The organism is Acinetobacter sp. 766875 (assembly GCF_000582055.1).
GTDB classification, from domain to species: Bacteria; Pseudomonadota; Gammaproteobacteria; order Pseudomonadales; family Moraxellaceae; genus Acinetobacter; species Acinetobacter nosocomialis.
Window position 1 is genome coordinate 1 of sequence record NZ_JEXX01000003.1, and the last position, 57671, is coordinate 57671.

Here is a 57671-nt window from a genome sequence, read left to right on the forward strand (position 1 = left end):
GTTCGGTCCCTATCTACCGTGGGCGCTGGAAATTTGAGAGGATCTGCTCCTAGTACGAGAGGACCAGAGTGGACGAACCTCTGGTGTACCGGTTGTGACGCCAGTCGCATCGCCGGGTAGCTATGTTCGGAAGGGATAACCGCTGAAAGCATCTAAGCGGGAAGCCTACCTCAAGATAAGATTTCCCTAGGAATTTATTCCTCTAAAGAGCCGTTCGAGACTAGGACGTTGATAGGTTGGATGTGGAAGCATAGTGATATGTGAAGCTGACCAATACTAATTGCTCGTGAGGCTTGACTATACAACACCCAAGCAGTTGTATATAAAGCATCAATCGATTCATAAATCTACAAACAAACTTGATTTAGTTATAACACTAGATAAAATGAACACAGTCAGATTCAATCAGCCCAGTCTGTAAAGATTTGGAAAACGCTTCGGCAAACAATAAGACCAAAGCAAGTATCCATAAACAGTTGTGCTGGCGACCATAGCAAGAGTGAACCACCTGATCCCTTCCCGAACTCAGAAGTGAAACCTCTTAGCGCTGATGGTAGTGTGGGGTTACCCATGTGAGAGTAAGTCATCGCCAGCTCATTATTCTAAACACCCCCAACTAAAATTGGGGGTGTTTTTTATTGCGCGGAATAAGAAAATTCTAGAAAACTCAGTTCCTAAAAAAACAAATTTGCACAGTTACTCTATTTTAGAGATATAGAGAGTTAACTTTAATTAAGCAAAACCTTCTAAGAATAATTATTTTAATTGCCTGCGTGCATGTTTAAGGGCAGTGCGTAAACCTTCTTCAAGAGTTGGATGATAAAAAGGTTTCTCTAAAATATCATTTAAAGTTAATTCTTCACCAATGATCCAACTTAAGAGATGAGCCATATGTTCTGTCGCCTCAGTAAATAACTCGGCACCAAGTAGTTTATGGCTTTTTCGCTCTATATAAACTTCAATAGCTCCTTTATTTTTTCCAAGAACAATAGCTCTTCCTTGTCTTTCGTAAGATGCTTCACCTGTGACAAAATCTATTCCATTGTCTTTTAGTTGTTTATAACTTTGTCCCACAATTGCCATTTCTGGATGACTAAATACTATGCCTAATGGAGTAAGAGTCTTAACTGAATTAACCTGTGGATAATTCAAACAGTTATAAACAACTTTTTTACCTTCATGTGCAGCTTCATGCTGTAATGGCGTTGAAGTATAAGCGTCCCCAGCAGTAAAAATTGGATAGTTATCTAGCTGTTTTGTTTTCGCATTTATAGGCAATAACTTAATATCCTGAAATGATTTATCAATATTCTCTAGTTTTAAGTTATCTAATAAGCTTGAACGACCTGTCGCGGATAGCACATACTCAGTTTGAAGAGACTTTTCTTCTCCATTGATTCTATAATTTAATATAACGCCACCAGAAGTAGACTTAACTTCGGCTGGTAATGTCTCAAATAAAAAGTTTAATTCTTTGCTTAACTCTTCTTGAGCAAGTTGCTGTAATTTAGAGCTAGTAAATATTCCAATTCTTTTACTACGAGCAAATATAGTTGTTTCCACGCCTAATCGATGTATAGCTTGTGCGATCTCAAGAGCAATTACTCCACTTCCAATAACGGCAAGAGATTTAGGTAGAGTATCTAATTCAAATATTTGGTCTGTGGTAATAAGGCGATCACCTAATTCTTGTTTCCATGTTTGATCATAATTAGGAGTGGAACCAACTGCCAGAATAAAGCTTTTTGATTGATAATGTTTACCATTTACTTCAATAGTTTCTGAATCAATAAAATGGGCTTTACCTGAAATTTTATGTTCAGTTGGCCATTGGTCTACATCTTTGAGAGTCGCCTTTGTAAAACGGTTACGTAAGTTTCTTACATGTTCCATAACCTGATCAGTATTAATGTCTACAAAAGCATTTAACCCAACTTCTTGAGCATTTTGGAGGTCATGCATACGATTTGCTGTAGAGATGAGGACTTTACTTGGCATACACCCTACACGTGCGCAAGTTGTATCCCATGGCCCATCATTGATAATTAAAATATTATTGGTATGTTTAACAGCCTCTTTATATGCGCTAATACCAGCAGTACCTGCGCCAATGATAATTATATCGAACATTGTGATTAAGCTATGCTAATAGATATTTAGAATATATAGAAAAACCCTCTTGAACAGAGGGTTTAGTTCTAATTATTTAGCTTTAAAATGTAAATTTTTGCTCAAAAGGTGATTTTAAAGCAGTTGAAACAGTTCCATTTTGATTAATAGACTGTCCTTCAATATTTATACTATTAATTACATGTTTGAAATTTAATATAGTTCCATTCGAAGACTGTTTAAAAGTGAAAATATTTTGTCCTTCCAGATAGATGCTACCATTAAATTTCTGTGTATTCGTTGTTGGAGATTGATTCTCAACGCGACTTCCTTCAATACCAGTAATACTTGGTAAACTCAATACTTGATTACCATTGAGTTTCACTTGATATGTTGCATTATTCGTATTCCCAGGAGTCGAATTTACAACAAATGAAATTGGTTCTGCGTAAGGAACATTAGGGTTATCATTGATAAGTACGTTAAAACCAGATCCCCCTTGAATTACATATAGATCACCATCAGTTGATGTATTATCTTTATATACGCTCATTGCACCTGTAGTGACTTCTTTTTCAGTTGGTTGACCTGTTTGTGGATCTTGAACAGTAGTCGTTGTGGTAATTTTATAATCGCTTGTCGTTGAGTTAATTAATACAAATCTCTTTTGTTTGGTTTGTTGAAGTCCCCATGATTGTTGGAATGGATATGCAAAAGCTCCAGTAATAGTTATATCTTGGAAATTTTTATCCTTATTTTCATTTTCAAAAATATAAATTCTGGTATTAGATTGATAATCCTGTAGATTTGGAGAGATATTGTCAGACGCGAGTTTAATATTCTTTAAATCATCTGCTGTAATATCAAAATCCCAATCATTATAACCTGTAAGTAATGATTTTATTTCTTCCCCTTTAAAAACGTAGCAGGCGCGATAGTCTGTAGTACTATTAATAAAACATTTGTCACGATAGTGATCTGAAAATTTAGTGAGATCTACTTTTCTAATATCGAGAGTTAACTTTAAAGGTCCTTGTGCGAAAGTATCTAATGCATGATCGATATAACCTTTTGATAAATTTTCATCATTAAGATCATAGGCACCAAATAAATATTTTCCTTCTTGCTTTACACTATTTAAAACAGAAGTAGCAAGTTCCTGATTTTTTGAAGGTGTATTTGGCGTTGTTGTTGAATCAGAACTTGAACTTTGATCATAATAGCCTCCACTACCTCCCCCACCACAAGCTGATAAAAAAACAGCTAAAGTAACCCCACATACCCCTTGAGTAAGTTTCATCATTATCCCCATATAAAATGATATGTTATTTAAAATAATTTTTAGTTTTATAAAATAACATATATTTCATGAGGTTGCTCACGATATTTATATTAAGAAGTTTGTATTAGATACTTGTTCCCATACTAACACCTACGGTAGGCCGGACCTGCATAGATGAGCATGCACTAAGAATAAGACAACTGACCAATAAAAATATAAGTTTATTCATAAGAGAACTGAGAAATTTAATGTGATTTGAATACTTTAGCTGAAAATTATTTATATATATGTTGAATTGATACAGTTATATATATTCTTTTTATTAATAAAAGCTCTACTTTTAAGGAAAAATAGAGCTTGTCGTTGGCTCATTCAATAATTTAATCGTCTAATAAATCCATTTGTTTTGCTAATTGATAAAGATTGTTTGAGCGGTTTCCTGTTCGGCAAAACATGAGAACAGGTTTTGGAAGTTCATTATAGTGATTTGCAAAAGTACGGACATCAAGCTCAGTAATTTGACCTGCAACTACAGGTTGGTAAACGTAATCTAGTCCTGCCTGACGTGCTGCTTCTTCAATTTGAGCGCTTGTTGGTTGTTCTGGACCGCCTTCCATATCCGGACGGTTATTAATAATAGATTTAAAGCCTTTTTCTACAACTTGATCTACATGTTCTGGACCAATTTGACCTGCGAAACCAACATTATCTGACATTTCGTCACTCCAAAATTTAATAAAACCTCTTATGCTGTATCATAGCATTAAGCTTAACCTGAGATACAAGACACTAAAACGTTGTTCCTACATAGATAAAAGTTATGTAAAAGAACAACTATAGATTTTTAAAAGGCGATCAGGATGTTTTTTGTAAATTCATTACTTCGACCATAATGCCACGGAGCACATATGCACGCTTATACGGTTGAGCCTTTATATGTTCCATGTGATCAGGAAATGATCGCAGCTGACTTTTATATTCCAAAAACAAATAATAAATCTGCGGTAATTATCATGGCACATGGTTTTGCCGGATTGCGTCAATTCAAGCTTATCCAATATGCACAGCGTTTTGCACAGGCAGGCTATGCTGTGATTTTATTTGATTATCGATATTGGGGTGGGAGTACAGGTAAGCCCCGAGAAATGATTTCTATCAATTCTCAATTAGAGGATTGGAAGACCATAATTCAATACGCCTCCACCTGTAAGCTTATCGATAATAGAAGGATTGTATTGTGGGGAACATCTTTAAGTGGTGGATATGCTCTAAGTTTAGCTTCTGAATTAAAAAATATTCAGGCCATTATGGTACAAATTCCATATGTAGACGGTGCTGAAACAGCAAAACTATATCCATTACAGCGTTATCCCCAAGCTTTAAAGTTGTCGAGCCAAGATTATATGGGCTCTAAGATGGGCCTTAATCCCAAGAGATTACCTGTTGTTGACCAATTTAAATTATGTTTTATGCCAACAGCAGATAGTTACTATGGATATTTGTCGATTGTGAATCCAGATTATTATTGGAGTGGCGAAGTCCCTGCGCGTGTTTTTTTTAATTTGATGCGTTACCGTCCAATTCAACTCGTCCGTCAGATTAATATCCCAGTTTTATTTATTGCTGCTCAGCATGATTCTTTAATTCCAATTGAGTCTAGTCGTGAAGCTGCGACCAATATTGCTCCTTTTGTGAGTTATCATGAGTGGGATATGAAACATTTTGATTTCTATCACGGCGCATGGTTTGAAAAAGCAGTGACGACCCAATTAGAATTTTTACATCAACATATAGGAGTGATGTAAATGATTATTGTATGTGCATCGTGTGGTGCAAAAAATAGAGTTCCAGAGGAAAAACTTAGTGCGCAACCGAGTTGTGGCCAATGCCATCAGCCATTACTTCCGCTTGCACCGATTGAGTTAAATGAACAAAACTTTAGTAACTATATCACGAATAGTGATCTGCCTATTTTGATAGATTTATGGGCAGAATGGTGCGGACCTTGTAAAATGATGGCGCCACATTTTGCGCAAGTAGCAAAACAGAATCCACGTGTTATTTTTGCCAAGATTAATACTGAAGAGTCTCCTCGCTTAAGCCAAGCATTTAATGTGAGAAGTATTCCTACCCTTGTATTAATGAATAAAACCACAGAAGTTGCTCGAATGAGCGGCGCATTACGTGCTCCTGAATTGCAGCAGTGGCTAGATCAACAACTTCAAACGAATTTCGGGAGCTAAGGTGTCAGAAGCTTATACCAAACCAGAAGGAATTTTATCCTTACAAACGATTGCCATGCCAGCAGATACAAACTGGAGCGGTGATGTATTTGGTGGGTGGATCGTGTCACAAATGGACTTGGCTGGAGCAATTCACGCTGAGCGTTTTAGTCGTGGACGTTGTGCCACGATTTCCATTAATCAGATGACCTTTTTGGTTCCGGTAAAAGTAGGCTTTGTGATTAGCTGCTATACCAAAATCTTAAAAGTAGGTAATACCTCTATTCAAATGCAAATTGAAGTTTGGGACAGTCATGATGATTCTCGTGCTCCAATTCGTATCACCGAAGGGGTGTTCACCTTTGTTGCTGTTGATGTAAAAGGTAATAAGCGTCAAATTCCTGAAGAAGCGAAGCAGAAGTTTTTAGAAACTCAATAAAACATTTAAAGCCTGAATATCAGTATTCAGGCTTTAATTTTTCTTTAAATAGTTTAATTTTTAAAACTAAAACATTGTATTAGAGTTTTTACTTTGTTCGGGAATGTTTTGTATAACATCCCAGTGCTCTACAATTTTTCCATTTTCTACACGGAAAATATCAACAATTGCTCTGCCTCTATCTTTGTCATTTTCCGTAGAGTGGACGTGTAAAACCACCAGATTACCTTCAGCGATTGCGCGCTTAATTTCATTTTTTGCTTGTGGATTTTTTTGGAATTTCTCAGTAAAGAAATTCACGAAAGGAGCCTTCCCATCAGGAACGTTGGGATTGTGTTGGATATATTGATGACCAATATAACGGTCGGCATATTCTTTAACTTGATGTTTTAAAAAGACACCTTCATAAAAGTCGACTACTATTTTTTTATTTTGAGCACTTATTTTATCGATTGACTCAGTTTTTGTTTGAACAATTTTATTGGTTTTATTTGTGGGTTCGGCAGCGTGAGTCGTCACAGCTGTAAATATAAAACTGGTAAATAACGAGGATAGGATCAGTATTTTTTTCATTGTGACCTCAAGATATAAAGTTATAGTTTTATATCTTGAGGTAAATATCAATCTAAAAATATTTTAGATTAGTTATCATTTCTTACGTTTAGGTAACCATGCCCACAGCATTTGACATTGAATCGGTTCATTACCCGCATCATCAATAACGGTAACCGGAATAACAAGTTCACCCTTCTCATGATCAGCAATATATTTTTGCTGTTCTGCAGAGAGAGTCGCTGTTGCTGTCAAACCACCTTCAACAACTTTTAAATAATCAACATGTAATGATTTGATTAATAAAATGCGGTTATCAGGAATATGTAAACCCGTTAAAAAACCTGTTGCAGTCTCTGCTAAAAGTGCCATTGCTGCCGCATGTACACCTTTAATATGATTCTGCATGTTTTTCTGGTTCTCTAAACGAACAGTTACATGGTTTACATCTACTTCTAGATAGCGAATATTTGCTGTACCCACCATTGGCACAATACGGCCAAATGCCTTGCTCCAAAGCGTACTTCGAACACCTTTAGGAAATTTTGAAGTTGCTTTTACCAGTTTTAATAGTCGATTGGATTGAGACATGGGATTACCTTAACTTTGAATGTCGCTAAAAGATATTAATCTTTAAAGTTATTAAACTGTAATGGCACACCGAATTGTTGTTCACGTAAAAAAGTCATGACTTGTTGCAAAGTGTCACGTTTTTTATCGGTCACACGGATTTTGTCGCCTTGAATAGAAGATTGCACTTTAACACCGCTTTCTTTAATGGCTTTATTAATTTTTTTTGCTGTATCAGAGTCAAGACCATCTTTAAGCTTAATGACTTGTACAAAATTTTTACCTGACGCAGCAGCTTTTTGTGGATCAAGTGCCTGCACATCAATTTTACGTTTATAAAAATGATTTTCTAACATGTTATAAACTTGTTCACACTGGAAATCACTTTCTGTACTGATTTTAATCTCTTTATTTTTTTCATTTAATTCGATAGAAACATCGTGACCACGGAAGTCAAAGCGTGTTGCAATCTCTTTTTGTGTGTTTTGAACCGCATGATTAACTTCAAATAACTCTAATTCAGAAACAATATCGAAAGAAGGCATAGTTTAGACCTTTACAAAGTGAAAGAATATTTGAGATGCTAAGAGGGTTTTCTTCATTTGCCAAGTGTTGTTTACATCAAAGGAGTGCACAATGATCCGTAAACAAGAAATTACAACATTTGAGTTCCCAGAAAACGCTGTTATCTGGGATGTCCGTGATTCAAGTGCTTATGCAGAAGGGCATGTTAAAGGTGCGGTAAGTCGCCCGATTAATGATTTAAATGCTGATATTTTGAACCAGGTCGCTGCGGATCAGCCGATTTATATTTTATGTGGTGGTGGTAGCAAAGCTCCTCGTGCAGCTGAGAAACTAGAAGACTTAGATGCCTCGCGTGAATATGTCGTGCTGATGGGGGGGACGCGTGCAGCTCGTGATGCAGGTTTACCTCTAGAGCAGGGCGCATAAAAAAAGCACCTTCGGGTGCTTTTTTATTGGAACAAAATTTTCTCAAGTACACTATTGAGATTGGAAATAAGGTTTCTTAGGTTTAACTTTCTTTTGAAAGCGCTCGGCACTTAATTTCTTTAATAGGCTTTTTGGAACAGGACAAGCTTCACCTAAAATTTGGGCTACAAGTATTTCACTGCAAAGCGGTGCAAATAAAAAACCTTTTGAACCTAGACCTGCAAAGGTAGAAATACGGCTTTCACTCTGCATTTTGCCTACAAGTGGGAAATAATCTGGACTTTGAGCACGCACAGCTGCTCGACCTTGCCATTGTTCTACAGGTGGTAATTGTTTTGCATAAGTAGGGAAGACACTGTGGATTAACTCAAAGTTATGCACATGATCGTCAAGCTGTACTTCTTCATCTTCTCGGTTTGGATAGAAAGATGCCCCTAGAATAAGTTGAGAAGAGTCAAGCTGCATGCAATAGCCGCCATAGCTATACGCTTCGTGTAAAGGAAGAGGTCCAAAAGAATTATCAACCCAGCTTACTTGTCCACGTATTGGCTTTAAAGGAGGATAGTTATCAAATAAAGCAGCACTTTCTCGGGCACAGCACACCACAACATGGTCTGCCTCTGCAATGATTTCATTATCATTCTTTAATTGAACTTTATTTTCAAAAGAAACAAGTGCTGTGATATTGGTAATTTTTAACTCAATACTTGAATGCTGCAAAATTTCATCACGTAACTGGTGTGGAGAAACTGCTCCGGCCTCGCTTAATACAATGTGTGGATAGTCCGATTCAAGTGAGCTTGTTTGATGTGTAACAATATCAGCAGGATATTGATCAGCAAGATCGAGAAGATCTTGGGCATTTTTTAATGCCATTTGCTGTATTTGAATTGGGCGAAATGCTTGAAAGTTTTTATAGAAATTCAACGCATGTTGCCAGCTTAAAGTCATTAGATGTTCATGACTTTGTTCAATTGGGCATAATTTAGGATTGAGCAGTGCTAAAGGGTTGCCAGAAGCCCCTGCTAAAGGCGCTGTACGCTCGAATAGAGTCACCTGATGCCCACGTTCGGCAAATGCCCAAGCTGTGCTTAAACCAGCAATCCCTGCGCCAATGACGGCGATATGCTGCTTAAAATGAGAACGGATGAGATCTGGTTCTGATGCAATTTCTTCACTTAAAGGTAATTTCCAAACGGCTTTAAGCATTTCTCGTTTGTGTCCAAAACCGCGAGGACGTGAAATATCAATGCCATGAGCTTTTAGTCCACGTTTGAGAATACCAGCTACACTAAACGAGGCGAAGGTAGTGCCATAGTCAGAAAGACGTACAATATTGTTTAAAACGTTTTGTTCCCACATATCTGGATTACACGAAGGTGCAAAACCATCTAGGAACCAAGCATTCACTGCTTTCGTTTTTACCATAATTGGAAAAATATCTTGCGCATCTCCTAGCCATAGATCGATGCTAAAACGTTCTTCTGGAAAACTTAAACGATGGCAACCTGCAATAGGCAAGGGATATTGTTCAATAAGTTGTTTCGCAAGTGGCTTAAGCTCATCCCATACATCGAGTGCACGGATGAGATCTGCTTTGCTTAAAGGAAATTTTTCTACGCTAATTGCATGTAAATGGCTGTGGTTATTAGGACGGACCTGCTGCCAAAGCTGCCAGAGTGCAAGAATATTTAAACCGGTACCAAACCCGGTTTCTCCTACACTAAAATATTCAAAGTCTTGTAAATTAGCTAATCGTTCTGATAGGTCATTGCCATTTAAAAATACATGTCTTGTTTCGAGCAGACCATTATCTTTGGAAAAATAGACATCACCAAATTGTTTGGAAATGGGAACCTCAATACCATCAATAGATTCCCAATCCAGCTCAGCAGTTTGTATACGGTTTGATTTGTTCATTCGGTTTAATAAGTCGCTCAGAATTACCACTGACGACGACGTTTGGTGTAAACATAACTAGCGATAAAGAAACCAAGTAGTACGCCGCCTGCTAGTGTTACTGCGCCATATAAGAACATTTGAGCACTACGTTCACTTTGTAAAACTTGTACCTGAACAGACAAGTTATCGTTCTTTAGCTGTAACTCTTGGTTTTGTGCAAGTGCTTCAAGATTTGCATGTTCTAGCTGTTTAAGACGAGATGCCTGATCTTGAACTAAAGCTTTGATTTTTGCATCTTGCTGTTGCTTATTTTTTGCGATTTGTTCTGCGGTAAGCGGCTGTGCTGTAGTTGCCGCCGTTGTAGCGGTCGGTTTGGCTACAGTTGCAGAAGTAGGCGCTGGTTTAGGCGCCTGAGTTGAAGGCACAGTAGATGGTGTTGCTGGTGTCGCAGCAGGTTCAACTGCTCCAGCAGTTGAACATATCAAACACAAGCCAAGAAAGCTTTTGGTTGCAAACTGCATGCGTTTACCCTTTTGGAAATGCTTTATTAAACGGTTTGACATCAATATGGCTATAAATGCCTTCTTTCAAAAATGGTTCTTCTTTTAACCATTCATCTAAAGCTTCACGGCTATCAAACTCTACAATCATAGTACTACCGTAAAAGCCAGCCTGTGGATCATTTGGATCTTTTGGCATAGCTCCAGCGGCAACAAGACGACCTTCATCATCAAGTTTTTGTAAACGTTCGATATGTTGAGGGCGTACTGCTAAACGTTTCTCTAGAGTTCCTTCGTTATCGGTACAGCTTAGAACAAAAAAAGGCATGTCATCGTATCTCTATAATCAAACCGAAATCACATTAAGCATCTGTTGACTTAAAATGTTTGCGTAAAATAATGAACTGAATAATGATAAATGAAAACATGACGATCATGTCACCAAATGCCGTAAATTCACCCCAATATTTTCCGCCATGAAATAAAAACGCGAAGAAAATATGTAAACCAGACATGACGACAAACATAGCTGCCCAAGCGAAATTTAAATTTTTCCAACCTTTTTCACTTAGCTCTAAAATTGGATCAAATAAACGTTTAATGAGAGGTTTACGTTCCTTACCAAACCAAGGTGAAACTAAGAAAGCACCAGCAAATACTAAGTTCAAAATTGCAGCTTTTAAACGAATATAAAAATCATCGCTTAACATGAGTGTAATGCCACCAAAAATAACAGTCATAAACAGTACAATCCACTGCTGTTTATCTAGGCGGAATTTTTGAATGATGAACAAAGCACCATACACGATAAGCATTGAAATAATTAAGCCTGTTGTAGCGACCAGAATATTATTGTTATTTACACCGCCAGCGGAACCGATCAATTTTAGCAACGGGTGATGAGCATTCGCAGGATCAACAGTTTTATATAAATAGAAGAAAATAATTAATGGAACAAAGTCCAGAAGTGCTTTCATGTTAGAGTATCTGATCAGGTTTGGTGAATGGCATAGTATAAAAGATGCAAGGCATAGATTTACATACACATAGCAATATTTCTGATGGAACTTTGTCTCCGGAATTGCTGGTGCAAGCTGCTGTGGATGTGAAGCTGCATACCTTGGCGCTTACTGATCACGATACAATGGATGGCTTACAGCGTGCAAAGAAAGCAGCGCAAGCCCATGATTTAAAAATTATTTCTGGTGTTGAGATCTCAAGCCAATGGTCTAGACCAAGCACAAAAAAAAGCTATGGCGTGCATATTGTGGCTTTAAACATGCAAGATGAAGCACCAATTTTGGAAGCATTAGAACAACAAAAAAGAATTAGAGCACAAAGAGCAGAAGTTATTTGTGAACTATTAAAAAAGTGTATTGGCTTTGATATTTATCAGGATGTGCTTGATAAAGTTGAAAATCAACCAGACCGTATTACCAGAACACACATTGCCAAAACCTTAGTTGAAAAGAATGTAGTGAGTCGTCCTCAACAAGCTTTTGACCGCTTTTTAAAAGAAGGTAAGCGTGCCTTTGTAAAGTTTGAAGGATTGGGTTTAAAAGAAACGATAGAGGTTATTCATAACAGTAAAGGCTTGGCAGTTTTAGCTCATCCAACTCGTTATGATTTATCTGCAACTAATACACGCTATTTGATTGAGTTATTTGCGAGTTGTGGTGGTGACGCCGTAGAGTTGCCGCCGCCTGTAGATCCTTTATCTACTCGCCAAATGATTGATCGTATGATTGATCAGCATCATCTGGCGGTTTCAATTGGCAGTGATTTTCATGGTGAAAATATGCCATGGATTAAATTAGGTAATACGCCTAAGCCAAAGAGTGATCAGTTGGGTATTTGGGAACGTTTTCTCTAATAATGTCCTAGAGTAAGTTGTTATCTTGAGCTTGAATTGGAGGAGGTGTTGGTTTACCCAGTGTTCCTAAAAGTTCAATTTCAATACTACGTACCATTGCATCTAATGGTAAATCATTACTTTGAGTACCAAAAGGTTCTTCAATTTCAGAGCTTAGGGCATCTAAACCTAAGAAAGTATATGCCAAAATTCCAACCAGTAAAGGTGTTGCTAAGCCAAGCAAAGAACCTAAGCTAAATGGCAACATAAAACAGAAAAAGTAAACAGTGCGGTTGAGCAAGACTGAATAAGCAAAAGGAATAGGAGTATTTGCAATACGGTCACAGCCAGTCTGTACAACACTTAAATCTGCAACATTTTTATTCATTTGAGCATAAATAATATCTGAGATTTCACCTTCTTTAAGCGCTTGTAATAACTCCCATTGAATAAGACTGAGCGTATATTGCGGCGCATTATTTTGTTGGTATAGCTGAGTCAATGCTTGTTGACTCATACCACTGGTTTGTATTAATTCGGTTGGGTTGGCCGTTTGGCGGCGTAAACGGTCACGTAACACATTTGCAAACACAATAACGTGATGAATGACTCGTTCACGACGGGCTTGAGTTAAAATACGACAGTCGCGGTCAAAGTGACGTGAAGTTGCAATGAGTACACCCCATAGTTTCCGTGCTTCCCACCAGCGGTCATAACACGCCGTATTTTTAAAGCCTAAAAAAATAGAAAGTACGACGCCAATTAAAGTGAAGCCAACTAAAGGAATTTCTGGAAAACGGTAGAGATTAATATATTCAACCCCACCAATGATTGCCGAAATCAGCATTACCACCCCTAAAGAGGGCAAAATTTTTGGTAATATCGTCCCTCGCCAAGAGAATAAAACTTTAAAAATACTGGGCTGTTCACGAACAATCATTTTATTTTAAACGTCGCTATTTTTGTTTTTGATATTCTAAGCTTAGTGATGCTTTGTCAATATCATTGAACGGCTATTGAAGTAGGGTTGAGCAGTTGTTGTTCAGCAAATGAAAAGCTACCTTCTGGCGAGATAATAAAATGGTCCAGTAGACGAATTTCTAAAAGCTGACAAGCCTGCTGGAGTTGCTCTGTGAGTTTAATATCTTCGAGAGAGGGCTGTGCGGAACCAAATGGGTGGTTATGAGCTATTACCAATTGGCAAGCGTGCTGTTGTAAGGCATAACGTAAGGTTTGATTCACTGAAACGGCGCAGTGTTGAACTGAACCAAAAAATAACTTTTTAAAATGCAATTTTCGTAGTTCGGCATCTAAGCAAAGTACCGCAAAGACTTCCTGTTTTTCACCTTTTAACTCATAACGCAAATAATCTAGAACTAAATGAGAAGAATGAAGGCTTAGTTCAGTTTGACTAAAATGATAGTCGAGATAACGCCGTCCAAGCTCTTTTACGGCCAGTAATTGGGAATACTTGGTAGCTCCAATACCATTAAATTGAGCTAATTCATTGTAAGATGCATCGAAAACAGCGTTTAGACTACCAAACTGTTGAATCAGTAAACGTGCGAGCTCTACTGCTGAATGTTGACGTGAACCTGAGCGAAGAAAGATCGCGAGTAGTTCAGAGTCAGAAAGGCTTTGAGGGCCTTGTTGTAATAACCGTTCTCTTGGCCGTTCTTGTTCTGGCCAATTTTTAATAGAAGTATTCATATTCCCCAGCAATATTCTGCTTAAAAATTTATTTTGTTTGCCCAATCAATCTTGGGTCTGCGCGTATTTAATGCTATTGTGAGCGCCACTGCAACAGAAAGGTATCCTGTTCGTGAGCTTTGATTTAAGTGTTATTCCTCATAAAAACATTGTTTTAGCTGTTACAGGTGGGATTGCTGCCTATAAGAGTGCCATTTTGGTCCGTCGTCTTAAAGATTATGGTTTTGACGTTCGGGTTGTGATGACACACGGAGCTCAAGCATTTATTATCCCTCTAACGTTTCAGGCTCTTTCTGGAAATCCTGTACATACCGAGCTTTTAGACCCAGAGGCTGAAGCTGGAATGGGCCATATTGAATTGGCTCGTTGGGCTGATTTGTTACTGGTTGCTCCGGCAAGCTGTGACACCCTAGCTAAGTTTGCTAATGGTTTGGCAGATGACTTACTCAGTACTTTATTTTTAGCAACTAAAGCACCTGTGTGGGTTGCACCAGCAATGAATCAGCAAATGTGGGCTGCAAAAGCAACCCAGCGTAATTTGCAAACGCTAGTTGAAGATGGTGTACATGTGATTATGCCAGATTCAGGTGAACAGGCTTGTGGAGATGTTGGTTTAGGCCGTATGCCGGAACCGGAAGAAATTGCAAGGCAAGTGGCGGGTTATTTCCATCAAGCCCAACGTGCGATTGCTGAAAAATTTGGGTTGTTGGCAGGTAAGCGAGTTGTGATTACTGCTGGACCAACACGTGAAGCGATTGATCCTGTTCGTTATATCTCAAATCATAGTACTGGAAAAATGGGCTTTGCTTTAGCGGCTGCATGTTATGCGGCGGGCGCAAAAGTGACTTTAATTGCTGGTCCTGTAAGTTTAGATACGCCAAATGGTGTTCAACGTGTAAATGTTGCATCTGCACGACAAATGTTAGATGTCAGCATGAGTTCACTTGAGACCGGATGTGACATTTTCATTGCTACAGCGGCAGTAGCTGATTATCGCGTTGCTGAAGTGGCTGAGCACAAGATTAAGAAAGCAGGGGATGAGCTGAATGTTTCCCTTGTAAAAAATCCGGATATTGTGGCAACTATTGCCGCTCAGGAAAAACGTCCATTTATGGTGGGCTTTGCTGCCGAAACGCAAAATGTCGAAGAATATGCAGCAGGGAAACTCGTTGCTAAAAAGCTAGATATGATTGCATGTAACGATGTTTCTCGTGCCGATATTGGTTTTGCTTCGGATGAAAATGCGATGACTGTTTTCTTTGCCCAAAGCTACCATATGAAAAAGCGTGAGTTAGAAAAAGCATCGAAGCAAGAAATTTCTCAACAATTGGTTGAAGCAATTTCGGATGCTTTACGCCGTAAATAAATTTTGCACCAAATAAAAAAAACCGCGAATAAATCGCGGTTTTTTTATAGTCTTATTTAGACAATCAAGGAATTTCATCTTCAAATTCAGGTTTAACCTGAACGATAAAGTCCTGACGGTTAAGACCACGCCACAATGCAAATGCTGTACCGATATAAATCGAAGAATAAGTACCGACAAAGACACCTACAAACATTGCAACAGAGAACCAGTGTAAGCCATCACCGCCTAAGAACATCATTGCAAGTACTACAAGCAATAATGTCATTGAGGTATGAATAGTACGACGTAAAGTCTCAGTTAAGGCAATATCCACGATTTCACGTGGAGTCGCGCCGCGAATTTTACGGAAGTTTTCACGTATACGGTCTGATACCACGATGTTATCGTTAAGCGAGAAGCCAATCACCGCGAGTACAGCAGCTAAAACTGTAAGGTCAAATGGCCATTGGAATAATGCAAAAGCACCAATAATGATGATGATGTCATGGAATAAAGACATTACAGCACCCATCGCGAGTTTAAACTCAAAGCGAATGGTCACGTAGATCAACATTAAGATAAGTGCAAGAGCAACCGCTCCAGCTGAACGAACATAAAGCTCATTACCCACTTGACCGCCTACAGAATCCACTTTATGAACTTCGGCAGCGTTATTTGGTAATTGCACAGCTTTGGTAATCGCGTTATTAAGATCTTCAACCTTAACTTCTTGTACCGGCATACGCACGAGTAAGTCTTTATTACTACCTAGCGTTTGTACTACGGCATCTTTAAAACCAGCTTTGTCGAGAGCCTGAATAACTTCAGACTGATTTGCTGGTTGCGCATAGTTAAGCTCGGCAGAAACACCACCTGTAAAGTCCAAACCTAAGTTAAGACCTTTAGTCGCGATAAAGAAAATACTCGCTAAAGTAATAAGGATCGAGAAGATTGCTGCTGGTTTAGCAATCTTCATGAACGGGATGATTTTTGCATCATCCGGACGACCATATTGTTTTGAAGGTTGTTGAGTCACTTTAGTCATCATAGATCTCCTTAAATGCTCAACTTTTTCAAATTACGGCGTTTGCCATAAATGATTTGTACAATTGCGCGTGTTACTGTAATTGCAGTAAACATCGAACATACGATACCAATCATTAATGTTACGGCGAAACCTTTAATCGGACCTGTACCAATTGCAAACAGAATGAATGCAACGAGGAACGTAGTTAAGTTCGAGTCAAAGATCGTGTTATAGGCTCGATCATAACCTGCCACAATGGCCTGTTTGGGTGAGGCACCCCAGAGCATTTCTTCTCGAATACGCTCACATATTAGTACGTTGGCATCGACCGCCATACCAATAGTAATAACGATACCGGCAATACCTGGTAAGGTGAGTGAAGCCCCTATCCAAGACATAACGGTTAAAATCATTGCCAAGTTAAATACAAGTGCAAAGTTCGCAATCAAGCCGAATACGCGGAAGAACACGACCATCCATATTGCAACGAGCAAGAAACCGATTTGAGTTGAGAGTACACCTTTATCGATGTTTTCTTGACCAAGGCTTGGACCAACCACACGTTCTTCAACGAAGTACATTGGCGCAGCTAAAGCACCAGCACGTAGCATCAATGCAAGTTCAGATGCTTCTTGAGGTGAACTTAAACCGGTAATACGGAAAGTTGAACCTAAAACAGCTTGAACTGTTGCAGCATTAATGACGACAGATTCGGTATATGGTGTACGAACTTCTGTTTGAGCACCAGTTTTTGGATCTGTAACATAGCTAATCTTTTGCTTGTTTTCGATGAACAATACCGCCATGCGTTTACCAACAGCATTACGGGTTGCATCTGACATGAGCTTACCACCAGCACTGTCGAGCGTAATATTTACTTCGGCACCGCCAGAGTCTTGGCTAAAGCCAGAACTTGCATTTTGAACACGTTCACCAGTCAAGATACGGTTACGTTGCAACAGAAGCTGACGACCGCTATCTAAAGATTGATAAGCAAAAACTTCTGTACCCGGAGGTAAAGGTTGACCGTTATATTTACCCGTATATGGGTCAATATATTGATCATTTAAGTCAGATACTAAACGGAATTCGAGGTTAGCAGTACGACCTAAAACACGTTTAGCTTCTGCTGTATCTTGAACACCCGGTAATTCAACGACAATGCGGTTGCTACCCTGACTTTGTACTAATGCTTCTGCAACACCAAGTTCGTTAATACGGTTACGTAGAGTTGTTAAGTTCTGATTGACTGCATATGCCTGAATTTCTTGACGACGTACATCAGTATAAGTGAGTTTTAAGGTAGAACCTGTCGTGCTCGCTAATGCCTGTTGGGTATATTCATTACCATTACGGCGTAAAAAATCCATTGCTGCATCACGATCAGCGTTGTCAGCAAATTGAACAGTGATCACATTATTATTTAACGCAAGGTTGTTAAATTTAATTTTGTTTTCACGGAACTGACGACGCAAATCAGTGGCAGAGGTTTCCATACGTTGGGAAATGGCTTTGTCCATATCTACTTCTAGCAAGAAGTGAACACCACCACGTAAGTCTAAACCAAGTTTCATTGGTTTAGCCCCAATTTTTTGCAACCATTCTGGTGTAGTTGGTGCAAGGTTTAGGGCAACAACGTATTGATCACCTAAGTCACGGCGTAATACTTCTTTTGCTTTTAACTGCGCTTCAGAAGAGCTGACACGCAAGAGAGCAGCATTATTTGTAAAAGTATTATCGTGGCTTGCAATATTTGCTGTTTTTAAAATTTGCTCTGCTTTTTGCACCACACTTTGATCAATTTGGGTACCAGCTTTGGCACCGGAAATTTGAACTGCGGGCTCATCCGGATATAGACTAGGCAGTGCGTATAATGTACTGACTACCAGAACAACCAGAATCAGTAAATATTTCCATGCAGGGTAACGCATTCGCTTTCTTCTTAAATGAAAAAGCCGTGCTAAAGCACGACTGTTTTATGATTAAAGGTTATTTAGAGTGCCTTCAGGTAATACAGAAATTACGCTGGCACGCTGAATTTTTACTTCTACACCACGGTTAAGTTCAACAACCGCATAGTCACCTTCAAGTTTGGTTACTTTGCCCATTAAACCGCCAGCAAAAACAACTTCGCTACCTACACCTAAGCTTTCGATTAAAGAACGGTGTTCTTTTGCGCGTTTTGCTTGAGGGCGCCAGATTAAGAAATAGAAGATTGCAACGAATACAACAATCATCAAAATGTTTGGCAAAAGACCAGGGCTTTGGGCTGCTGCTGGAGCTGCATGTGCAGTAGAAATGAACAAGCTCATTTTAATTTCCTAAAGTTAAAAAATATGAGTCAGATACCTGACATAATCCTAATTCGTTTTGCAATTTACCTTGTCTTGAGGTTGAGCGCAAATCTCGCTTATTCATCGATAGGGCAAGGTGGAACTTCTAATCCACGGCGGGCATAAAAGTCCTGAACAAATTCATCAAAAGTGCCATTATCTAATGCGTCACGCATACCTTCAGTTAAACGTTGGTAATAACGTAAGTTATGAATAGTACCGAGCATAGACGCCAACATCTCTCCACATTTTTCAAGGTGGAACAGATAAGCACGGGTAAAGTTCTTACATGTGTAGCAATCACAGTGTGGGTCAAGTGGTCCTTGGTCATGGCGATATCTACTATTACGAATACGTACCAGACCATCAGTGACAAAATAATGACCATTACGTGCATTACGTGTTGGCATTACGCAGTCAAACATATCGACACCACGGCGCACTGCTTCAACGATATCTTCTGGTTTACCTACGCCCATTAAATAGCGAGGTTTGTCATGTGGCATTTTGTTTGGAAGATAATCTAAAACTTTGATCATCTCTTCTTTTGGTTCACCTACAGATAAACCGCCAATTGCATAACCATCGAAACCAACTTCAAGAAGGCCATTTAAAGACTCATCACGTAAGTCTTCATACATACCGCCCTGAATAATGCCGAATAAGGCATTTTTATTTTTAAGCTCATCGTGGTGATGCGTTTTACAACGTTTTGCCCAGCGCAAAGAAAGCTGTAATGATTTTTGTGCTTCTTCATGTGTTGCAGGGTACGGTGTACATTCATCAAAAATCATGACGATGTCAGAGTTCAATACATGCTGAATTTCCATTGAAATTTCAGGCGATAAAAACACTTTTGAACCATCGATCGGAGAACGGAAAGTAACACCTTCTTCCTTAATTTTACGCATAGCGCCAAGACTAAATACTTGGAAGCCGCCAGAGTCAGTTAAAATTGGCTTATTCCATTTAATAAAGTCGTGCAATCCGCCGTGTTGCTTGATTACTTCAAGGCCCGGACGCAAATATAAATGGAAGGTATTACCTAAAATAATTTGTGCCTGAATATCTTCGATATCACGCGGCAACATGCCTTTGACTGTACCGTAAGTCCCCACTGGCATAAAAACAGGTGTTTCAACAACACCGTGTTCTAAAGTTAAACGACCACGACGGGCACGACCCGACTGACCTAATTTTTCAAACTTCATCTAAAAATCCTGAACAATAGCAAGCAATACCGTAGGGCAGTGCAAGGGCGAAAAAACAGTTCGCTGCTAAATAGGGGCTGTAACATTATGAGCTTTAAACGGGAAGACCAATTTAAAAACACAAATAGCCCTAAAAATAAGAGGGCTATTTTCCTTGATTCTGCCAAGTAGTTCTACTACTAAATGTAGCTGGCTATAAAATAGGTCAATTTTCCGATTGAATGACCACTTTTTTATTTAGACTAAAAGTTAGGTTTGTAGTCAAAATTGTCTGTAGCCAAATTATCGCGAAAAGGACGAATTGCTTTTTTAGATAACGTCATTGTATTGATCAGGTTATTTGGGAACACTTCAATCTGGTTGTTAAATACTTCGACATTGCGGTTAAAAATGCTGATTGCAGCGCCAACATTTTCGTTTTGTTCCTGAATATCATCCATCATTTTACTATAGAGTGTATCTGCTTTTAATTCAGGATAGTTTTCAACTACGACATTTAGGCTGCGGATCAGCTCTTTGCTCATTTTTTCAATCTGCTGTAATTGAGCAATATCAGTATGGTCGACATTTAAACTTAGAATTTGTTGACGTAAGGCAGTCACTTTTTCTAGAGTCGACTTCTCGAACTGAGTATATTGATTGAGAGTAGTTTCTAATGCTTCAAGTGTTTTTACTTTTTGGCGTTCGAAATTTGCAACCTCAGCCCAAGCGCGTTTGGTCGCGTTAAAATAACGCACAATGCTGTTACGAATGTGAATGCCCCATGCAATCAGTACAACGAATATCCCCAAGAAAATGAATAAACCTTTCATTTTCACTCCTCTTATTTTTATTCCCTCGTTGAGCCTTTTAACTTCTTATTTTTTATAAGTTGCCAGTTCAGCACTACGAGAGATTTATTTAATTAAATTAAGCATTAATTGTTGAAATTTTTCATATTGCGGCATGGTCATGGTACGTAAATGTCCACGTAATGCTGGAATATCATGAATTTCACTACGTTTGCTGGTGGTTTGAAAAAGATCTTGCTCACCGAGATAACATAATATTTGCTCTTCCTGATGATAAATTAAATCACCGGTAAAATGTTGAAAAAAATCATGAAGTTTTAAAGTTAAACTTGGACTAATTTCTTTAGCTAACTGGTGCTGGTCAGTACCGAAGATATTGAGCTTTTGGTTAATCAGAATATCAGTACTTTGCCATTCGCTTAAGTAGGGTGCAAAAAAGCGAGAACGTTGATTACTTACAGCAATACCTAAGGCTGGCATCTGAAAAATAAAAGCACCCCATAAGTCTTTATGAATCTCTTTTACTATTTTTTTATCGCTGTTTTGATCTTGAAGAATAGGTAAATTATTTACATAGTGGTATTTAAATAGCAGGACTTGATGATTTGTAATGCCATCATTCCATGTCACTGAAGCAAACTCTGTAATTTCATTCGCTTCATTGCCTCGATTAAACAATGGAAAATATTGTTTTAGTCTGCTCAAGACTAAAATGGGTTGGGCTTGAATTGGAAGATAAGCGGGTAAGTATTGAAACTGTAAGCCATAACGTAAAGCAGTCATACGCTTTTCTAAATAGTGAATGACTTCGGCTAGAGGTTTTTGCGGTTCATAGAGCAAATAGGCCAGAAAACCCGTTAAAAATGCCCATAACAGACTCCAAATATATTGAATATGAGGATGAAGAAAGTATCCAAATAATAAAGTCGTAATACTGCAAATACCTAACAAATGCGGTAATACATTAACAAAACGCAGGTTATGATCTTCACGCCATGGATGTAATGCGTTTAAGAGTTCTTGATCTGTTTGTGACTTTTGTCCCGCGTCCCAAAGTCGAGCAATATTACGAAAGACCTGTGTATTTTTTTTACGTCTTATATGAAGTGCTTGTTGTACGGTATCAATTGGCATGAAGGTAATGAGATGATTATCATAAAGTGCTAAACCTAGATTATCCTTTAAATTGAAAGAGATAAATAGAAATACCAAGACTATTTTTATTTTAATTATAGATGCTGGGTTAAACCTCAAATTAACTAATAAGATTTAACCCAGCTTTAATTTTTAAACTTCTAATTTATCAATCAGCATTGCATCGCCATAACTAAAGAAGCGATAGCGGTCTTTAACTGCATGTTCGTAAGCAGCCAAAATGTTGTCTCTATTTGACAATGCTGAAACTAACATGAGCAGGGTAGACTCAGGTAAATGGAAGTTGGTAATTAAACGGTCTACGATACAGAACTCATAACCCGGATAAATAAAGATTTGAGTATCACCAGTCCATGCTGCGATTTTTCCGCCATGCGCTTGGGCTGCACTTTCTAAAGCACGCGTTGCGGTTGTACCAACAGCAATTACTTTATTGCCACGTGCTTTAGTCGCTAAAATTAAATCAATGGTTTCTTGAGGAACATCACACCATTCACTGTGCATGACATGGTTGGTAATGTCATCAGTGCGTACAGGCATAAAAGTACCTGCACCGACGTGAAGAGTCACAAACGTTTTCTTAACCCCTTTTTGATCTAACTTTGCTAACAACTCTTCATCAAAGTGCAAGCTTGCCGTTGGTGCAGCCACACTGGCAATTTTTTCTGGGTTATGGAAAACCGTTTGATAGCGTTCAGTGTCAATTTCTTCTGCTTCACGGTTAAAGTAAGGCGGAATAGGTAACTGACCATATTGCTCAAGTACAGGTAAAATTGGCTGTGAAAACTCAACGACAAATAAGTTTTCGTGACGGCCTCGCACAATTACAGGAATATTGTCTGCACCGACAAAAAGCTCAGCTCCTGCTTTAGGCGAGTTACTCGCTTTAATATGGCAATACGCTGTGGTGTGGTTCAGCATACGCTCAACCAGAATCTCAATAGCCCCACCTGTGGCACGTTTTCCTTTAAGACGAGCCTTCATGACCTTGGTATCGTTGAGTACCAACAAATCACCTTCTTCAAACAGATCGATAATATCTGTGAACATGTGATCGTGATATTGACCCTTTGCGTCTAAATGCAATAAACGTGAAGCACTACGTGATTCGAGAGGGTAACGGGCAATAAGTTCATCGGGTAATTCAAAGGAAAAGTCAGACAGTTGCATATTTAGGAAAAAACACCGCAAAAATTGGGCCTAGTATAAACTTTTTCGCTTTTTTATGGCTGTGCTTCTGGCCTAAATTATGAAAAATGTTTAAATGATCTAAAAGTGAACGATAATATTCACTTAGGGTTTGACAAGTTTTACAAACGCGCTAATATACGCAACACAAACATACTTCCTCTCCCGAGGTGGTGAAATTGGTAGACGCGGCGGACTCAAAATCCGCTGTCAGAGATGACGTGTCGGTTCGAGTCCGACCCTCGGGACCAAGATTCAGAATCTTATGATTCTACAAAAACCCCTAAGCTAACGGCTTAGGGGTTTTTTGTTGGATAAAAAAGTTCATAGACTTCAAGAAATTGTGAACTACTTACTTTAGTTCTGACGGTTGGGTTTGAATCTTTTATACATTTAGAACTTAAAGATTTTTTTAATTTAAGAAGACTTTATTTAAATATGAAATGCATTTATTAAAGCTAAAATTTAAGTCGAAGCTAAGCTTTAATACTTATAAGAAGATTTAAGATAATTTTTACCTTTTTGAATCTCTATTTCTTATTACTTACAACTTCTCACCTTCAAATAATTGTTGTATTTTTCTAAAGCATACCCACTTTATGTATCTGAAAACCTTTAATTGAAACTTCACATTTCTATTTCGAAAAGAAAGTTGCTCTTTTAATGTACTGTGTTAAAGTTTGTATTAGATCATAATGATTATAAGTACATTTCTCAAAGAGCGGTTCCGACTAACAACGACAAAATCTGTGAGGCGGGCATGACACAGCGATTAGAACTACATCAGGTCGAGCAATTAAGTGCTTGTAGAATTTCACTATTACTTGGATTAAATGCCGAGCAGAACTACATTGAGCAATTTTTCCGGTTTAGTGTTCGCCTGTTGAAGTGTCAAAAAGCTTTGCTCACTTTTAATCAGGAACCTTATTTCTGGCATCATTGTCCTGAAGGCATGACTGCTATTTCATTTAAACCTTCAAGACACTTAAAACAATGTTTTGCTAAACAACAGGTGATTCATCACGATCATCCTTCTTATCAAAATTTAATCAACTATTTAAAAGAGCTAAATATTGAGTGTGGTCGTGCCTTAGCTGTCCATTTGGTGCAGCCTGACCAGACTTCTATGGGGTTTGCCGTTTTCTTTGATGACGGTGAAACCACTTTTGAAAATGATCAAATTCAGTTGTTGCTCGATTACTGTTCTAGTTTTATGCAACAAATCGAGTTGAAATTTAATTATGAAGAATTAAATGAACTCTATGAGCAACAAGTCGCCCTTAATTCGAGTAAAACAAAGTTCTTTTCTATTATTTCACATGATTTGCGGGCACCATTTCATGGCTTGTTAGGTTTCTCCGAAGTGTTGGCTAAAGAGCGTGAAACACTGGATGAATCGAGTATTCAAAATATTGCCGACTATTTATATGACACTTCTCAATCGACTTATAACTTACTGGAAAGTTTGCTGACATGGGCGATGGCAGAGGGTGGGCGTTTTGTTTATCACCCTATTAATTTCAAGCTTAGACAAGTGAGCAATATTGTCTGTGATGTGCTGCATACGTTGGCTTTAAAGAAAAATATTGAATTGGTAAATGCGGTTTCCGAAGATCTAAAAATCTATGCCGATATTAATATGATGACTTCGGTGATCCAAAACTTGGTCTCAAATGCATTGAAATTTACCGATGTTGATGGTTCTGGCAAAGTGTTCATTGAGGCGAAGCAAGCAGGCACAAATGTCGAAATCACTGTACGTGATACAGGTCTTGGCATGACCGAACAACAAATGGCAAATTTATTTCACCCACGCATTACAGCCAGCTTTAAAGGAACTGCAGGGGAAAAAGGTGCGGGCTTAGGATTGAGTCTCTGTAAGCGTTTTATTGAGATTAATCAGGGGCAAATTAGTGTGAGTTCCAAAGAAGGTGTAGGAACAACATTTAAAGTTTTATTACCTTCAGCTCAAGAAAGTCATGAGACGCTTATTGAGCATCATGATTCATCTGAAGCAAAATTGGTTTAATCCCTTTTCCTATTACTACGTGAACTGCTATAACTAAAAAGAGAGTCTGAGGAAAAGAGCTTTTTTATATGAATGCGGAGCAGTTACAAAAAACATTGCGTGCTAGTCAGTACGCGGAACAAGTTTTAGGGTTACATCAGGCTGTTTTAGAACAAGATTATCAAATAGATCAATTTGCTGCACCGCTCTCAATAGAACAAATTTACCAGCTTGTAGGCACCACGCTTGAAGGCATTGCCGATGAAACAACTTGGATGCGTGCGCTTCGTATATTACGCAGTCGTTTAATGTTTCGCTGGATTTGGCAAGATGCCAATCAGCTTACCGATGTTGTGACACTCACTCGTGAACTTTCTGACTTTGCCGATGCAAGTATTTGTGCAGCAAAGGCTTTTGCTCGTGTTGCACTTGTGGCTAAACACGGCGAACCATTAAGTTATTCAGGCAAAGTTCAAGATTTGATTGTGGTTGCCATGGGTAAGCTTGGGGCACAGGAATTAAATCTATCAAGTGATATTGACCTGATTTTTGCTTTTGATGAGCAAGGCGAAACCAATGGTCGCAAATGTATTGATGTACAGCAGTTCTGTATTTTGTGGGGACAAAAACTTATTTATTTACTCGAACATATCACCGCAGATGGTTTTGTGTTTCGAGTAGACATGCGCTTACGGCCTTGGGGAGATGGCTCGGCATTAGCGATTAGTCATGCAGCTTTAGAAAAATATTTAAGTCAGCATGGTCGTGAATGGGAACGTTATGCATGGATTAAGGCACGCGTTGTCACTGGGGGTAAAGAAGGGCAAGACTTATTAGAAATGACACGTCCTTTTGTATTCCGCCGTTATGTCGATTACACCGCTTTTGCTGCCATGCGTGATATGAAAGCGATGATTGAACGCGAAGTTTTACGTCGCCATATTGAGGATGATATTAAACTCGGGGCAGGTGGTATACGCGAAATTGAGTTTATTGTTCAGGTTTTTCAGCTGATTTACGGTGGTTCTAAACGTGAGTTACAAGACCGCCAGTGTTTGGTCAGTCTAGAGCATATTGGTGAGGCAGGCTTGTTGGAAAAACAGGCCGTATTAGAGCTTGAAGATGCTTACCTGTTTTTACGCCGTGTTGAACATGCAATTCAGGCTCTTAACGATCAGCAAACGCAATTATTACCCGAAGAAGCAGATTTACGACAACGCATTATAGATACCTTGGGTTTTACGAGTTGGAATGAATTTATTGATGTTCTTAACGAGAAACGCCAAAAAGTAAAAGTTCAATTTAAACAGCTGATTGAAGATACCAGCTCTAATGCTGCAACTGAGAACTTTGGACAGTTAGAGCAGCAGTTAGATGAAGTGTTAGATGATAATGCGAAAAATCTGATTCATGAGTTTTGGCATGGTCATGCACTTAAAAAACTTCCTTCAAATGCCGTGCAGCGTTTAAAAACCTTCTGGCCTCATTTGATTGAAGCGATTTTGCAGTCCGAACAACCACAAACTGCACTGTTACGTTTAATGCCGCTGATTGAGTCAGTCATGCGTCGAACAGTGTATTTGGTCATGTTGATTGAAAGTAAGGGCGCATTACAGCGCCTAGTGAAAATGGCGACAGTAAGCCCGTGGATTTGTGAAGAGCTGACTCAGTATCCAGTACTGTTGGATGAGTTCTTATCGATGGACTTTGAGTTACCAAAACGTAAGGACTTGGAAGATTCTTTACGTCAGCAATTGCTTCGTATTGAAATTGATCAGGTTGAAGATCAAATGCGGGTACTTCGCTTGTTTAAAAAGAGCAATGTGCTCACGGTCGCTGCAAGTGACGTCTTAGCTGAAAGCCCTCTTATGAAGGTGTCCGATGCATTAACGGATATCGCTGAAGTTAGTGTCAATGCAACTCTCCATTTAGCTTATCAGACCGTAGCAAAACGTCATGGTTACCCAAAGGATGTTGAGGGAAAACGTTGTTCTCTTGACTATAAAGCCTTTGCTGTCATTGGTTATGGCAAAGTGGGTGGCATTGAACTGGGCTATGGTTCTGACTTGGACCTTGTCTTTATTCATTATCTAGATGAACAAGCTGACACCGATGGAACTAAGGCTATTAGTGGGTTTGAGTTTGCCATGCGTGTCGCTCAAAAGTTCATGTCACTGATGACCACTCAAACGCTTGATGGTCGTGTCTATGAAATTGATACACGCTTGAGACCTTCTGGTGAGGCCGGTTTATTAGTGACCAGTCTAAAAGCCTATGAACACTATCAGTTGAAAAGTGCATGGCTTTGGGAGCATCAGGCATTAGTTCGTGCCCGCTCTATTGCTGGTGATGAAACGCTTTGCCAAAAATTTGAAATATTTCGCCGCGAGATATTGACTCAATCTAGAGATGAGGCTTATGTTCGTGAAGAAGTGTTGAAAATGCGTCAGAAAATGAAAGACCACCTAGGTTCGTCTTCTGAACAAAAAAAACATGGTATTTTTCATTTAAAACAGGACGCAGGTGGTATCGTAGATATCGAATTTATGGCACAGTATGCTGTACTTGCATGGAGCGGGACGAAACCCGATCTCGCCCATTATTCTGATAATGTAAGAATATTAGAAGATGCTGCTAAAGCAGACTGCTTATCCAGTGAAGATGCCACAGCATTAATTCGAGCCTATCTTAGTGAACGTGCCGAAAGCCACCGCTTAGCCCTTGCGAATCAATCCATGCAAGTCAGTGCAGCGGACTGGCGTAGTACCCGTGCGGTCGTTTGCAATTTATGGCAAAGATTAATAGACCCAACCGCCTCGGTTGAGTTGGATAGTGAATGATTTTATAACAATTTGGAGTGTTCCATGAATTTGGCTGATCGTGATGGTTTTATTTGGCAAGATGGACAATTAATTGATTGGCGTGATGCAAAGATTCACGTTTTAACCCATACACTACACTACAGTATGGGCGTATTTGAGGGTGTTCGTGCTTATGAAACTCCTAAGGGTACAGCAATTTTCCGTCTTCAAGACCACACAAAACGTTTGTTAAATTCAGCAAAAATTTATCAAATGAAAGTACCGTTTGACCAAGCAGCGCTTGAGCAAGCACAAATCGATGTTGTTCGTGAAAATAAATTAGCTTCTTGCTATTTACGTCCGCTTATTTGGATCGGTTCAGAAAAACTAGGCATTGCTGCAACAAATAACACTATTCATGCCGCAGTAGCAGCATGGGCGTGGGGCGCATACCTTGGTGATGAAGCAATGGCTAAAGGTATTCGCGTTAAAACTTCATCATTTACTCACCACCATCCAAACGTGACCATGTGTAAAGCAAAAGCATCTGGTAACTACACATTATCAATTCTTGCTCACCAAGAAGTTGCGCACTCTGGTTACGATGAAGCAATGCTTATGGACCCACAAGGTTATGTGTGCCAAGGTTCTGGTGAAAACGTATTCTTGATTAAAGATGGTGTTTTACATACTCCAGATATCGCTGGTGGTGCACTTGACGGTATTACACGTCAAACTGTGATGACGATTGCTAGAGATCTTGGTTACCAAGTTGTTGAGCGCCGTATTACACGTGACGAATTCTATATTGCCGATGAAGCATTCTTCACAGGTACTGCTGCTGAAGTTACACCAATCCGTGAATACGATGACCGTCAAATCGGTGCGGGTTGCCGTGGTCCAATTACCACTGAAATCCAAAAGACTTTCTTTGATGCAGTTCAAGGTAAAAATCCAAAATATGAACACTGGTTAACTTACGTAAAATAAGTTAATCCGTTAACATGAAAAGGCGAACATTGGTTTCGCCTTTTTATTTTTTAGTTAGGGAGCTTTTATGCATATTGTCTATGTCTCTGATGGTAAAGCAGGGCATCGTTCACAGGCTTTAGGCTTGTTTCAGGCAATGCAAAGACAGCAGGCAAATGCAACTTTTGAAGAAGTTTCTATTAATGACTTGCCTATTATTTCCTTAATTAAAGCGCTTTTCTCTTCAAAAAATTCTCTACTTCAGCAAGCACCCGATTTCATATTTGGTGTCGGGAGCCATACGCACTTTCGTGTCTGGTTGCTGGGTAAAATTTTTAAAAAGGCGAAGACTGTTATTTTAATGAAGCCAAATTTACCTATTGTTTGGTTTGACTATGCTGTGATTCCAGAGCATGACGGTATTCTTTCAAATGAGCGCGTTATTGTTACGCGTGGAGCATTGAATCCAATTCGTAATGAAAACCGACATCAGGCAGGCAGAATTTTAATTGCATTGGGTGGTTCATCTAAACGACATCAGTGGAACCATGAAAAAGTATTATTAAGTGTCCAAAAAATTGTTGAGTGTAATTCAAATTCTGAGATTATCCTGACCACCTCACGTCGTACTCCTGTAGGTTTCATTGATATTTTAAAACAACAAAGCTTTACTAAGTGTTTGCAGATATGTCCGGTTGAGCAAACTCCTCAAGGCTGGATTTTTGAGGAAATGCAAAAGGCAGAAGCTGTGTGGGTAACCGAAGATAGTGTTTCTATGATTTATGAGGCACTTACTGCAGGTTGTCGCGTAGGGGTCATAGCAATCGATCGGTTGAAAGACGATAGAATTACGCACTCGATTGATCAAATGATAGAATCACAACTAATCTCACAGAATACTTGTGTCGTACAGTTACCACAACCTTATGCTTTTAAAGAAGCAGACCGTGTGGCAACATATCTTTTAGCGAAATAATGAGTTTGGCATTGTGATTTATATCCTGATTTTAGTGGTTTTGCTTACCGTGTTATTTAGCTATAAGTATGCGTGGTGGAAGCCAGCAGTGGATTGGAATCGACCACGTGTATTGATGTATCACATGGTACGAGATCATATTAATGGTGCCAAATTTAATAAGCTTCGGGTCAAGCCCGCTGAGTTTGAAAAGCAAGTTGCTTGGATGAAAGCGCAAGGCTTCCATTTTGTAACGATGCACGAATTGCAAGAGAACTGGGGAAAGCACCCAGCCAAAACAGTTGCCATTACTTTTGATGATGGTTATTTAGACAACTTGCAAATTGCTTATCCCATTTTAGAAAAATATCAGGCCAAGGCAACCATATATGTGGTGGTTGATCGTCATGATCGTGATTGGTCAACTTATAAAAAAGAACATCATAATAGTGGTGAACTCATGCTTGAAGCTAAGTTGAATGATGCTCAAGTCAAGCAACTGGCAGATAGCGAACTGATTGAAATTGGTTCACATACGGTAACGCATGCTAATTTAAACAAACTGGATGATACGGATTGTTTAAAAGAACTAACTGATTCAAAGCAGTGGCTTGAACAACTGATAGAAAAGCCAGTAACCAGTTTTGCTTATCCATTTGGTATTTACTCAGACCGAGATGTTAAACTGGCAAAACTGTCAGGGTATAGTAATGCAGTGACCACAATGGAAGGCATTGATGGTGAACAGCCGGACTTTATGCAACTACAACGTATTAAGATCAGCGGAAAAGATTCATTATTTGCCGTCAAGCTTCGTTTAAAACTTGGTACGCGTGAGGGCTAATCATGAAAATTACGCTTGTGATGGCAAGTGATGAGGAAGGTGGTCTAGAAAAACATGTACTTGAGCTAGCTGCTGGTTTATCACAAGCACATGAAGTTTCTTTAATTGCACATCAGAAATATCAAAGTCAAGTGGAAAGTTCGGTAAACTTTGTTGCTTTTGATATGAGTGGCAGTCGTTATAATCCGTGGACGAAATATCTGCTTAAAAAAACAATATTGGGGACAGAACCACAAGTGGTACATGCTCATGCTTCTAAAACGGCCAAACTGTTGCAAGGCATGATTGCAGGTTTTGATTTCCCTTGTGTGGTGACTATCCATGGTGTAAAGAAAAAGATTGATTCTTACTTGGCATTCGATCATATCATTTGTGTGAGTAAGCGACTTGCGCAGATTGTGGGGCAGCCGGAAAAACTAAGTGTGGTCTATAATGGTATTTCTTTGAATATGCCTGCTCAATCATTTGTAAAAAATAGAAAATTTATTGCCATTGGGCGTTTAAATGAAGTGAAAGGTTTCGATCTTTTACTGGCTGCTTGGCGGAACATTTCACACCAATTAACTATTGTTGGTGATGGTGAAGAACGAGAGAAGCTAGAGCAATTGATTCAAGACTACCAATTAGCTGATCGGGTTCACTTATATGGGTATAGTGGCAATATTCACCCTTTGATTACAGACCATGAGGCCTTGATTGTGTCGTCCTTGCGTGAAGGGGGGCCGTATACACTTGCTGAAAGTTTATTGCTTCAACGTCCTGTGTTAGGGACTGATGTCGGAATGATGGCTGAGTTTATTCCTGTTGAGTTTCTATGTGAACCAAATAATATTGAAGCATTGCAACAAGTGATTCAAAACTATTTGGATGTGGTAGCCCCTGAAGCAAGTTTTAAACAGGCTTATGCCTTGGCACAAGAACAATTGACTTTTACGAAAATGATTGATTATACGGTCCAAGTCTATCAATCATTGCTTTCCGCATAGGATGATAGATTAATGGCACAACAAAAACCTTTTATCCTAGCTTTGACCGATGGTAAAGCAGGCCATGAAACTCAAACTCAAGGAATAGTGCAACTACTGAATCAACAGCAAGAGTATCAGGTCGAATGGGTTCAATTAAATCTACCTAAAAAATGGTTGTATCGTGTTCTGAAGTTACTGATCAAGTTTTCAATAAATACACAGTGGTTACGTTATTTTTTTGATGCCCAAACCTTAAGAGCATTAGAGCAGAAACAGGTTGCTTATATTATATCGGCAGGGGGAAACACTCTACTTGCCAATCTACTGCTCAAACAACATTTACACAAAGATCAGTCTGTGAAAAATTTGGTCGCGGGTTCATTACGGGGGATTCGCGCTGACTTGTTTGATGTGGTATTTACTATTCATGAACAACAAGCTGTTTTGCCTCATTATTTTTACTATCCAATTGCACCGAATAAAATGAGTGCTTTACCTCTAACACGCGAACAGGCCCTAGAACATTTGGGTATTCAAAATGCTGAACAAACGATTACAATTTTGATTGGTGCTGACACTAAAACAGTAAAGATTGGTGAGGCGGCACAATGGGCAAATGTTTTACAGCAAGTTCGAAAGCAATATCCTACAGCGAGATTGTTACTGACGACATCACGAAGAACATCGGTTACTTTTGAAAAAGAATTGCAGAAACTTGCCGAGCAGTATGGTATTTTTCAGCCCTATGACCAGTTAACATGGGTAGCACAAGGGCAAAGTTGTGATATTAAGGATTATATTAAAGCAGCTGATTGGGTGTTAGCTAGTCAGGATTCAACTTCGATGATCGCCGAAGTTATAATGTCTGGCTGTCCATTAGTAATTTTCTATAATGAAAATGCTATGCATGATGAGGATATCAAAAAGCAGCTATTCTTTTTGAAAAAGAAATTATGGATTGCATTATTTGATCAGTTTACAGTACAAAATTTTGATCAAATGCTGCAAGATCTGGAGATGAAAGACCATGCAAAAGAGATTTTTTTCAAACTAAGGAGAAATTTATCTAGTCATAGAATTTAATTAGTATTTTCAAATGTTATTATTTAATAAGTAATTTTAATTTAAGCGAATGTTGTTATGAAAGTTATAAATACTGTTTATGGGGATGCAACGGGTGGTCGTTGGCAAGCCATGTTGAATATATCTGATACATTGGAAGTGAATGGTCATCAGGTTATTCTGCTGCGTGGTGAGGAAAATAAACACCTTAGTAGTGGTTCACGTCCAATTTATGTCATTCCTAATACTGGTTTTTATAGTATCAATGCCGCTTTAAAAGTTAGAAATTTTTTACAAGAACAACAACCAGATGTAATTATTGCACATAGCGGAAAAGCTGTCTGGCTATTTAAAAATGCTCAGATCGGTATGTCAAGAAAGATACCTGTTATTGCTGTGAACCATAGCCATAATGTAAAAAGGTCAGTCAGAGCTGATGCATTTATTCATATCACACCTCATATTCAAGAGTTAGTGAAATCTCTATTAACAGCGAAGCAAAAAACAACAAAAATGCATCGGGTGATTTCTAATCTGATACATCTGCCAGAGAAACCGGCACTTCCTCAACCTTTACGAAACCCCGTTACTATAGCAATGTTAACCCGCATGATTCCAAATAAGGGTGTCCATGTCCTGATTGAAGCTATTCACTTATTGAATCAAAAAAATATTCAGATTAAAGCAATACTTGCTGGTGATGGAGAAAATAAAGCTGAATATGAAAAAATGGTTCAGGATTTCTGTATTGAACATTTGGTTCAATTTCCTGGATGGGTAAACGCGCAGCAAAAAATCGAGATTTACCATGCAGCAGATATGATAGCAATTCCTTCTCTAAATGATATTCAGCCACTTGGAATACTTGATGCTTTTGGTTGGGGAAAGGTTGTGTTGAGTAGTGATCATGTTGGCCCTTTACAAGTATGCAAGCATCGTGAAAATGCCTGGGTTACCAAAGTAGGTGATTCTCAGGATTTAGCAAATGGAATTGAATATCTAATTAGAAACCCAGATTTTGCGTTACAGCTCGCACAGCAAGCCAAGAAGGAAGCATTAGAAAAGTATTGCTTTGAACAAATTGCAAAAGAGCACAATAATTTTATCCATGATGTTTATCATTACTATAACTAGTTGATTAGATGTATTAACTATTTTTGAAAGATATTAGAGTGAGTGCAAAAAATCTTAAATAAAGATATTTAATCAATTCAGAAGGGTGACCGCGTAATATCTATTAACATTAGCAAACTTACTCTGTAGATGCCTGTTACCGATATACTCCATTGTATAAAAGTAAGTATATACAAAATGGAGTGAGTTAAGCTAATTATGAGCTGATAATTTTTTAACTGTTAATTGAAATGGTAATTATGTTGATTTTAAGGCATAAAGTAAAAATAATTAAGTTTTTTACTAGATATGAGTATATTAAATGCAGCCTTTAGTTTCGGTAATTATACCTTGCTATAATCATCGCCAGTATATTCTTGATACTATCAAGTCTGTTATAAATCAAACTTATAAAGCTATTGAACTCATCGTTATTGATGATGGTTCAAAAGATGATTCATTTGAGGAAATAAAAAAAATAGAGTCAGAATGTCGAGAAAGATTTAAACGGTTCGAATGTTACACACGTGAAAATAGAGGTCTGAGTGCGACACTAAATGAAGCAATACAATGGTGTCAGGGAAAATATGTATCTCTGATTGCGTCAGATGACATAATGTTCCCTGAGAAAACATCCAGACAAGTCGAATACCTTGAAAATAATCCTGTTATTGGAGTATTTGGTGCAGTAGCAATTATTGATGCAAGTGGAAATGCAGTTACTAAGAGAATCTCTAATAAGACATCATTTTCATTTGAAGATATTATTCTAAATAAGCATGATTTGCCTGCATGTACACAAATGCTTCGTTTAAGTACTTTAAAAGATGTAAATGGGTATGATGAAAGTATAAAAATTGAAGATTGGTACTTGTGGTTAAAGCTAACAAAGGATGACGAAAGACTCGACTATATACCGGAAGTCTTTTGTGGTTACAGAGTACATGACTCTAACTTTTCTCATAATCATTTAGCAATGTATAATGATATGAAAAAAATTATACAAGACTATAAATTTCATTTTTTATATCCTCTGGCTGAATATAAAATTAATAGACAAATAACAAAAGCACTTTTTAAAATAAATAAATCTTTTTCTGAATATATATGGCTAAGAGTAAGTAACTGGTTTAGATATTATTTATTGAAGTCGAAAATCTGTAAATGAAGAAAATACTTTTTATTGTTGATAACTTAGGTAAGGGTGGTGCTCAAAGCATTACATGTGCTCTGGCAAATTTTTTAAGCCGTTCTTCATTAATTAAAGTCACAGTTTGTGCACTTGATAATACGAATCAGGAATGTCATCTTGAACCATCAGTTGAACTTATTAGTTTAAATATTCGCCATGATTTTTCTTATGGTAAATTGTGGAAAAGAAAAACTTTAACAAAAGCTGAACAGGTTATGGTTGAAGAAAAAATTAATATCAGCTCTTATAATTTAATTATTTTAGGATTTCACAATGGATATTATCTTTATGATTATCTTAGACAAAAAGATAAAATCTGGTTTTGGGTACATGGGGAGATATTAGAGAGAAGAACTTTTAAGGATATTGGGGGGCAGTTGCGTAGTTATTTACGTTACGAACGTCATAAAATTTATTTCAAACAATTGCTCAATGGGAAAAGAATTGTTATTGTCAGTAAGCATCTCGAAGAAGCATATAAAAAGATCCTAGAATCATCAGAGTTTGTAACAATTCCAAATGGTATTGAATTACCAGAAAACACAAACCGTTTTAATTCAAAAAAGTGGGATGCTTTATTTTTAGGACGTTTAGTGAATCTTAAGCAGGTTGATCATATTATTAAGGCGTTCTATAAAGCAAACGTGAGCGGAAAACTTGGAATACTAGGTGATGGTCCTGAAATTTTACCTTTAAAAAATTTAGCGAATAAATTAAATATACAAAATCGTGTAGATTTCCTTGGTTGGTCCAGTAGTCCGCAAGATTTCATATGTCAATCTCGGTGTGTTGTTATGAGCTCATCAAGTGAGGGAAGCCCGATATCTTTATTACAAGCTTTGAGTTTGGATGTACCAATAGTAAGTTATAACTCAAGTAGTAGTATTGCATTACTCTTTAATAATCCGATTATGAATCGTTATCTAATTCCAAAAAATGACATAGAGAAGTTAGCCATTGCTTTAAAAGAATGCATTAATCATCCTTATGACATACCTAAAGAAGTCAAAAGTATTATAGATATGGAAACGATGGCTAAGACTTTCATAAACTTGATTCAAGATTAACTTTATGAATTTTATTTATGGTCCGCATTACCTTTAAGTACCATATAAATTAGGGCAACAAAGATAAGTAATGCACCGACTAAACTACTTACACAGAAATAAAGAATACGTTGGTTCGTCGTGAGATTAAATAATTCATTCGCAAGGATGTAGCGCATGAAAAACCATTGTGCGAGGGAGAATACAATCACGACTAAAGCATGTCGACGTACATCAGGACGCATAGCCATAAAGCTGACCTCTAAATTAAAAGCTCCTTATTATGCCACTGACTAGCTTATTCGCAAAGCATAGCTTAGGTAAGTCGAATATATATCTTATTTCTCAATAAAAAAACCCTGCAATAGCAGGGTTTTTTATTAAAGAGCAATTAAGCTTCTTTCTTTTGTTGTTCACGTAAGCGGATGCCCAAGTCACGAAGTTGGTTTGCTTCAACAGGAGCAGGTGCTTGAGTAAGTGGACATTCAGCAGTTTTCGTTTTAGGGAATGCAATAACGTCACGAATTGAAGTCGCGCCAGTCATAAGCATTACTAAACGGTCAAGACCAAATGCCAAACCACCGTGAGGAGGGGCGCCATAACGAAGTGCGTTAAGCAAGAAGCTGAATTTCTCTTCTGCTTCTTCATCAGAAATACCAAGCGCTTCAAAAATCGCTTTTTGCATTTCTAATGTGTAAATACGAAGAGAACCGCCACCAACTTCAGTACCATTCAATACCATGTCATAAGCAACAGAAAGTGCTTCGCCTGGATTGCTCTTCACGTCTTCTACGCTAGATTTAGGTAGTGTGAATGGGTGGTGAACAGAAGTCCATTTGCCATCGTCAGTTTCTTCAAACATTGGGAAGTCAACAACCCAAAGTGGAGCCCACTCACAAGTTGCAAGGTTCAAGTCATGACCGATCTTGACACGAAGTGCACCCATAGCATCGTTTACAACTTTGGCTTTATCAGCACCGAAGAATACGATATCGCCATTCTCTGCACCAACACGCTCAAGTAACTTCATTACGATTGGTTCAATGAATTTAACGATAGGAGATTGAAGACCTTCAATTCCTTTTTCGATTTCATTGACTTTGATGTACGCCAAACCTTTCGCACCGTAGATGCCAACAAATTTAGTGTATTCATCAATTTGGCTACGAGTTAATGAACCTGCACCAGGTACACGAAGTGCTGCAATACGACCTTTAGGGTCTTTTGCAGGACCAGCAAATACTTTGAACTCAACTTCTTGCATTAAATCTGCAACGTCAACGAGTTTCAATGGAATACGCAAATCTGGTTTATCAGATGCATAGTCACGCATCGCTTCGCTATATGGCATGCGGCGGAACTTTTCAAATTTTACGCCAAGCAAGTCATTAAATAGTTTAACAGTCATGCCTTCCATCAAATCCATGATTTCATCGTCATTTAAGAACGATGTTTCAATGTCGATTTGAGTGAATTCTGGCTGACGGTCAGCACGTAAGTCTTCATCACGGAAACATTTCGCGATTTGGTAGTAACGATCGATACCACCAACCATCAATAATTGTTTAAACAATTGAGGTGATTGTGGAAGTGCGTAGAAGCTACCATTTTGTACGCGACTTGGTACTAAATAGTCACGTGCACCTTCAGGAGTTGCACGAGTTAAAATCGGAGTTTCAACGTCTAAGAAACCGTGATCATCTAAATAGTTACGGATCAAGTTAGTTACTTTAGAACGGAAACGTAAACGCTCTAACATTTCAGGACGGCGAATGTCCAAGAAACGATATTTTAAACGGTGTTCTTCTGACACGTTAATCGTGTCATCATTTAATGGGAATGGAGGAGTTTCAGAAGCAGCAAGAACTTCGATTTCTTTGCCTAAAACTTCGATTTGACCACTCACCATATTTGGGTTTTCAGTACCTTCATAACGGCGACGAACACGACCTGTAATTTTTAATACATATTCAGAACGTGCTTTATCTGCAGTTGCAAATGCTTCTGGAGTATCTGGGTCAATAACCACTTGAACGAGACCATCACGGTCACGCATATCAAGGAAAATAACACCGCCATGGTCACGGCGACGATGTACCCAACCGCATAATGTAACGGTTTGGTCGATTTGGGCTTCAGTTAAAGAGCCACAGTAATGAGTTCGCATCATGATGAAGATTATCCAAACTATATTGGCTGAAAAGACGGATGCGTAAACCGCGCACCGTCAAAAAAGTAAGTTTTCGATTATGCCCTGTTGAATGGCATGCCACAAGAACTAGACCAAAAAACAGCTATAATTTAGCTAAAAATGAGCAATTTGGCAGCAAGTTTACCCTTTAGCCCATTCTTTGTTGTCGATCTAAAAACAGGAATAATAAGCACCCTAAACTAAAAGTGCTTAACCAGCCTTGCATGAATTCATTAATAGATCGACCTGTAAAGTAATAGGTGTCGGTATGCCAAACCTCATGAGGAATGTAACGGGCATAATCCCAAAGTGAAAATAAGCCCAAAAGGGTAGATAAAATAAACAGAGACCATGCAAAAATTTTAATTTTATGACTTATTTTCCAGTGCTGTTTATGTTTTTGATAGTAATGAATACTCATCCAGCCTAAAAAAGGTAATGCTAGAGCAGAAGAACCGAGTTGAAGTAGTCGATGCAAAGGATAGGGACGACCAAAGAAATGAACCTTTTGGGATAAAAAATCTTGGAAGATAAAAGTTCGAAAGTCAGAATGAGTAAGACCATCCCAAATGAGATGAGTGGCAATACCGATAATGAGTGCAAATATAATTCCAATTAAAAAGTAGATAAAACGTTTAAAAGAATCTAATTTCAAATCATGCTGAATACCAAAAAAACGGTAAACCACAGGTCGATAAAGTAAATACCAAATGACGCAAAACAATAAACCTAATGCAAGGTTTGGGTAAAGCAAACCCTTCCATTGATGAGTCAGCATACCTGACTGAACTGTAAATAAGCGGTAAAGGTCAGGTGTCATGCTGCCAATAGCTAGGGCAGCAACAGGCAAAGTGTTTCGACTTAGTTTAGCAATCGGTGGAGCAAGAACAGCATGAGAGATTGTAAAAGGCATTGGAAAACGAAGCTTCTCACATCATCAAAACAACGAGTCTAACGAAACATGCCTTTGGTTAATGTTTTTTATTGCAAAACATTTGGAATGTTATAATATAACGTAAAAAATATGGGGCATTGACTATGCAGCTCAAAACACAGCTTTTTGTTCTCTCATTATTATCACTTTCTATTCAGCAAGTGATGGCAGCGGATGACACAAATACTAAGGAAGAGAAACCTGCCGAATTGGCAACAATTACGGTTAAAGCAGAACCCACAGCACCAGCCAATAATACGTCTTTAGCAGAAGGTGCAACGAGTATTGGTAATGCCTTAAATGGTCAGGCAGGGGTTTATTCAGCTCAATATACAGGAGGGGCGAGCCGTCCTGTCATTCGTGGTCAAGACGGTACACGTGTCAAGATCGTACAAAACGGTGGAGATGTAATGGATGTTTCATCTGTATCGCCAGACCATGCCGTTACGGTTGATCCAAACTCTGCCCAAGATATTCAGATATTAAATGGTGCTGAAGCATTATTATATGGTGCAGGCTCTGTGGGGGGACTGGTAAATGTTGTTGATGAAAAAATTCCAACCAGCATGCCAGACAAGGGCTATCAAGGAAAAGCCGGTGTCCGCTACAACTCAGGTAGTGATGAGCTACTATATTCAGGGCAAGCGACAGTCGGTTTAGGGGACCATGTTGCGCTACGTGTCGGTGGTTTAAAGCGCGATGCGAATGACTATATTTTGCCTAGAGATTTACAAACAGACGAGCGTCGTCAGGATAGCACTTTTGCCGACTCTAAAAATTATAATGCTGGATTATCTTGGATTGGGGATCGTGGTTTTATCGGTGCTTCATTTAGCCAGCGTCATGATCAATATGGTATTCCTGCCGATAATGAGCTTTTTGGTTCATGTGAACGTGATGGCTTGCACCTTGTGTGTGGAACTGAAGACCCATCAACCGATCATGAGCATGAGCACGAACATGATGCCTCATGGATTAATCTCAAAGAAAAGCGTTACGATTTAAAAGGTGAGTTAAGAGACCCGTTTGCAGGTTTTGCTAAAGTTGCAGCGCAAGCAAGCTATACCGATTATCAACATGAAGAAATGCATAATACTGATGTCGGAACAACTTTTAAAAGCAAAGGGATTGATAGCCGAGTTACATTAGAAAATAATGCTTGGGCGGGTTGGACAGGACAAATTGGCGCGCAATATACCCAACAAAAACTGAATATTGTTGGTGATGAGTCGATTATGGATCCAAGCAAAACCCAACGTTATAGCGTATTTGGTTTGCAACAAAAACAAATCAATAACGTCAATCTTGCAGTTTCTTCGCGTATTGATCATCAAACTATCGACATTGAGTCAGATCAAAAGAATTACACGGGTACTGGATATTCGGTTGCTGGTACAGCAAGCTGGGAATTTATTCCGCAATACAAATTGTCCCTCACAACATCACACCAAGAACGTTTGCCATTTGCTCAAGAGTTGTATTCGGACGGTGTGCATATGGCGACCAATACTTATGAGTTGGGTAATGATGACCTGAAGAAAGAGCGCTCAAATAATGTTGAGTTAGGTTTGCACTTTAATAATGATCTTTTGAAATACAACGTAAGCGTGTTCCATAACCGTTTTGATAATTTCATTTATGCTAATACATTGGATGATTTCCAAGGCTTCCGTCTTATTCAATATAGTCAAGATGCAGCTAAGTTCTATGGTGTCGATGCTGACCTAAGCTACCAAATTTCACCTGTATATAATTTAGGGCTATTTGGTGATTATGTTCGCGGCAAAATTGATAATGAAAATGCACCACGTATTCCGGGTGGGCGTTTAGGTACTAAAGTTAAAGCAGATTTTGGTGATGGATGGGATGGTTCTGCCGAGTATTATCATGTATTCAAACAAGATGATATTGCTAATTATGAAACCAAAGGGCAGAGCTATAACATGCTGAATTTAGGCGTTGGTTATAACGGCAAATATAGCAATATTGGTGATTATCGAGTGTTCTTGAATGCCAACAACTTGCTTGATAGCCGAATTTATCAACATGAGTCTTTCCTTGCAAATGTTCCACAAGTCGGACGTAATTTTACTGTCGGTGTAAACTTTAGTTTCTAAGGCCTAACACGAAACTAAACTTGAAAAATCAAGCTAAAAGACCTAATTTGGAATGATCAAGTTAGGTCTTTTTTATGCGTATTTTTCAGCGAATTCATCAAAAAATAAATTGGTCAGGGCGTCGTTATATGGCGGTATTACTTTGCGTTGTTGCTATTGCATATATTGCATCGGCAATTTACCACACAGTAAAACCATTACCACAGGGCATTAACTTTAGTGGCAAGCTTAGACATGCCGATGTCAAATTTTTAGCAGATAAAACTTATCTGGATGCCAATGGTCAACAGAAGCTTGATCAACATATTTTTGATGAAATTTTAAAAATGATTGATGAGGCAAAGACTACTATTGTGGTCGATATGTTTTTATTTAATTCAGAGGTGGGTGATTCAAAAATAAAGCAAAGACCATTGATGCAGGAACTTACTAATGCGTTGATTAGTAAAAAAAGACAAAACCGTCAAATCCAGATTGTATTAATTACTGACCCGATTAACTCAGTTTATGGCGGTTTAAGTCCGGAGCATTATCGGCAATTACGACAAGCCGGTGTTGATGTTATCGAAACGAATCTGGCACCTTTACGTGCTTCAAATCCACTTTGGTCTGGTTTTTGGTATATTTGTTGCCAAAATATCGGAAATAATCCAGACAAAGGTTGGTTACCCAATCCTTTTGGTAATGAAAAAATTACATTACGCAGTTATCTGAACCTATTTAATTTTAAAGCGAATCACCGTAAAACCTTGGTTGTTGATACTGACGTTGGTTGGAAATCATTGGTCACCTCAGCAAATCCACACGATGGTAGTTCGAGACACTCTAATGTGGCGTTGGTTGTAACAGGAGCCACAGCTACTGATATTCTTCAAACAGAAGCTGCTGTTGCGCAGATGTCTGGAAGTAGCTCACCATCACTCATTTTAGGTGACTTCGAAAAAGATATAACCAAGCCTCAGGTTCAAGTGTTAACTGAGGGCGCAATCTATGAATCTGTACTGAAACTAATTAATTCGGCTAAACCCAAAGAACATCTCGATCTAAGTATGTTCTATCTATCTGAACGCAAGATTATTCAAGCTCTAAAAAATGCTCAAGCGCGAGGGGTTATTGTTCGTGTTTTACTCGATCCAAATAAAGATGCATTTGGAAGACAAAAGAATGGTATTCCAAACCGTCAGGTTGCTTCAGAACTACATGCTGCTGGTATACCAATTCGCTGGTGTGACACGCATGGTGAACAGAACCATAGCAAAATGATTGTGAAATATAACGACCAGCAAGCTGAGTTGATTGTAGGTTCTGCCAATTTCACTGCTCGTAATTTAAAAAATTACAACCTTGAAACGGATATGTTGGTTATAGGCAAAGTTCAAGATCAAGTTTTTAAAGATGCTCAGGATTACTTCAATACTTCTTGGTCAAATCTACAAGGTAGACAGATGAGCGTCGATTATGCGAAGTATGCAGACGAGTCTAAAGTGAAGTATTGGATTTATCGCTTTATGGAATGGTCAGGGTTATCCACTTTCTAATTCTATTTTTTATATAAACTTTGAGCTTATCCGTTGCCGTGATTTTGTACAAAATTGGAAAGATAATTGGCGACATGGATGTCGCCGTTTCACTGTGTTGCAGGGAAGCAACATCAGTGAAACAAAGGTTTTTGTCACTTTTGACCTCTCAAAAGTGAGGCATTAGCCTATACAAAAGATATTAGAACATCACTGTAAGTAAAGGCTGTGCTATAAGTCCGATGATTTAAGGTGCTGGCGGAATCAATTGATCCAAAGCCTTATCATCTAACTTTTCTATTTCACTCAAATCAGTCTTAATCTTCCACTGCGATTCATCATCTACCGGATTAGGTAAACGTGCTTCAAGCCAATCACATACGGCATCAGGGTTAAACTCAGGATGATTACATTGAATAATCCATGACAAAAAGTCTTTTGCTTCGCCATTCATATAAGGCGGTGGTGACACTGGAAAAAATAACGTAGGTAGACGTTCATTCGTCGATAGATAGTTTAAAACATGGCCGAGTTCTTGCACGGTTTGCCATGCAAGTGGGTGTTCTACATCAATACTGAACTTAAACCACCAAGCGTGTTCGCCATCTGCTCCATGCGCCATAATACGGGCTTCTTGTACACTTGGAACTTTGCAGAAAAATTGATGAAGACGTTCAAAACTGATTTCAGACACAGCAATTGACCTAGCTTAGAAAATGCTAATGGTAGCACAGATACAGATTCTTCATATTTTCTTTATAGTCATTACAAACAATATCAATCAAGCCGGTTTTATTCATGGTTTCTCCTTGACTCTCTTTTAATCTAGCTCTATATCAAGACAAAAGGGATGCACCATGAAAAAGCCAATCGTTCTTGTACTTTCAACTTTAATGTTGGGTATGTCTGCTACTGCGATGGCGGATTCAAATAATCGCTGGGATAACTATCACGGTAAAGACTATCGACATTATGAACAACGCTATGATCATCGTTATGATCGACGCGATGACCATAGACCACCGGTTTGGTCAAATGCAAACCGTGGGCATGAATATGTTGTGTTCAAGCGAGGGGAGCGTATTCCTGTAGAATACCGTGATAACCGTTATTTTGTTTCGGACTGGCGTGCCCATCGTTTATATGAACCACCACGTGGATATCACTGGGTGAAAACACCGAATCAATATTTATTAGTTGATTCACATCACCAAGTTTATCGTGTGCGTTAAAACTAAAATATAAAAATAAAAAGGCCTCAATATTGAGGCCTTTTTTATGCTAATTCATCATCTTGTGGTTGAGGAGTTTTTAAAGAGTTGGGTGTTTTTGAATGCTTTTCTTTCATTACAGATGGGTAGTGCCAAGAAGCAAAACGAACCACTAAAATTGAAATCGCTAAAATTAAAATTGAACCGGTAATAATCACTTGATCGATATCTGCTTTATGGTCATGTTGAATATCTGAAATCAGTAAACGCGTTAAGGCTGTAATCGCTACATAAATAAGAAAACGTACAGGCATGTGATTGGTTTTAAAATAAATACCGACCATTGCGCCGAGTTCTAGGTAAATAAATAACAATAAGATGTCATCGATTGATGCATACTTTTTGACAGTTAAAATTTCATAAACTGTATGTGCTGCTGACCATGCCACCATACAACCGATAATGAATAAAGCCAAATAATGAAAAGCTTCAACGGCATAGTGACCAAACCGGTCGAGCGTTTTTTCAAACTTTTTCGGATCAGGCATAGTAAAATCTTTTTAATATGAGTATGCCTAGAAAATAAACAAATTTTATGCCAATAGAAATAGTAAATACAAAATAAAAAACGCCTGATTACTCAGGCGTTTTTTATAAAAATCTTAATTATGCTTGGTTTGTAAAGTAGTCTTCACTAAAGCCCATAATTAAGTCTGAACCAGCTTTGATTTTAGCAATACGTGCATCAATATCTGGCAAGATACGTTCAACAAAGTATTGAGCTAAAGCAAGTTTGTTTTGGTAGAAATCACCAGATTTATCTTTAGCAGCAGCTGCAATTTTTGCAAACATATAGGAGAAGCTGAGTAAGCCCACTGCATGTAAGTAATCAACAGCAGCAGCATTTGGGAAATCTACATTTTCAGCAGCTTGTTCAATAATAAACTGAGTGATTGCTTCAATTTCAGTTGCAGCATCTAAAGTTGCATCTTTAATGAAGTTCAAATCGGTGTCTAAATCATTTGCAAAGTCACGGATTTCTGTAATGTATTCAGCAATGAATGCACCGCCACATTTAATAGTTTTACGACCAATTAAATCTTGAGACTGAACGCCGTTGGTACCTTCGTAGATTTGCGCAATACGAAGATCACGGATACATTGTTCCATACCCCATTCACGAATATATCCGTGACCACCAAATACCATCTGAGCATCCAAAGTTGCTTGGAATGCGGTATCTGTAAGGTAAGCTTTTGCGATTGGTGTTAAAAGCGCAACGCGGTCATTCGCTTTTTTCACAGCTTCTGCATCAGTTGAGAACTTAGTGATATCGAGCTGTTGACCTACATAGACTGCAAATGCACGAGAAGCTTCGTTGTTTGCACGGACGTTAAGTAGCATACGACGTACATCACCATGTACTAAAATGCTATCAGCAGGTTTGTTTGGTGATTGGACACCAGCTGCACTACGGCCTTGTAAACGGTCAGTCGCATATTGAGCAGCATTTTGATAAGCAAATTCAGAAGCACCTAAACCTTGAATACCCATTGATAAACGTTCGTAGTTCATCATAACGAACATCGCAGCGAGACCTTCGTTTTCTTTACCAACGAGGTAACCTTTTGCGCCATCAAAGTTCATTACACAAGTAGCAGATGCTTTGATCCCCATTTTATGTTCAATAGAACCTGGGCCAACATGGTTGCGGTCACCTAAAGAACCATCTTCTTTTACAAGGTATTTCGGTACGATAAATAGCGAGATACCACGTGAACCAGCAGGAGCATCTGGAGTTTTAGCAAGTACCAAGTGAATGATGTTTTCTGCTAAATCGTTGTCACCGCCAGTGATGAAGATTTTAGTACCTGTAATGTTATAAGTACCGTCTTCATTACGTTCTGCTTTAGTTTTAATAATACCTAAGTCAGTACCTGCATGTGGTTCAGTCAAACACATGGTACCTGACCATTCACCTGAATAAATCTTAGGTAAATAAGTTTCTTTTTGCTCTTGAGAAGCATAGCTACTTAAAGCCATACCAGCACCTACTGAAAGAAGCGGGTAGAGCATGAAAGATGGGTTTGTCGCAAATAACATTTCATCGGCAAGAACGGTCAGCATTTTTGGCATGCCTTGACCGCCCCATTCTTCATCTGCGCCTAAGCCAATCCAACCACCTTCTGCATATTGACGAAATGCATCTTTAAAGCCAGTAGGCGTAAAGACTTCGCCGTTTTCATAGCGAGCGCCTTCTTCATCACCAGTACGGTTTAATGGATGAGTCACGTTCTGAGCAAATTTAGCCATTTCTTCTAAAATTGCTTCAGCTGTTGCAGCATCTACATGAGCGAGTTTCTCATTAGACTGCCAAAATTGTTCTGCTTTAAATACATCATTTAAGATGAATTTCATATCAGCTAAAGGAGCATTGTAAATTGGCATAATCGTTCACCTTTTTTATGCACATCAACTTGTGCTAGATATCCTGTAAAACGAAATGGATATTGAATTTAAAGTCTAAATTTATCACTGATCTTATAAAAAAAGGACCGTCAAAACTGAGCAGTCCTTTTTTAATTTTTAACATTGCATATCGCAACTAACTATGGTTAGAAAGCGAAATGTTCAGCATCTAATGACATCAATGGGTCTAAACCACCAGCAATAACCTCTACGTGAGAACGTACGCGTGGCAAGATTTTCTTGAAGTAGAAGCGAGCAGTCGTAACTTTCGCGTTATAGAAATCAACGTCAGTTGTACCTTCTGCTAATTTCTCTTGTGCTACAAGCGCCATACGAGCCCATAGATAAGCTAAAGTAACGTAACCAGCGAAGTAGAGGTAATCTACGGCAGCAGCGCCCACTTCATCCGGATTTTGCATTGCACGCATACCGATTTGCATAGTGAGGTCGCCCCATTCTTTGTTAAGCGCAGCAAGTGGCTCAACAAATTCTTTCATGGCAGCATTGTCTTTATTTGCTTCTACAAACTTGTGAACAATCTTAGTGAAATCACGAAGCATTGCACCTTGAGTTTGTAAAACTTTACGGCCTAATAAGTCTAGTGCTTGAATTTCAGTTGTACCTTCATACAAGCAGGCAATACGTGTATCACGTACGATTTGTTCCATGCCATGCTCAGAAATAAAGCCATGACCACCGAAGACTTGAACACCGTGCTTAGCAGACTCAGAACCTGTTTCAGTTAAGAATGCTTTTGCAATTGGAGTCAATAAAGACAAGATGTTGTCAGCAAACTTACGCTCTTCTTCAGTTTCGCCTTTTTCAACGATATCTGCATATTGAGCAAGTAAGTAAACAAGTGCACGACCGCCTTCAGCAAATGCTTTTTGAGTTAAAAGCATGTTGCGAACAGCAGGGTGAACAATAATTGGGTCTGCTTCTTTTTCTGGAGCTTTAGGACCAGAAAGTGAACGCATTGCTAAACGCTCTTTCGCGTAAGCTAAAGCACCTTGGAAAGATGACTCAGATGCAGATAAACCTTGAACCGCAGTACCAATACGTGCTGTGTTCATGAAGGTGAACATACAGTTCAAACCACGGTTTTCAGGTCCGATCAAGTAACCTTTAGCTTGGTCAAAATTAATGACACAAGTTGCGTTACCATGGATACCCATTTTGTGTTCAATAGAACCACAACGTACTGCATTTCGCTCGCCAATCGTTCCGTCTGCATTGACATTGAACTTAGGAACGATAAATAACGAAATACCTTTAGTCCCTTTGGGTGCACCTGGAAGGCGAGCAAGAACGATATGGATAATGTTTTCAGCCATATCATGTTCACCAGCAGAGATAAAGATTTTCTCGCCAGAGATTGCATAGCTACCATCTGCATTTGGTTCTGCTTTAGTACGGATAATACCTAAGTCTGAACCTGCATGAGATTCAGTTAAACACATCGTACCTGTCCAAACACCTGAAACAAGGTTTGGTAAGTAAGTATTTTTTTGTTCATCAGAACCATGATGTTCTAATGTACGTACTGCTCCGTGAGACAAGCCAGGGTACATACCCCATGCCCAGTTAGAGCTACCTACCATTTCTGAAATTGCGATACCTAAAGAGTTAGGTAAACCTTGACCGCCGTATTGCTCTTCTGCTGATAAAGACGGGAAGCCAAGTTCGATGTATTTTTGATAAGCTTCTTTAAAGCCTGTTGGTGTAGTAACAACACCATCATTCCAAGTACAACCTTCACGGTCGCCAACTTGGTTTAAAGGAGAAAGTTCATTTTCACAGAAGTCTGCCGCAGCTTCTAAATATTGATCAACCAATTCACGGCTTACGTTACCTTGAAAGTCAGGTAATTTTGCATAGTGTTCTTCAGCATTTAATAATTCATGCAAAACAAATTGCATATCACGTAAGGGCGCTTTGTATTGTGGCATATCGGGTTCCTCAATACTGGTGAAACCAGAGTTATAATCCTAATCTACGATAATGTGCCATAAGAGGCACCTTGAACCATTACATCGTGCAACAACTTGCATAACTGTACAAGCACCTCAGGGCCTTTACTTTGTGACTGCAAAGTCAAGAAAAAAATACTTGAACTATGTAAGTGCTTTGAGTGTAAACACTTTTGGTGAAGTTTAGATGAGACAAATAGTCAAAATCGTAAGTAGTTATGTACACAAAAAAGGCGCCGATAGGCGCCTTTTATTGCAGTATTTTTAAAATTATTTTGCTTGTGGTGCTACTGGAGCTGGAGCATTCATTGGTGGTTGAGGACGCTTTGGTTCGAAACGAAGATTACAAGTCCCTTCAAGTGTTCTATCTCCAACTTGGACATTTACAGCTTGACCATTTGCCTTGCCTTCACATGCTTTTTGAATCTGTTCAAAACGAGCTTGACGTTCTGCGCGGTGCTGTTCCCACGCTGCTTTTTGCTCAGGTGTAAATTCACGATGTTTCATACGGTAATGACCATCACGTGGACCATCTTTCATCATATGATGTTCTGAATTAGGCGTTTGAGGGTTTGATTGACAAGCTGCCAAACTGCCCATAGTTACAATTGCTGCACTGAATAATGCGATTTTAGCCGTCATTTTCATGTTTAAAGCCCTTTAATGTTTGTTTTAAGATGACTTAAAGATTAGATAATAAAGATGAAGAAACAATGGAGAGTTTTTCTTTTCGTTGTTGGTTACAATGCAAAATATAGGATAAAAATGAGAGAGTGCTTTTGAACGTTCTACGTGTTCCCATTGCATTGCGGCTATTTTTAACGGTCTTGCTTACCACGCTGTTAATTGCAACCGCAAGTTTGAGTGTTCTGCACTGGACTATGCAAAAGAACTTTGCCAAATATGTGGCCGATGTTGAAATGCAAAAGCTAGATCGGCTCATGACCAATCTTGGAAATGTTTATAACGTTTATCATGATTGGGGAAACGCGATTCAAGCCCAAATCTTACAAATTGAAGGAACAGCCGCTCCAGATGATTACGATCGTCTTTCACAGTGGTGGTTAAGACGCCAATATGACATTGCCATTCAGCAGCATTCTTTCGATGAACACACTCTCATTAATGTTTCTCCAGATGGTGCATCTCCAAATAAAAATTCTATTTTTAGCGATGAAGAGTTACGCACACTAGAAAAAAACTTACCTTCTGAATATCAACCATTTGAAGGTTTAAAATTCCCGTTAAGTGCTAACCAGTTTCGTCCACGTGATGACAATAAAAACAAGTCAAAAAGAGGAAGTCTCAAAGATATTGAGACACAAAATGGTAAGAAGCGCTTTATTGCTTTACCAGACCGTTTAGGCTTAAGTTCTCGTTTATCCTTATATGATGCCAAACATCAGTTTGTAGTGGGTGAACCGCCATCTTCAGATCAAATGTCGTACCGTCCTATCATCGTCAACAATGAGGTGGTAGGGTACTTAGGACTAAAACCAGTCCTAGATAAAGAAGATGCTTTAAGTATTAATTTCTTTAGTAATCAAAAGCGTTATTTACTTTTAATTTATGCCTTAACATTGCTGTCGAGTTTAGTTGCAGCACTTTTAATGGCAACTTATTTTAAAAAGCCAATTCAGCGTTTATTAAATGCAACAAATGAATTAACTAAAGGTAATTATCAGCATCAAGTTGTGATTAAACGAAATGATGAACTAGGTGACTTATCAACTCAACTAAATCATTTAGCCGAGATTTTACATCAACATGAAGAATCACGACGTCAATGGGTTGCAGATACATCTCATGAGTTAAAAACACCATTAGCTGTATTGCAAGCGCAAATCGAGGCAATGCAAGATGGTATTCGAAAGGCGACTCCTGAACATCTCGATGCCATGATGAGACAAGTTTCAAGCTTAAAGAAACTCACTCAAGATCTTGCAGACTTGGCACAGGCCGATGCTCAGCAACTTAAATGCTATTTAAGTTCGGTCAACCCTTGGGATGTTGTACTGCAAGAAGTTGAAAATTTCAGACCTAAACTCGAACAGGCAGGGCTGGAAATTGAGGTGGAAGGTGAGGGCGTTCCATTATTATTAGACCGTGATCGCTTTAAACAAATTATTGTTAATTTAATTAGTAATAGTATTCGTTATACCGAAACAGGTGGAAAGATTCATATTCATACAACTCAAACGTCTCAGGAGTGGACTTTATATGTCGATGACAGTCCGTTTGGTTTAAGTGATGAACAATTATCACGTTTAGGTGAACGTTTTTATCGTGTAGATGATTCGCGCACGCGTAGTACAGGTGGAACAGGACTAGGCTTAGCTTTATCTTGTAAAATTGCGCAAGCGCTTGGTGGTACACTAAGTTTTGAACACTCACCATTAGGTGGTTTACGTTGTGTACTTACCTTTAAAAAGCAGAGTTAAATAAAAGGAAAAATGGCCCATGAAACATGTAATGTTGGTTGAAGATGAAGTCGAGTTAGCGCATCTGGTGCGTGATTATCTTGAGGCTGCTGGTTTCGAAGTAAGCATGTTTCATGATGGTCAAGATGCTTATACGAGCTTTCAACAACGTAAACCTAATTTAATGATTCTGGACTTAATGGTTCCAAGAATGGATGGTTTAACGATTTGCCGTAAGGTACGTGAACAGTCAGACTTACCAATTATTATGGTAACTGCACGTACTGAAGAAATTGACCGTGTTTTAGGGCTAAATATGGGAGCAGACGATTATGTGTGCAAACCTTTTAGTCCAAAAGAGTTAGTTGCCCGTGTACAAGCAGTTTTACGCCGTTTGGAACGTAAGGCTGAGCCAGAACAAAATGATTCGTTCCGCATCGATAAAGCCCAACAAAGAATTTGGTATCAACAAAAATCTTTAAGTTTAACGCCGACAGAATTTCGCCTACTTGAGCTATTTTTAGAACATGTGGGGCAAGTTTATTCACGTGCACAATTATTAGACCATATTAATCCGGATAGCTTTGATGTTGCTGACCGAGTTATTGATAGCCATATTAAAAACTTGCGTCGAAAAATCACGGAAGTGGCGGAAACTGGTAACCGTCATGAGTGGATTCAAGCTGTTTACGGTGTAGGATATCGCTTCGAATATCCAGAAGAATAATTGTTTAGAAAAGTTATTCTGTGGATAACCACAATGTTATCCACAGAAAATGTGGATAAAAAATTAAGACGAACAGCTCACTGCTACATCAGGTACATCGCTTGGCAATGGCCCTAAGTCTTCAGGTTTTTCCAAATCTGGTTGTCTTGTATAAGGATGATTGAGTAACTTAAACAAACGGTCTACTTCACTAAAATCATCTCGCTCCGCTGCTTCAATCGCTCGCTGTGCCATATGATTACGTAAAATATAAATCGGATTTGCTTCTTGCATGTTCGCATCAAGTTCATCGGTATCTTGATGTTCACGAATATTTTCGTATTGCGTAAGGAAAGCATCAAATTGTCGAATATCAAGGCAATCATCACGTAAAACCTTATATTCTTTATTTTGAAGGCGAATAAAGCTTTGAGTGTAATCAAGCTGCTCTGTTTGCAAAATACGTAAAAAGCTTAAGCCGCATTCAGTACTGTCTTTATGAAAATGAGGAAGCCCCATTTTTTTGCATAACCCAGTGGTGTAATGCTCAATAAAAGTGGGTTCAAATTCTTCTAGACAAGCGGCCAACGCTTCTTTGAATTGCTCCTTTTGCTCAGGCTCAGCAAGTGGAATGAGATTATTTAACCAAGTCCATAAATTCCAGTGCGCAATACTCGGCTGGTTTTGATAGGTATAACGCCCTTGGTAATCAGAATGGTTGTTAATCCAGTTTGGACGGAAACGTTCCATAAAACCGTATGGGCCAAAATCGAGTGTAGAGCCCGTAATATTCAAGTTATCGGTATTCATCACACCGTGAGCAAAACCGACCAGCTGCCATTTAGCAATCATAATGGCTGTATTTCTAATCACAGCTTTAGCAAAAGCTAAAATAGGCTGTTCTTCTTGTTGGCATTCTGGATAGTGCCATTCAATGCATTTTTGAGTGAACTCGGCCAATAACTCAGGCGCATATTGATTGATCCATTCAAAATGCCCTAAACGAATATGACATTCAGATGTCCTAAGCAACATTGCACCAGGTTCTAGTTTTTCACGTTGTACACCTTGGGTAGAGCTTGTAAAACCTACTGCATGACTCGAGGCGACTCCTAGAGCATTTAAGGCATGACCTGCTAAATATTCGCGAATAACTGAACGTAAAACTGCTCGGCCATCTCCCATGCGTGAATAAGGGGTAGGGCCTGCACCCTTCAAATGCAAATCGATGGTTTGACCTTTTTTATTCAGAATTTGTCCAATGAGTAAACCTCGTCCGTCGCCTAGCTGACCTGCCCATTGTCCAAATTGATGGCCTGCATAAACCATTGCTAAAGGTGGAAACTCTGGGAAAGTCCGCTGGCCACTACAGATCTCAACCCATGCTTTTTTTTCTTCATCCGTCCATTGTAATTCTTCGGCTAAAGCTAAATTAAAGTGTCCAGCTTTTGCACCGCGAAGTGGGGAAGGCTGCTGTATATGAAAAAGCTTAGAATTGAGTGATGAATAAAGCGGATTAAATTGCATAGGCTGGACTAAATATTTGAGGCGAACTTCACTATACCATAGTTAAAAACGAGCCAAAAAAATAGCGCCTGCAAAGCATGGCTTTACAGGCGCTATTTCGAACTAGAGACGTATTAGTCTGGTACGACGTTTGTGTTCTTTTTAATGTTGCGCATTAAAGTTTCTAGACACTCACGGTGATGACTCAAACGATGTTCAAGCAATTGGAAATCAACTTTTAACTTATGATCCATTTTATGAATCTTTTCAGCCATTGCTGCTTTCTTTGCTTGTAACTCTTGTTCTTTGAGTTTCGCCCAGTCATTTAAAGTATGCGTAAATGCTTCATATTCTTGAGCAATACGTTGCTTCATTTGACTAATGTCGGCATTTACATCGTGGCCATAAATCGCAAGATCCTGTTCAGCATATTTAAACTTCATTGCCAATTCTGCTTTTTTAATATTAAAACTTGGAATACGACGTAGGTTCTTTGCTAAACCAATCTTAGAACATGTCCAAATTAACCATTTAGTTGGGTCATATTGCCACCATTTCACACCATTACGATAATCGTATTGGAAAATATGGTGATAGTTGTGATAACCCTCGCCCCATGTTGCAATCGCTAACCAGAAGTTATCGCGTGCTGAGTTTTCATCGGTATAAGGACGTTTACCAAACATATGGCAAAGAGAGTTAATGAAGAAAGTTACTTGATGGCTAATGATTAAACGTACTAAACCACCGAGAAGAACAACTCCCCATAAATCGCCAGTTGCCCAGCCGACTAAACCTAAAATACCAACGTGAACTGCTACGACAAGTAAAGCATAGTATTTATGCTGGAACATCACCAGTTTGTCATTGAGTAAATCAGGCGCATTTTTAAAGTCTGGCTCAGATGGAGAATGATCGCGAATCATCCAACCCATATGGGCATACCAGAATCCACGTTCAATTGAATATGGATCTTCATCCACATCGTCAACATGGCGATGGTGGGTACGGTGACCAGATGCCCAAAACAGAATACTGTTTTGTACAGCAAATGTGCCGCCAATCATTAAAAGAATTTTAAGAGGTAACGACGCTTCATAAGCACGATGTGCCCAAAGACGGTGATAACCAGCAGTAATCCCCATGCTACTTAAAGCTAAAAGAAAAAATAAGCTTACCCATGCGCTTACACTAAAATCATAATAATACGCGTAAATCGGGATTATGATTGCAGCAAGAATTGGTAAACCAATTAAGGTAATGCTAGCGGTCCAGTTAATTGGGGCCTTGAGTGGGGCGGAAGTCATATCCGGCAGCGCTCCTAGAAACCTTGTCATACAAGGTAAAAAGACAAAACGACATAGCAAAACCAATCATCAAGATTTATTGCTATTTTGCACATCATATTAGCACGTGCATAGTGAGAATCACTAACATTATTGTACAGATGTATCGAAAGAACCGTAACAGAATTAAACCATGCTTGGCAACATTTCAGATAGGAGAAGTTGTGTAATGAAAATACAGCGATTGAGAAAAAAGAACAGCATTGATATTGCAGGAAAATTGCCATTGAAATGTCTTTTCATCGCAATCAGCCTTGTATTGGCAGCATGTCAAAGCGCGCCGCAACAAAATGTTCAAAAGGGCCATGTAAAACCCATACACCATGCACAAACTCCGGTAGTTAAGAAGAAAGTGAGCCCGGAAGGTGTTCAAGATATTGATTGGCAAATCACTCAGATTAATGGTCATAAGGCAAAATTCTTTAACCAATGGCCGACTCTTTCACTGAACTCAGCAGTCAAAACTGTAACTGGTCATACTGGATGTAACCGTATTTTTGGACGATACACTTTTGATTTCAACCAAAAGAAACTTGATATGGAAGTTAATGCGGGACATTCAAGTTGTGATGGTGCTTTGGCACAAGAAGCAGAACTAGTTGATTCCTTACAACGTATTCAACGCTTCCAGTTGGTAGGTAATACCCTATATTTACTTGATCAGAATGGACAACGCCTGATTCAGGCCGAGAAAAAATAAAAGGTGGTTAATACCACCTTTTTTCATTTAGAGTGTTTCGAGCATTGTTGTAGGAATATCTGTAATTAAGCCCTGAATATCTAAATCGCGGAGCCTTTTCGCTCTTTCTACATCATTTACTGTCCAGACACTAATGTTTAAACCTGCTTGGTGAGACAATTGAATCATTTCATCTGTAGCAAGCTGGTCATACCAACCAATATGACAGCAACCAAATTGATGAGCGAGTTCAATCGCTGTAGCTCCAACCGGAAGTTCAACTAGCAAACCGCGTTTAAATTGAGAGTTGATATCACGTAAGGCAGTTAGAATTTGAAGATCGAAACTTGTAATAGTCACGACTTTTTCATACCCCTGTAATTCAGACTCAAGCTTTTGAACTAACTTTTCTGCAAATGCCATATCTCTGACAGCTTTAACCTCAACTTCAATATGATCAAAGTTATCAAGTAAATTTAAAACGCCTGTAAGAGTAGGGGTTGGCTCTGAATTTGGCCAATTGGGCCAGTTTTGTCGATGATCAAATGATAAAGCTTGAGCCAAAGTGGATTGCTCAACAATTTGGTCGACTCCAGCTGTACGTAAAAAATTATCGTCATGAATAACGACCAGTTCTTGGTCCTGAAGCTGGCGAATATCAAATTCGACACCACGGATACCTAAATTTTTTATGTGCTGAAAACCACCTAAAGTATTTTCAGGAGCTTCTCGGCGTGCACCACGATGACCAATAATGCGCATAATTTTCTTCTATTCAGTTATTGTTGATTATGGCCTCTTCAAAAGTAGAGACCATACTTAAATTAGTCTATTTTTAAATAATCTCATTAATATTTTTTTGCCAAAGCACTTCTTGTCCACCTTCTGCACGTTGTAAAGCACGAGATGCGACAAATAACCAGTCAGATAGGCGGTTTAAAAGTTGGAGTGCTGTGGCTTGAATATTTTGGTCACGAGTCTGTACCGACATAAGTGATCGTTCTGCACGACGGCAAACAGCACGCGCTTGATGAGCGTAACTGCAAGATAAAGAGCCAGATGGCAGAATAAACTCTTTCAGCATAGGCAAATCTTCATTCATACGATCAATTTCTTTTTCCAGAAATTCAATACAAATGGGCTGAAGCAAATTGTAATTGGGAATACAAACTTCGCCGCCTAAGTCAAAAAGCCAATGTTGGATCAAGCTCAGGCTTTTGTCCCATTCTGCTTTATTAGTCACTTGGCTGGCTGTGATTTGTGCACGCAGTACACCAATAATGGCGTTCAATTCATCGACATCACCAAGTGCCGCAATTCGTAAATCATCTTTGGCAACACGAGAGCCATCGCCTAAACCTGTGGTACCTGAATCGCCTGTGCGTGTATAGATTTTGCTTAAACGGTGTCCCATGATGGATATCCTGAACATAAAAAAGGGGGTAATGTCGGTCAGAACATTACCCCGAAACTGGAGTTAAGAAAATATTTTTATAATGAGGGTGAAAAATTAATAGCGGAAAGTTACGCCAACAGAAGCTTGGCGGCCTCCATCTACATACCAATTTCCAAAGTTGTAAACTGTTTTGTAATCTACATCGCCTACATTTTGAATATTGGTAAATAATTTTACGTTTGGATTGATATTCCAGTAAGCATTTAGGTCGACAGTAGCATAGCCAGGGACTTTCTGCGGATTAGCGCTATTCTGAGCATTAGAGCTAGAACGGGCAATAAGGGAAGCGCTAATACCGTAAACAGTATTTTCTAAACCAGTAGTTAAGGTAAGGGTTTGCTTAGGACGATACGCAATTTCTAAACCAGATTCTTTATTCTCTGTTTTTACATAGGCATATTCAGTTGATAAGAACAGATCTTGCTGTTTCCATTTTAAACCGACTTCACCACCTGTAAATTCTGCTTTATTTATATTTTCATAATTAGCAACGGTAGCAAAGGTTACAGGATTAAATACAGTATTGGTTGTGATTAAGTTTTTAACTTTAGTTTGATAAGCCGAAATCGAACCAGATAAATGACTATTAAATTGATGATCTGCCCCAATTTCATAAGAAAAACTTTCTTCTGGTTTTAAATTTTGATTACCGTATGAATAGTAATTCCATGCTGGATTTTCATAAAAATAATAGAGTTCTGATAAGGATGGTGCTCTAAAGGCGGTTCCGATATTGGCATAAATACTAGTTGTCGGAAGTAGGAAGTAACGGATAGCACCTTGACCAACAGTATGTGTTCCGAACTTTTCATTGTCCTCTAAGCGAACGCCTAACTGTGTACTAATCTTATCAGTTTTATATTGGTGTTGAAGATAATAACCAGCGGAATCAATATTTTGTTTTCCATTTAATATGGACGCATCTTTATATTCAGTTTTATCAATACTTGTACCAGCTAAGATGTTTTGTGTTGGTGTAAATTGCCATTTGATATTTAAATCCCCTTCATTACGTTTAGTATCTGCGTGATAAGGTGAGGATTCATGGT

The 57671-nt window shown here is 38.7% G+C and carries 54 protein-coding genes, 1 tRNA gene and 2 rRNA genes (1 of these 57 running past the window's edge); 25 read left to right on the forward strand and 32 right to left on the reverse strand.

From position 1 onward, the window contains the following. Window positions 1-301: ribosomal RNA gene (locus tag J576_RS04085) — 23S ribosomal RNA — on the forward strand; the annotation flags it as partial. 179 nt (window positions 302-480) lie between these two features. Continuing rightward, a 5S ribosomal RNA gene (gene rrf, locus J576_RS04090) occupies window positions 481-595 on the forward strand. Between the two features lie 161 nt (window positions 596-756). On the opposite strand, the gene J576_RS04095 is transcribed toward rrf, so the two are convergent. The 3 genes from J576_RS04095 to J576_RS04105 form a co-directional block, all read right to left on the reverse strand. Continuing rightward, the gene (locus J576_RS04095; protein WP_002051538.1) at window positions 757-2130 is read right to left on the reverse strand and encodes a dihydrolipoyl dehydrogenase; all 1374 of its coding nucleotides are present in this window, start codon (window positions 2128-2130) and stop codon (window positions 757-759) included. An 82-nt stretch (window positions 2131-2212) separates the two neighbouring features. Further along, window positions 2213-3409, reverse strand: coding sequence for a hypothetical protein (locus J576_RS04100; RefSeq protein WP_002051320.1), 1197 nt, complete (start codon window positions 3407-3409; stop codon window positions 2213-2215). A 362-nt stretch (window positions 3410-3771) separates the two neighbouring features. Then, entirely contained in the window at window positions 3772-4107 is a 336-nt protein-coding gene (locus J576_RS04105; RefSeq protein WP_002051574.1) for a protein tyrosine phosphatase family protein, read from the reverse strand. Between the two features lie 192 nt (window positions 4108-4299). On the opposite strand from J576_RS04105, the gene J576_RS04110 reads away from it, so the two are divergent. From J576_RS04110 to J576_RS04120, 3 genes are read left to right on the forward strand one after another with little or no spacing between them, the layout of a single operon-like run. Next, the gene (locus J576_RS04110; RefSeq protein ID WP_002051327.1) at window positions 4300-5196 is read left to right on the forward strand and encodes an alpha/beta hydrolase; all 897 of its coding nucleotides are present in this window, start codon (window positions 4300-4302) and stop codon (window positions 5194-5196) included. Beyond that, complete coding sequence (gene trxC, locus J576_RS04115) at window positions 5197-5634, forward strand: thioredoxin TrxC (RefSeq protein WP_002051446.1); 438 nt, start codon at window positions 5197-5199, stop codon at window positions 5632-5634. 1 nt (window position 5635) lies between these two features. Beyond that, the gene (locus J576_RS04120; protein ID WP_002051216.1) at window positions 5636-6052 is read left to right on the forward strand and encodes an acyl-CoA thioesterase; all 417 of its coding nucleotides are present in this window, start codon (window positions 5636-5638) and stop codon (window positions 6050-6052) included. Between the two features lie 66 nt (window positions 6053-6118). Here the strand turns inward: J576_RS04120 and J576_RS04125 are convergent, their stop codons facing one another. From J576_RS04125 to J576_RS04135, 3 genes are all read right to left on the reverse strand, one after another. Beyond that, entirely contained in the window at window positions 6119-6625 is a 507-nt protein-coding gene (locus J576_RS04125; RefSeq protein WP_002051498.1) for a nuclear transport factor 2 family protein, read from the reverse strand. A 75-nt stretch (window positions 6626-6700) separates the two neighbouring features. Further along, entirely contained in the window at window positions 6701-7195 is a 495-nt protein-coding gene (locus J576_RS04130) for a DUF4442 domain-containing protein (protein WP_002051154.1), read from the reverse strand. 35 nt (window positions 7196-7230) lie between these two features. Further along, complete coding sequence (locus J576_RS04135) at window positions 7231-7719, reverse strand: YajQ family cyclic di-GMP-binding protein (protein WP_002051423.1); 489 nt, start codon at window positions 7717-7719, stop codon at window positions 7231-7233. A gap of 91 nt (window positions 7720-7810) precedes the next feature. Between J576_RS04135 and J576_RS04140 the strand changes: the two genes are divergently transcribed. Beyond that, window positions 7811-8125, forward strand: a complete 315-nt coding sequence (locus J576_RS04140; protein WP_002051246.1) for a rhodanese-like domain-containing protein — start codon at window positions 7811-7813, stop codon at window positions 8123-8125. A 51-nt stretch (window positions 8126-8176) separates the two neighbouring features. On the opposite strand, the gene J576_RS04145 is transcribed toward J576_RS04140, so the two are convergent. Genes J576_RS04145 through J576_RS04160 form a run of 4 tightly spaced genes read right to left on the reverse strand, consistent with a single transcriptional unit; the run spans window position 8177 to window position 11504 of the window. After that, complete coding sequence (locus J576_RS04145; RefSeq protein ID WP_002051398.1) at window positions 8177-10045, reverse strand: bifunctional tRNA (5-methylaminomethyl-2-thiouridine)(34)-methyltransferase MnmD/FAD-dependent 5-carboxymethylaminomethyl-2-thiouridine(34) oxidoreductase MnmC; 1869 nt, start codon at window positions 10043-10045, stop codon at window positions 8177-8179. A gap of 23 nt (window positions 10046-10068) precedes the next feature. Next, complete coding sequence (locus J576_RS04150; protein ID WP_002051472.1) at window positions 10069-10548, reverse strand: SH3 domain-containing protein; 480 nt, start codon at window positions 10546-10548, stop codon at window positions 10069-10071. A gap of 4 nt (window positions 10549-10552) precedes the next feature. Beyond that, window positions 10553-10855 (reverse strand): YciI family protein, encoded by a 303-nt coding sequence (locus tag J576_RS04155; protein WP_002051453.1) that lies wholly within the window; start codon window positions 10853-10855, stop codon window positions 10553-10555. A gap of 34 nt (window positions 10856-10889) precedes the next feature. Beyond that, window positions 10890-11504: a septation protein IspZ gene (locus J576_RS04160; RefSeq protein ID WP_002051143.1), complete on the reverse strand. Its 615-nt coding sequence runs from the start codon at window positions 11502-11504 to the stop codon at window positions 10890-10892. 44 nt (window positions 11505-11548) lie between these two features. Between J576_RS04160 and J576_RS04165 the strand changes: the two genes are divergently transcribed. Continuing rightward, window positions 11549-12400, forward strand: a complete 852-nt coding sequence (locus J576_RS04165; protein WP_002051475.1) for a PHP domain-containing protein — start codon at window positions 11549-11551, stop codon at window positions 12398-12400. A gap of 7 nt (window positions 12401-12407) precedes the next feature. Here J576_RS04165 and J576_RS04170 read toward each other — a convergent pair whose 3' ends face one another. Both J576_RS04170 and radC read right to left on the reverse strand, forming a co-directional pair. Continuing rightward, on the reverse strand, window positions 12408-13319 hold the full coding sequence (locus J576_RS04170; protein WP_004711921.1) for a bestrophin family protein: 912 nt from the start codon (window positions 13317-13319) through the stop codon (window positions 12408-12410). Window positions 13320-13381: 62 nt separating this feature from the next. Next, complete coding sequence (radC, locus tag J576_RS04175; RefSeq protein ID WP_081400975.1) at window positions 13382-14101, reverse strand: RadC family protein; 720 nt, start codon at window positions 14099-14101, stop codon at window positions 13382-13384. A gap of 100 nt (window positions 14102-14201) precedes the next feature. On the opposite strand from radC, the gene coaBC reads away from it, so the two are divergent. Further along, window positions 14202-15455, forward strand: coding sequence for a bifunctional phosphopantothenoylcysteine decarboxylase/phosphopantothenate--cysteine ligase CoaBC (coaBC, locus tag J576_RS04180; RefSeq protein ID WP_002051412.1), 1254 nt, complete (start codon window positions 14202-14204; stop codon window positions 15453-15455). A 64-nt stretch (window positions 15456-15519) separates the two neighbouring features. Here coaBC and secF read toward each other — a convergent pair whose 3' ends face one another. From secF to queA, 7 genes are all read right to left on the reverse strand, one after another. After that, window positions 15520-16485, reverse strand: a complete 966-nt coding sequence (gene secF, locus J576_RS04185) for a protein translocase subunit SecF (protein ID WP_006580293.1) — start codon at window positions 16483-16485, stop codon at window positions 15520-15522. An 8-nt stretch (window positions 16486-16493) separates the two neighbouring features. Beyond that, window positions 16494-18395, reverse strand: a complete 1902-nt coding sequence (gene secD / locus J576_RS04190; RefSeq protein ID WP_002051326.1) for a protein translocase subunit SecD — start codon at window positions 18393-18395, stop codon at window positions 16494-16496. Window positions 18396-18446: 51 nt separating this feature from the next. Then, entirely contained in the window at window positions 18447-18776 is a 330-nt protein-coding gene (gene yajC / locus J576_RS04195) for a preprotein translocase subunit YajC (RefSeq protein ID WP_000051669.1), read from the reverse strand. A 98-nt stretch (window positions 18777-18874) separates the two neighbouring features. Continuing rightward, entirely contained in the window at window positions 18875-20008 is a 1134-nt protein-coding gene (tgt, locus tag J576_RS04200; RefSeq protein WP_002051247.1) for a tRNA guanosine(34) transglycosylase Tgt, read from the reverse strand. A 242-nt stretch (window positions 20009-20250) separates the two neighbouring features. Next, complete coding sequence (locus tag J576_RS04205; protein ID WP_002051381.1) at window positions 20251-20820, reverse strand: LemA family protein; 570 nt, start codon at window positions 20818-20820, stop codon at window positions 20251-20253. Window positions 20821-20904: 84 nt separating this feature from the next. Beyond that, window positions 20905-21933 (reverse strand): hypothetical protein, encoded by a 1029-nt coding sequence (locus J576_RS04210; protein ID WP_002051288.1) that lies wholly within the window; start codon window positions 21931-21933, stop codon window positions 20905-20907. A 153-nt stretch (window positions 21934-22086) separates the two neighbouring features. Further along, window positions 22087-23124 (reverse strand): tRNA preQ1(34) S-adenosylmethionine ribosyltransferase-isomerase QueA, encoded by a 1038-nt coding sequence (queA, locus tag J576_RS04215; RefSeq protein WP_002051097.1) that lies wholly within the window; start codon window positions 23122-23124, stop codon window positions 22087-22089. 182 nt (window positions 23125-23306) lie between these two features. Here queA and J576_RS04220 point away from each other — a divergent pair. The 11 genes from J576_RS04220 (at window position 23307) to J576_RS04270 (ending at window position 36121) form a co-directional block, all read left to right on the forward strand. After that, a tRNA-Leu gene (locus J576_RS04220) sits at window positions 23307-23393 on the forward strand. A 509-nt stretch (window positions 23394-23902) separates the two neighbouring features. Next, window positions 23903-25171: a sensor histidine kinase gene (locus J576_RS04225; RefSeq protein WP_002051341.1), complete on the forward strand. Its 1269-nt coding sequence runs from the start codon at window positions 23903-23905 to the stop codon at window positions 25169-25171. Window positions 25172-25239: 68 nt separating this feature from the next. Further along, window positions 25240-27990, forward strand: coding sequence for a bifunctional [glutamate--ammonia ligase]-adenylyl-L-tyrosine phosphorylase/[glutamate--ammonia-ligase] adenylyltransferase (gene glnE / locus J576_RS04230; RefSeq protein WP_002051490.1), 2751 nt, complete (start codon window positions 25240-25242; stop codon window positions 27988-27990). Between the two features lie 24 nt (window positions 27991-28014). After that, window positions 28015-28941, forward strand: coding sequence for a branched-chain amino acid transaminase (locus J576_RS04235; protein WP_002051336.1), 927 nt, complete (start codon window positions 28015-28017; stop codon window positions 28939-28941). A 67-nt stretch (window positions 28942-29008) separates the two neighbouring features. Then, window positions 29009-29896, forward strand: a complete 888-nt coding sequence (locus J576_RS04240) for a mitochondrial fission ELM1 family protein (RefSeq protein ID WP_002051280.1) — start codon at window positions 29009-29011, stop codon at window positions 29894-29896. Between the two features lie 13 nt (window positions 29897-29909). Next, the gene (locus J576_RS04245; RefSeq protein ID WP_002051135.1) at window positions 29910-30719 is read left to right on the forward strand and encodes a polysaccharide deacetylase family protein; all 810 of its coding nucleotides are present in this window, start codon (window positions 29910-29912) and stop codon (window positions 30717-30719) included. Between the two features lie 2 nt (window positions 30720-30721). After that, window positions 30722-31705, forward strand: coding sequence for a glycosyltransferase (locus J576_RS04250; RefSeq protein WP_002051436.1), 984 nt, complete (start codon window positions 30722-30724; stop codon window positions 31703-31705). Window positions 31706-31717: 12 nt separating this feature from the next. Beyond that, window positions 31718-32770: an ELM1/GtrOC1 family putative glycosyltransferase gene (locus tag J576_RS04255; RefSeq protein WP_002051164.1), complete on the forward strand. Its 1053-nt coding sequence runs from the start codon at window positions 31718-31720 to the stop codon at window positions 32768-32770. A 57-nt stretch (window positions 32771-32827) separates the two neighbouring features. Further along, entirely contained in the window at window positions 32828-33883 is a 1056-nt protein-coding gene (locus tag J576_RS04260; protein WP_002051426.1) for a glycosyltransferase family 4 protein, read from the forward strand. A gap of 301 nt (window positions 33884-34184) precedes the next feature. Beyond that, a complete protein-coding gene (locus J576_RS04265) occupies window positions 34185-35030 on the forward strand; it encodes a glycosyltransferase family 2 protein (RefSeq protein WP_002051478.1) in 846 nt (281 codons plus the stop codon). After that, window positions 35027-36121, forward strand: a complete 1095-nt coding sequence (locus J576_RS04270) for a glycosyltransferase (protein ID WP_002051360.1) — start codon at window positions 35027-35029, stop codon at window positions 36119-36121. The genes J576_RS04265 and J576_RS04270 overlap by 4 nt, the downstream gene beginning before the upstream one ends. 11 nt (window positions 36122-36132) lie before the next feature. Here the strand turns inward: J576_RS04270 and J576_RS04275 are convergent, their stop codons facing one another. The 3 genes from J576_RS04275 to J576_RS04285 form a co-directional block, all read right to left on the reverse strand. Next, the gene (locus J576_RS04275) at window positions 36133-36351 is read right to left on the reverse strand and encodes a hypothetical protein (RefSeq protein WP_001251489.1); all 219 of its coding nucleotides are present in this window, start codon (window positions 36349-36351) and stop codon (window positions 36133-36135) included. Between the two features lie 140 nt (window positions 36352-36491). Then, window positions 36492-38270, reverse strand: a complete 1779-nt coding sequence (gene aspS, locus J576_RS04280; protein WP_002051333.1) for an aspartate--tRNA ligase — start codon at window positions 38268-38270, stop codon at window positions 36492-36494. A gap of 169 nt (window positions 38271-38439) precedes the next feature. Beyond that, the gene (locus tag J576_RS04285) at window positions 38440-39204 is read right to left on the reverse strand and encodes a DUF4184 family protein (RefSeq protein ID WP_002051495.1); all 765 of its coding nucleotides are present in this window, start codon (window positions 39202-39204) and stop codon (window positions 38440-38442) included. Between the two features lie 125 nt (window positions 39205-39329). Here J576_RS04285 and znuD point away from each other — a divergent pair, with 125 nt between their 5' ends. Both znuD and J576_RS04295 read left to right on the forward strand, forming a co-directional pair. Further along, entirely contained in the window at window positions 39330-41342 is a 2013-nt protein-coding gene (znuD, locus tag J576_RS04290) for a zinc piracy TonB-dependent receptor ZnuD (protein ID WP_002051110.1), read from the forward strand. A gap of 74 nt (window positions 41343-41416) precedes the next feature. Next, window positions 41417-42880, forward strand: coding sequence for a phospholipase D family protein (locus tag J576_RS04295; RefSeq protein WP_002051557.1), 1464 nt, complete (start codon window positions 41417-41419; stop codon window positions 42878-42880). Window positions 42881-43106: 226 nt separating this feature from the next. On the opposite strand, the gene J576_RS04300 is transcribed toward J576_RS04295, so the two are convergent. Beyond that, window positions 43107-43553 (reverse strand): hypothetical protein, encoded by a 447-nt coding sequence (locus tag J576_RS04300; protein WP_002051512.1) that lies wholly within the window; start codon window positions 43551-43553, stop codon window positions 43107-43109. A 163-nt stretch (window positions 43554-43716) separates the two neighbouring features. Here J576_RS04300 and J576_RS04305 point away from each other — a divergent pair, with 163 nt between their 5' ends. Then, window positions 43717-44091: an RcnB family protein gene (locus J576_RS04305; RefSeq protein WP_002051261.1), complete on the forward strand. Its 375-nt coding sequence runs from the start codon at window positions 43717-43719 to the stop codon at window positions 44089-44091. Window positions 44092-44135: 44 nt separating this feature from the next. Here J576_RS04305 and J576_RS04310 read toward each other — a convergent pair whose 3' ends face one another. From J576_RS04310 to J576_RS04325, 4 genes are all read right to left on the reverse strand, one after another. Next, complete coding sequence (locus J576_RS04310; RefSeq protein WP_002051492.1) at window positions 44136-44618, reverse strand: phosphate-starvation-inducible protein PsiE; 483 nt, start codon at window positions 44616-44618, stop codon at window positions 44136-44138. A gap of 118 nt (window positions 44619-44736) precedes the next feature. Next, window positions 44737-46518, reverse strand: coding sequence for an acyl-CoA dehydrogenase C-terminal domain-containing protein (locus J576_RS04315; protein WP_002051205.1), 1782 nt, complete (start codon window positions 46516-46518; stop codon window positions 44737-44739). A gap of 167 nt (window positions 46519-46685) precedes the next feature. After that, entirely contained in the window at window positions 46686-48488 is a 1803-nt protein-coding gene (locus J576_RS04320; protein WP_002051264.1) for an acyl-CoA dehydrogenase C-terminal domain-containing protein, read from the reverse strand. Window positions 48489-48779: 291 nt separating this feature from the next. After that, a complete protein-coding gene (locus J576_RS04325) occupies window positions 48780-49157 on the reverse strand; it encodes a hypothetical protein (protein ID WP_002051566.1) in 378 nt (125 codons plus the stop codon). Window positions 49158-49288: 131 nt separating this feature from the next. Between J576_RS04325 and baeS the strand changes: the two genes are divergently transcribed. Continuing rightward, the gene (gene baeS, locus J576_RS04330) at window positions 49289-50950 is read left to right on the forward strand and encodes a sensor histidine kinase efflux regulator BaeS (RefSeq protein WP_002051338.1); all 1662 of its coding nucleotides are present in this window, start codon (window positions 49289-49291) and stop codon (window positions 50948-50950) included. 19 nt (window positions 50951-50969) lie between these two features. Then, complete coding sequence (locus tag J576_RS04335; RefSeq protein WP_002051374.1) at window positions 50970-51656, forward strand: response regulator; 687 nt, start codon at window positions 50970-50972, stop codon at window positions 51654-51656. Between the two features lie 63 nt (window positions 51657-51719). Here the strand turns inward: J576_RS04335 and J576_RS04340 are convergent, their stop codons facing one another. Both J576_RS04340 and J576_RS04345 read right to left on the reverse strand, forming a co-directional pair. Further along, window positions 51720-53162 carry a protein adenylyltransferase SelO gene (locus J576_RS04340; protein ID WP_002051377.1) on the reverse strand — a complete coding sequence of 481 codons (1443 nt, stop codon included), beginning with the start codon at window positions 53160-53162 and terminating at the stop codon, window positions 51720-51722. Between the two features lie 113 nt (window positions 53163-53275). Further along, window positions 53276-54448 (reverse strand): acyl-CoA desaturase, encoded by a 1173-nt coding sequence (locus J576_RS04345; RefSeq protein WP_002051241.1) that lies wholly within the window; start codon window positions 54446-54448, stop codon window positions 53276-53278. Window positions 54449-54656: 208 nt separating this feature from the next. Here J576_RS04345 and J576_RS04350 point away from each other — a divergent pair, with 208 nt between their 5' ends. After that, the gene (locus tag J576_RS04350; RefSeq protein WP_002051369.1) at window positions 54657-55187 is read left to right on the forward strand and encodes an META domain-containing protein; all 531 of its coding nucleotides are present in this window, start codon (window positions 54657-54659) and stop codon (window positions 55185-55187) included. Between the two features lie 27 nt (window positions 55188-55214). Here J576_RS04350 and J576_RS04355 read toward each other — a convergent pair whose 3' ends face one another. The 3 genes from J576_RS04355 to J576_RS04365 form a co-directional block, all read right to left on the reverse strand. Beyond that, window positions 55215-55928: a glycerophosphodiester phosphodiesterase gene (locus J576_RS04355; protein ID WP_002051567.1), complete on the reverse strand. Its 714-nt coding sequence runs from the start codon at window positions 55926-55928 to the stop codon at window positions 55215-55217. Window positions 55929-56001: 73 nt separating this feature from the next. After that, window positions 56002-56580 carry a cob(I)yrinic acid a,c-diamide adenosyltransferase gene (locus tag J576_RS04360; protein ID WP_002051539.1) on the reverse strand — a complete coding sequence of 193 codons (579 nt, stop codon included), beginning with the start codon at window positions 56578-56580 and terminating at the stop codon, window positions 56002-56004. Between the two features lie 96 nt (window positions 56581-56676). Beyond that, on the reverse strand, window positions 56677-57671 hold the 3' portion of the coding sequence (locus tag J576_RS04365) for a TonB-dependent receptor plug domain-containing protein (protein ID WP_081404061.1). 913 nt of this gene lie beyond the right edge of the window; 995 of the gene's 1908 nt are visible here — the last part of the coding sequence; the start codon falls outside the window, past its right edge — the gene reads right to left on this strand; it ends in the stop codon at window positions 56677-56679.

Excerpts from the sequence above, each read along its gene's own strand:
- J576_RS04095 (WP_002051538.1), bottom strand. The coding sequence starts at position 2,130 with ATGTTCGATATAATTATCATTGGCGCAGGTACTGCTGGTATTAGCGCA.
- J576_RS04100 (WP_002051320.1), bottom strand. The coding sequence starts at position 3,409 with ATGAAACTTACTCAAGGGGTATGTGGGGTTACTTTAGCTGTTTTTTTA.
- J576_RS04105 (WP_002051574.1), bottom strand. The coding sequence starts at position 4,107 with ATGTCAGATAATGTTGGTTTCGCAGGTCAAATTGGTCCAGAACATGTA.
- J576_RS04110 (WP_002051327.1), top strand. The coding sequence starts at position 4,300 with ATGCACGCTTATACGGTTGAGCCTTTATATGTTCCATGTGATCAGGAA.
- trxC (WP_002051446.1), top strand. The coding sequence starts at position 5,197 with ATGATTATTGTATGTGCATCGTGTGGTGCAAAAAATAGAGTTCCAGAG.
- J576_RS04125 (WP_002051498.1), bottom strand. The coding sequence starts at position 6,625 with ATGAAAAAAATACTGATCCTATCCTCGTTATTTACCAGTTTTATATTT.
- J576_RS04130 (WP_002051154.1), bottom strand. The coding sequence starts at position 7,195 with ATGTCTCAATCCAATCGACTATTAAAACTGGTAAAAGCAACTTCAAAA.
- J576_RS04135 (WP_002051423.1), bottom strand. The coding sequence starts at position 7,719 with ATGCCTTCTTTCGATATTGTTTCTGAATTAGAGTTATTTGAAGTTAAT.
- J576_RS04140 (WP_002051246.1), top strand. The coding sequence starts at position 7,811 with ATGATCCGTAAACAAGAAATTACAACATTTGAGTTCCCAGAAAACGCT.
- J576_RS04145 (WP_002051398.1), bottom strand. The coding sequence starts at position 10,045 with ATGAACAAATCAAACCGTATACAAACTGCTGAGCTGGATTGGGAATCT.
- J576_RS04150 (WP_002051472.1), bottom strand. The coding sequence starts at position 10,548 with ATGCAGTTTGCAACCAAAAGCTTTCTTGGCTTGTGTTTGATATGTTCA.
- J576_RS04155 (WP_002051453.1), bottom strand. The coding sequence starts at position 10,855 with ATGCCTTTTTTTGTTCTAAGCTGTACCGATAACGAAGGAACTCTAGAG.
- J576_RS04160 (WP_002051143.1), bottom strand. The coding sequence starts at position 11,504 with ATGAAAGCACTTCTGGACTTTGTTCCATTAATTATTTTCTTCTATTTA.
- J576_RS04165 (WP_002051475.1), top strand. The coding sequence starts at position 11,549 with ATGCAAGGCATAGATTTACATACACATAGCAATATTTCTGATGGAACT.
- J576_RS04170 (WP_004711921.1), bottom strand. The coding sequence starts at position 13,319 with ATGATTGTTCGTGAACAGCCCAGTATTTTTAAAGTTTTATTCTCTTGG.
- secF (WP_006580293.1), bottom strand. The coding sequence starts at position 16,485 with ATGATGACTAAAGTGACTCAACAACCTTCAAAACAATATGGTCGTCCG.
- secD (WP_002051326.1), bottom strand. The coding sequence starts at position 18,395 with ATGCGTTACCCTGCATGGAAATATTTACTGATTCTGGTTGTTCTGGTA.
- yajC (WP_000051669.1), bottom strand. The coding sequence starts at position 18,776 with ATGAGCTTGTTCATTTCTACTGCACATGCAGCTCCAGCAGCAGCCCAA.
- tgt (WP_002051247.1), bottom strand. The coding sequence starts at position 20,008 with ATGAAGTTTGAAAAATTAGGTCAGTCGGGTCGTGCCCGTCGTGGTCGT.
- J576_RS04205 (WP_002051381.1), bottom strand. The coding sequence starts at position 20,820 with ATGAAAGGTTTATTCATTTTCTTGGGGATATTCGTTGTACTGATTGCA.
- J576_RS04210 (WP_002051288.1), bottom strand. The coding sequence starts at position 21,933 with ATGCCAATTGATACCGTACAACAAGCACTTCATATAAGACGTAAAAAA.
- queA (WP_002051097.1), bottom strand. The coding sequence starts at position 23,124 with ATGCAACTGTCTGACTTTTCCTTTGAATTACCCGATGAACTTATTGCC.
- J576_RS04225 (WP_002051341.1), top strand. The coding sequence starts at position 23,903 with ATGACACAGCGATTAGAACTACATCAGGTCGAGCAATTAAGTGCTTGT.
- glnE (WP_002051490.1), top strand. The coding sequence starts at position 25,240 with ATGAATGCGGAGCAGTTACAAAAAACATTGCGTGCTAGTCAGTACGCG.
- J576_RS04235 (WP_002051336.1), top strand. The coding sequence starts at position 28,015 with ATGAATTTGGCTGATCGTGATGGTTTTATTTGGCAAGATGGACAATTA.
- J576_RS04240 (WP_002051280.1), top strand. The coding sequence starts at position 29,009 with ATGCATATTGTCTATGTCTCTGATGGTAAAGCAGGGCATCGTTCACAG.
- J576_RS04250 (WP_002051436.1), top strand. The coding sequence starts at position 30,722 with ATGAAAATTACGCTTGTGATGGCAAGTGATGAGGAAGGTGGTCTAGAA.
- J576_RS04255 (WP_002051164.1), top strand. The coding sequence starts at position 31,718 with ATGGCACAACAAAAACCTTTTATCCTAGCTTTGACCGATGGTAAAGCA.
- J576_RS04260 (WP_002051426.1), top strand. The coding sequence starts at position 32,828 with ATGAAAGTTATAAATACTGTTTATGGGGATGCAACGGGTGGTCGTTGG.
- J576_RS04265 (WP_002051478.1), top strand. The coding sequence starts at position 34,185 with ATGCAGCCTTTAGTTTCGGTAATTATACCTTGCTATAATCATCGCCAG.
- J576_RS04270 (WP_002051360.1), top strand. The coding sequence starts at position 35,027 with ATGAAGAAAATACTTTTTATTGTTGATAACTTAGGTAAGGGTGGTGCT.
- J576_RS04275 (WP_001251489.1), bottom strand. The coding sequence starts at position 36,351 with ATGGCTATGCGTCCTGATGTACGTCGACATGCTTTAGTCGTGATTGTA.
- aspS (WP_002051333.1), bottom strand. The coding sequence starts at position 38,270 with ATGATGCGAACTCATTACTGTGGCTCTTTAACTGAAGCCCAAATCGAC.
- J576_RS04285 (WP_002051495.1), bottom strand. The coding sequence starts at position 39,204 with ATGCCTTTTACAATCTCTCATGCTGTTCTTGCTCCACCGATTGCTAAA.
- znuD (WP_002051110.1), top strand. The coding sequence starts at position 39,330 with ATGCAGCTCAAAACACAGCTTTTTGTTCTCTCATTATTATCACTTTCT.
- J576_RS04295 (WP_002051557.1), top strand. The coding sequence starts at position 41,417 with ATGCGTATTTTTCAGCGAATTCATCAAAAAATAAATTGGTCAGGGCGT.
- J576_RS04305 (WP_002051261.1), top strand. The coding sequence starts at position 43,717 with ATGAAAAAGCCAATCGTTCTTGTACTTTCAACTTTAATGTTGGGTATG.
- J576_RS04310 (WP_002051492.1), bottom strand. The coding sequence starts at position 44,618 with ATGCCTGATCCGAAAAAGTTTGAAAAAACGCTCGACCGGTTTGGTCAC.
- J576_RS04315 (WP_002051205.1), bottom strand. The coding sequence starts at position 46,518 with ATGCCAATTTACAATGCTCCTTTAGCTGATATGAAATTCATCTTAAAT.
- J576_RS04320 (WP_002051264.1), bottom strand. The coding sequence starts at position 48,488 with ATGCCACAATACAAAGCGCCCTTACGTGATATGCAATTTGTTTTGCAT.
- J576_RS04325 (WP_002051566.1), bottom strand. The coding sequence starts at position 49,157 with ATGAAAATGACGGCTAAAATCGCATTATTCAGTGCAGCAATTGTAACT.
- J576_RS04335 (WP_002051374.1), top strand. The coding sequence starts at position 50,970 with ATGAAACATGTAATGTTGGTTGAAGATGAAGTCGAGTTAGCGCATCTG.
- J576_RS04340 (WP_002051377.1), bottom strand. The coding sequence starts at position 53,162 with ATGCAATTTAATCCGCTTTATTCATCACTCAATTCTAAGCTTTTTCAT.
- J576_RS04345 (WP_002051241.1), bottom strand. The coding sequence starts at position 54,448 with ATGACTTCCGCCCCACTCAAGGCCCCAATTAACTGGACCGCTAGCATT.
- J576_RS04350 (WP_002051369.1), top strand. The coding sequence starts at position 54,657 with ATGAAAATACAGCGATTGAGAAAAAAGAACAGCATTGATATTGCAGGA.
- J576_RS04355 (WP_002051567.1), bottom strand. The coding sequence starts at position 55,928 with ATGCGCATTATTGGTCATCGTGGTGCACGCCGAGAAGCTCCTGAAAAT.
- J576_RS04360 (WP_002051539.1), bottom strand. The coding sequence starts at position 56,580 with ATGGGACACCGTTTAAGCAAAATCTATACACGCACAGGCGATTCAGGT.